This is a genomic window from Geminocystis sp. CENA526 (genome assembly GCF_050753365.1).
GTDB lineage: Bacteria > Cyanobacteriota > Cyanobacteriia > Cyanobacteriales > Cyanobacteriaceae > Geminocystis.
Genome location: NZ_JBLZFY010000019.1, coordinates 1 through 52,671 on the forward strand (window position 1 = coordinate 1; position 52,671 = coordinate 52,671).

General features: G+C 33.2%; 74 protein-coding genes, 1 tRNA gene and 1 pseudogene. 36 read left to right on the top strand and 40 right to left on the bottom strand.

Annotated elements, in window-relative coordinates; all coding sequences use genetic code 11:
- Window positions 1-160 precede the first annotated feature (160 nt).
- Both ACN4EE_RS07595 and ACN4EE_RS07600 read left to right on the top strand, forming a co-directional pair.
- Window positions 161-451, top strand: a complete 291-nt coding sequence (locus tag ACN4EE_RS07595) for a nucleotidyltransferase family protein (protein WP_431705815.1) — start codon at window positions 161-163, stop codon at window positions 449-451.
- A complete protein-coding gene (locus ACN4EE_RS07600; protein ID WP_431705816.1) occupies window positions 448-783 on the top strand; it encodes a HepT-like ribonuclease domain-containing protein in 336 nt (111 codons plus the stop codon). Before ACN4EE_RS07595 ends, ACN4EE_RS07600 begins: the two co-directional genes overlap by 4 nt.
- 40 nt (window positions 784-823) lie before the next feature.
- Here the strand turns inward: ACN4EE_RS07600 and ACN4EE_RS07605 are convergent, their stop codons facing one another.
- From ACN4EE_RS07605 to ACN4EE_RS07635, 7 genes are all read right to left on the bottom strand, one after another.
- Complete coding sequence (locus ACN4EE_RS07605; protein WP_431705817.1) at window positions 824-1,090, bottom strand: (2Fe-2S) ferredoxin domain-containing protein; 267 nt, start codon at window positions 1,088-1,090, stop codon at window positions 824-826.
- Window positions 1,091-1,225: 135 nt separating this feature from the next.
- A complete protein-coding gene (locus tag ACN4EE_RS07610) occupies window positions 1,226-2,656 on the bottom strand; it encodes a Ni/Fe hydrogenase subunit alpha (RefSeq protein ID WP_431705818.1) in 1,431 nt (476 codons plus the stop codon).
- 115 nt (window positions 2,657-2,771) lie between these two features.
- Window positions 2,772-3,716: a glycosyltransferase family 2 protein gene (locus ACN4EE_RS07615; protein WP_431705819.1), complete on the bottom strand. Its 945-nt coding sequence runs from the start codon at window positions 3,714-3,716 to the stop codon at window positions 2,772-2,774.
- 30 nt (window positions 3,717-3,746) lie between these two features.
- A complete protein-coding gene (gene lspA, locus ACN4EE_RS07620; protein WP_431705820.1) occupies window positions 3,747-4,202 on the bottom strand; it encodes a signal peptidase II in 456 nt (151 codons plus the stop codon).
- A 109-nt stretch (window positions 4,203-4,311) separates the two neighbouring features.
- Window positions 4,312-6,402, bottom strand: a complete 2,091-nt coding sequence (locus ACN4EE_RS07625) for an ATP-binding protein (protein WP_431705821.1) — start codon at window positions 6,400-6,402, stop codon at window positions 4,312-4,314.
- Between the two features lie 167 nt (window positions 6,403-6,569).
- Window positions 6,570-6,875 carry an NADH-quinone oxidoreductase subunit NuoK gene (gene nuoK, locus ACN4EE_RS07630; protein ID WP_431705885.1) on the bottom strand — a complete coding sequence of 102 codons (306 nt, stop codon included), beginning with the start codon at window positions 6,873-6,875 and terminating at the stop codon, window positions 6,570-6,572.
- 106 nt (window positions 6,876-6,981) lie between these two features.
- Entirely contained in the window at window positions 6,982-7,587 is a 606-nt protein-coding gene (locus ACN4EE_RS07635; RefSeq protein WP_431705822.1) for an NADH-quinone oxidoreductase subunit J, read from the bottom strand.
- 284 nt (window positions 7,588-7,871) lie between these two features.
- On the opposite strand from ACN4EE_RS07635, the gene ACN4EE_RS07640 reads away from it, so the two are divergent.
- The 5 genes from ACN4EE_RS07640 to ACN4EE_RS07660 all read left to right on the top strand — a co-directional run bounded on the left by ACN4EE_RS07640 (window position 7,872) and on the right by ACN4EE_RS07660 (window position 12,539).
- Entirely contained in the window at window positions 7,872-9,224 is a 1,353-nt protein-coding gene (locus tag ACN4EE_RS07640) for a cytochrome P450 (protein ID WP_431705823.1), read from the top strand.
- A 260-nt stretch (window positions 9,225-9,484) separates the two neighbouring features.
- Window positions 9,485-9,970, top strand: coding sequence for a globin family protein (locus ACN4EE_RS07645; protein WP_431705824.1), 486 nt, complete (start codon window positions 9,485-9,487; stop codon window positions 9,968-9,970).
- Window positions 9,971-10,069: 99 nt separating this feature from the next.
- Window positions 10,070-10,555 carry an allophycocyanin subunit beta gene (gene apcB / locus ACN4EE_RS07650; protein ID WP_431705825.1) on the top strand — a complete coding sequence of 162 codons (486 nt, stop codon included), beginning with the start codon at window positions 10,070-10,072 and terminating at the stop codon, window positions 10,553-10,555.
- A gap of 227 nt (window positions 10,556-10,782) precedes the next feature.
- Entirely contained in the window at window positions 10,783-10,986 is a 204-nt protein-coding gene (locus ACN4EE_RS07655) for a phycobilisome linker polypeptide (RefSeq protein ID WP_431705826.1), read from the top strand.
- A 242-nt stretch (window positions 10,987-11,228) separates the two neighbouring features.
- The gene (locus tag ACN4EE_RS07660; RefSeq protein WP_431705886.1) at window positions 11,229-12,539 is read left to right on the top strand and encodes a Calx-beta domain-containing protein; all 1,311 of its coding nucleotides are present in this window, start codon (window positions 11,229-11,231) and stop codon (window positions 12,537-12,539) included.
- A 122-nt stretch (window positions 12,540-12,661) separates the two neighbouring features.
- On the opposite strand, the gene ACN4EE_RS07665 is transcribed toward ACN4EE_RS07660, so the two are convergent.
- Window positions 12,662-13,081: a tellurite resistance TerB family protein gene (locus ACN4EE_RS07665; RefSeq protein WP_431705827.1), complete on the bottom strand. Its 420-nt coding sequence runs from the start codon at window positions 13,079-13,081 to the stop codon at window positions 12,662-12,664.
- Between the two features lie 4 nt (window positions 13,082-13,085).
- Entirely contained in the window at window positions 13,086-14,423 is a 1,338-nt protein-coding gene (locus ACN4EE_RS07670) for a 16S rRNA (cytosine(967)-C(5))-methyltransferase (RefSeq protein ID WP_431705828.1), read from the bottom strand.
- A gap of 169 nt (window positions 14,424-14,592) precedes the next feature.
- On the opposite strand from ACN4EE_RS07670, the gene ACN4EE_RS07675 reads away from it, so the two are divergent.
- From ACN4EE_RS07675 to ACN4EE_RS07690, 4 genes are all read left to right on the top strand, one after another.
- A complete protein-coding gene (locus ACN4EE_RS07675; protein ID WP_431705829.1) occupies window positions 14,593-15,201 on the top strand; it encodes an Npun_F5749 family FMN-dependent PPOX-type flavoprotein in 609 nt (202 codons plus the stop codon).
- Window positions 15,202-15,311: 110 nt separating this feature from the next.
- Window positions 15,312-15,575, top strand: coding sequence for a hypothetical protein (locus tag ACN4EE_RS07680; protein WP_431705830.1), 264 nt, complete (start codon window positions 15,312-15,314; stop codon window positions 15,573-15,575).
- A gap of 353 nt (window positions 15,576-15,928) precedes the next feature.
- Window positions 15,929-16,174: a photosystem I iron-sulfur center protein PsaC gene (psaC, locus tag ACN4EE_RS07685; RefSeq protein ID WP_012307203.1), complete on the top strand. Its 246-nt coding sequence runs from the start codon at window positions 15,929-15,931 to the stop codon at window positions 16,172-16,174.
- A 96-nt stretch (window positions 16,175-16,270) separates the two neighbouring features.
- The gene (locus ACN4EE_RS07690; protein ID WP_431705831.1) at window positions 16,271-16,480 is read left to right on the top strand and encodes a DUF6887 family protein; all 210 of its coding nucleotides are present in this window, start codon (window positions 16,271-16,273) and stop codon (window positions 16,478-16,480) included.
- A 131-nt stretch (window positions 16,481-16,611) separates the two neighbouring features.
- Here ACN4EE_RS07690 and ACN4EE_RS07695 read toward each other — a convergent pair whose 3' ends face one another.
- Entirely contained in the window at window positions 16,612-17,190 is a 579-nt protein-coding gene (locus tag ACN4EE_RS07695) for a TerD family protein (RefSeq protein WP_431705832.1), read from the bottom strand.
- 12 nt (window positions 17,191-17,202) lie between these two features.
- Between ACN4EE_RS07695 and lpxD the strand changes: the two genes are divergently transcribed.
- The 6 genes from lpxD to ACN4EE_RS07725 all read left to right on the top strand — a co-directional run bounded on the left by lpxD (window position 17,203) and on the right by ACN4EE_RS07725 (window position 21,521).
- A complete protein-coding gene (gene lpxD / locus ACN4EE_RS07700) occupies window positions 17,203-18,240 on the top strand; it encodes a UDP-3-O-(3-hydroxymyristoyl)glucosamine N-acyltransferase (protein WP_431705833.1) in 1,038 nt (345 codons plus the stop codon).
- 60 nt (window positions 18,241-18,300) lie between these two features.
- Window positions 18,301-18,570, top strand: coding sequence for a hypothetical protein (locus ACN4EE_RS07705; protein ID WP_431705834.1), 270 nt, complete (start codon window positions 18,301-18,303; stop codon window positions 18,568-18,570).
- On the top strand, window positions 18,564-18,971 hold the full coding sequence (locus ACN4EE_RS07710) for a PIN domain-containing protein (RefSeq protein WP_431705835.1): 408 nt from the start codon (window positions 18,564-18,566) through the stop codon (window positions 18,969-18,971). Before ACN4EE_RS07705 ends, ACN4EE_RS07710 begins: the two co-directional genes overlap by 7 nt.
- A 26-nt stretch (window positions 18,972-18,997) precedes the next feature.
- Window positions 18,998-19,141, top strand: coding sequence for a hypothetical protein (locus tag ACN4EE_RS07715; RefSeq protein WP_431705836.1), 144 nt, complete (start codon window positions 18,998-19,000; stop codon window positions 19,139-19,141).
- Window positions 19,142-19,160: 19 nt separating this feature from the next.
- On the top strand, window positions 19,161-20,510 hold the full coding sequence (locus tag ACN4EE_RS07720; RefSeq protein ID WP_431705837.1) for a TldD/PmbA family protein: 1,350 nt from the start codon (window positions 19,161-19,163) through the stop codon (window positions 20,508-20,510).
- Window positions 20,511-20,615: 105 nt separating this feature from the next.
- On the top strand, window positions 20,616-21,521 hold the full coding sequence (locus tag ACN4EE_RS07725; protein WP_431705838.1) for a PulJ/GspJ family protein: 906 nt from the start codon (window positions 20,616-20,618) through the stop codon (window positions 21,519-21,521).
- A gap of 369 nt (window positions 21,522-21,890) precedes the next feature.
- Here the strand turns inward: ACN4EE_RS07725 and ACN4EE_RS07730 are convergent, their stop codons facing one another.
- Entirely contained in the window at window positions 21,891-22,223 is a 333-nt protein-coding gene (locus ACN4EE_RS07730) for a DUF5615 family PIN-like protein (protein ID WP_431705839.1), read from the bottom strand.
- Window positions 22,223-22,444, bottom strand: a complete 222-nt coding sequence (locus ACN4EE_RS07735; RefSeq protein WP_431705840.1) for a DUF433 domain-containing protein — start codon at window positions 22,442-22,444, stop codon at window positions 22,223-22,225. The genes ACN4EE_RS07730 and ACN4EE_RS07735 overlap by 1 nt, the downstream gene beginning before the upstream one ends.
- 274 nt (window positions 22,445-22,718) lie before the next feature.
- Here ACN4EE_RS07735 and ACN4EE_RS07740 point away from each other — a divergent pair, with 274 nt between their 5' ends.
- The 6 genes from ACN4EE_RS07740 to ACN4EE_RS07765 all read left to right on the top strand — a co-directional run bounded on the left by ACN4EE_RS07740 (window position 22,719) and on the right by ACN4EE_RS07765 (window position 25,828).
- Window positions 22,719-22,952: a DUF433 domain-containing protein gene (locus tag ACN4EE_RS07740; RefSeq protein ID WP_431705841.1), complete on the top strand. Its 234-nt coding sequence runs from the start codon at window positions 22,719-22,721 to the stop codon at window positions 22,950-22,952.
- Complete coding sequence (locus ACN4EE_RS07745; RefSeq protein ID WP_431705842.1) at window positions 22,949-23,284, top strand: DUF5615 family PIN-like protein; 336 nt, start codon at window positions 22,949-22,951, stop codon at window positions 23,282-23,284. Before ACN4EE_RS07740 ends, ACN4EE_RS07745 begins: the two co-directional genes overlap by 4 nt.
- A gap of 550 nt (window positions 23,285-23,834) precedes the next feature.
- Window positions 23,835-24,089, top strand: coding sequence for a hypothetical protein (locus tag ACN4EE_RS07750; protein WP_431705843.1), 255 nt, complete (start codon window positions 23,835-23,837; stop codon window positions 24,087-24,089).
- Window positions 24,067-24,981, top strand: coding sequence for a 7,8-didemethyl-8-hydroxy-5-deazariboflavin synthase subunit CofG (cofG, locus tag ACN4EE_RS07755; protein WP_431705844.1), 915 nt, complete (start codon window positions 24,067-24,069; stop codon window positions 24,979-24,981). Before ACN4EE_RS07750 ends, cofG begins: the two co-directional genes overlap by 23 nt.
- Window positions 24,982-25,019: 38 nt before the next feature.
- Window positions 25,020-25,104, top strand: a tRNA-Ser gene (locus ACN4EE_RS07760).
- Between the two features lie 325 nt (window positions 25,105-25,429).
- The gene (locus ACN4EE_RS07765) at window positions 25,430-25,828 is read left to right on the top strand and encodes a hypothetical protein (protein WP_431705845.1); all 399 of its coding nucleotides are present in this window, start codon (window positions 25,430-25,432) and stop codon (window positions 25,826-25,828) included.
- 87 nt (window positions 25,829-25,915) lie between these two features.
- Here ACN4EE_RS07765 and ACN4EE_RS07770 read toward each other — a convergent pair whose 3' ends face one another.
- The 4 genes from ACN4EE_RS07770 to ACN4EE_RS07785 all read right to left on the bottom strand — a co-directional run bounded on the left by ACN4EE_RS07770 (window position 25,916) and on the right by ACN4EE_RS07785 (window position 27,844).
- Window positions 25,916-26,119 carry a hypothetical protein gene (locus tag ACN4EE_RS07770; RefSeq protein ID WP_431705846.1) on the bottom strand — a complete coding sequence of 68 codons (204 nt, stop codon included), beginning with the start codon at window positions 26,117-26,119 and terminating at the stop codon, window positions 25,916-25,918.
- A gap of 4 nt (window positions 26,120-26,123) precedes the next feature.
- Window positions 26,124-26,396: a BrnT family toxin gene (locus ACN4EE_RS07775; protein WP_431705847.1), complete on the bottom strand. Its 273-nt coding sequence runs from the start codon at window positions 26,394-26,396 to the stop codon at window positions 26,124-26,126.
- A gap of 137 nt (window positions 26,397-26,533) precedes the next feature.
- Window positions 26,534-27,517 (bottom strand): MvdC/MvdD family ATP grasp protein, encoded by a 984-nt coding sequence (locus ACN4EE_RS07780; protein WP_431705848.1) that lies wholly within the window; start codon window positions 27,515-27,517, stop codon window positions 26,534-26,536.
- Between the two features lie 99 nt (window positions 27,518-27,616).
- A complete protein-coding gene (locus ACN4EE_RS07785) occupies window positions 27,617-27,844 on the bottom strand; it encodes a hypothetical protein (protein ID WP_431705849.1) in 228 nt (75 codons plus the stop codon).
- 194 nt (window positions 27,845-28,038) lie between these two features.
- On the opposite strand from ACN4EE_RS07785, the gene ACN4EE_RS07790 reads away from it, so the two are divergent.
- A complete protein-coding gene (locus ACN4EE_RS07790) occupies window positions 28,039-29,394 on the top strand; it encodes an NB-ARC domain-containing protein (RefSeq protein WP_431705850.1) in 1,356 nt (451 codons plus the stop codon).
- Here the strand turns inward: ACN4EE_RS07790 and ACN4EE_RS07795 are convergent.
- The 8 genes from ACN4EE_RS07795 to acnB all read right to left on the bottom strand — a co-directional run bounded on the left by ACN4EE_RS07795 (window position 29,391) and on the right by acnB (window position 35,149).
- Window positions 29,391-29,840 carry a type II toxin-antitoxin system VapC family toxin gene (locus tag ACN4EE_RS07795; protein ID WP_431705851.1) on the bottom strand — a complete coding sequence of 150 codons (450 nt, stop codon included), beginning with the start codon at window positions 29,838-29,840 and terminating at the stop codon, window positions 29,391-29,393. The two genes, ACN4EE_RS07790 and ACN4EE_RS07795, sit on opposite strands and share 4 nt — an antisense overlap.
- Complete coding sequence (locus ACN4EE_RS07800; RefSeq protein ID WP_431705852.1) at window positions 29,840-30,124, bottom strand: hypothetical protein; 285 nt, start codon at window positions 30,122-30,124, stop codon at window positions 29,840-29,842. Before ACN4EE_RS07800 ends, ACN4EE_RS07795 begins: the two co-directional genes overlap by 1 nt.
- A gap of 75 nt (window positions 30,125-30,199) precedes the next feature.
- On the bottom strand, window positions 30,200-30,535 hold the full coding sequence (locus ACN4EE_RS07805) for an element excision factor XisI family protein (RefSeq protein WP_431705853.1): 336 nt from the start codon (window positions 30,533-30,535) through the stop codon (window positions 30,200-30,202).
- Window positions 30,520-30,939 carry a XisH family protein gene (locus ACN4EE_RS07810; protein ID WP_431705854.1) on the bottom strand — a complete coding sequence of 140 codons (420 nt, stop codon included), beginning with the start codon at window positions 30,937-30,939 and terminating at the stop codon, window positions 30,520-30,522. The genes ACN4EE_RS07805 and ACN4EE_RS07810 overlap by 16 nt, the downstream gene beginning before the upstream one ends.
- A gap of 91 nt (window positions 30,940-31,030) precedes the next feature.
- The gene (locus ACN4EE_RS07815) at window positions 31,031-31,513 is read right to left on the bottom strand and encodes a hypothetical protein (protein WP_431705855.1); all 483 of its coding nucleotides are present in this window, start codon (window positions 31,511-31,513) and stop codon (window positions 31,031-31,033) included.
- Between the two features lie 5 nt (window positions 31,514-31,518).
- On the bottom strand, window positions 31,519-31,671 hold the full coding sequence (locus tag ACN4EE_RS07820) for a hypothetical protein (protein ID WP_431705856.1): 153 nt from the start codon (window positions 31,669-31,671) through the stop codon (window positions 31,519-31,521).
- A gap of 58 nt (window positions 31,672-31,729) precedes the next feature.
- Entirely contained in the window at window positions 31,730-32,062 is a 333-nt protein-coding gene (locus ACN4EE_RS07825) for a hypothetical protein (RefSeq protein ID WP_431705857.1), read from the bottom strand.
- A gap of 474 nt (window positions 32,063-32,536) precedes the next feature.
- Window positions 32,537-35,149: a bifunctional aconitate hydratase 2/2-methylisocitrate dehydratase gene (gene acnB / locus ACN4EE_RS07830; RefSeq protein ID WP_431705858.1), complete on the bottom strand. Its 2,613-nt coding sequence runs from the start codon at window positions 35,147-35,149 to the stop codon at window positions 32,537-32,539.
- 156 nt (window positions 35,150-35,305) lie between these two features.
- On the opposite strand from acnB, the gene ACN4EE_RS07835 reads away from it, so the two are divergent.
- From ACN4EE_RS07835 to ACN4EE_RS07845, 3 genes are all read left to right on the top strand, one after another.
- Window positions 35,306-36,361: a phosphoribosyltransferase-like protein gene (locus ACN4EE_RS07835; RefSeq protein WP_431705859.1), complete on the top strand. Its 1,056-nt coding sequence runs from the start codon at window positions 35,306-35,308 to the stop codon at window positions 36,359-36,361.
- Window positions 36,362-36,383: 22 nt separating this feature from the next.
- Window positions 36,384-37,373, top strand: coding sequence for an NADAR family protein (locus ACN4EE_RS07840; RefSeq protein WP_431705860.1), 990 nt, complete (start codon window positions 36,384-36,386; stop codon window positions 37,371-37,373).
- A gap of 82 nt (window positions 37,374-37,455) precedes the next feature.
- Complete coding sequence (locus ACN4EE_RS07845) at window positions 37,456-37,836, top strand: hypothetical protein (RefSeq protein ID WP_431705861.1); 381 nt, start codon at window positions 37,456-37,458, stop codon at window positions 37,834-37,836.
- A gap of 190 nt (window positions 37,837-38,026) precedes the next feature.
- On the opposite strand, the gene ACN4EE_RS07850 is transcribed toward ACN4EE_RS07845, so the two are convergent.
- The gene (locus ACN4EE_RS07850; RefSeq protein ID WP_431705862.1) at window positions 38,027-38,125 is read right to left on the bottom strand and encodes a type II toxin-antitoxin system HicA family toxin; all 99 of its coding nucleotides are present in this window, start codon (window positions 38,123-38,125) and stop codon (window positions 38,027-38,029) included.
- Window positions 38,122-38,319 (bottom strand): type II toxin-antitoxin system HicB family antitoxin, encoded by a 198-nt coding sequence (locus ACN4EE_RS07855; protein ID WP_431705863.1) that lies wholly within the window; start codon window positions 38,317-38,319, stop codon window positions 38,122-38,124. Before ACN4EE_RS07855 ends, ACN4EE_RS07850 begins: the two co-directional genes overlap by 4 nt.
- A gap of 188 nt (window positions 38,320-38,507) precedes the next feature.
- Here ACN4EE_RS07855 and ACN4EE_RS07860 point away from each other — a divergent pair, with 188 nt between their 5' ends.
- The 3 genes from ACN4EE_RS07860 to ACN4EE_RS07870 are packed head-to-tail and all read left to right on the top strand — an operon-like array spanning window position 38,508 to window position 39,197.
- Entirely contained in the window at window positions 38,508-38,741 is a 234-nt protein-coding gene (locus ACN4EE_RS07860; protein ID WP_431705864.1) for a type II toxin-antitoxin system HicA family toxin, read from the top strand.
- Entirely contained in the window at window positions 38,738-38,956 is a 219-nt protein-coding gene (locus ACN4EE_RS07865; protein ID WP_431705865.1) for a type II toxin-antitoxin system HicB family antitoxin, read from the top strand. The genes ACN4EE_RS07860 and ACN4EE_RS07865 overlap by 4 nt, the downstream gene beginning before the upstream one ends.
- A 43-nt stretch (window positions 38,957-38,999) precedes the next feature.
- Complete coding sequence (locus ACN4EE_RS07870; RefSeq protein WP_431705866.1) at window positions 39,000-39,197, top strand: hypothetical protein; 198 nt, start codon at window positions 39,000-39,002, stop codon at window positions 39,195-39,197.
- 92 nt (window positions 39,198-39,289) lie between these two features.
- Here the strand turns inward: ACN4EE_RS07870 and ACN4EE_RS07875 are convergent, their stop codons facing one another.
- Both ACN4EE_RS07875 and ACN4EE_RS07880 read right to left on the bottom strand, forming a co-directional pair.
- Window positions 39,290-39,502 carry a DUF6887 family protein gene (locus tag ACN4EE_RS07875; RefSeq protein WP_431705867.1) on the bottom strand — a complete coding sequence of 71 codons (213 nt, stop codon included), beginning with the start codon at window positions 39,500-39,502 and terminating at the stop codon, window positions 39,290-39,292.
- A complete protein-coding gene (locus ACN4EE_RS07880) occupies window positions 39,502-39,678 on the bottom strand; it encodes a DUF6888 family protein (protein WP_431705887.1) in 177 nt (58 codons plus the stop codon). The genes ACN4EE_RS07875 and ACN4EE_RS07880 overlap by 1 nt, the downstream gene beginning before the upstream one ends.
- On the opposite strand from ACN4EE_RS07880, the gene ACN4EE_RS07885 reads away from it, so the two are divergent.
- The gene (locus ACN4EE_RS07885; RefSeq protein WP_431705868.1) at window positions 39,661-39,807 is read left to right on the top strand and encodes a hypothetical protein; all 147 of its coding nucleotides are present in this window, start codon (window positions 39,661-39,663) and stop codon (window positions 39,805-39,807) included. The genes ACN4EE_RS07880 and ACN4EE_RS07885 overlap by 18 nt on opposite strands.
- Before the next feature lie 41 nt (window positions 39,808-39,848).
- Here the strand turns inward: ACN4EE_RS07885 and ACN4EE_RS07890 are convergent, their stop codons facing one another.
- Genes ACN4EE_RS07890 through ACN4EE_RS07900 form a run of 3 tightly spaced genes read right to left on the bottom strand, consistent with a single transcriptional unit; the run spans window position 39,849 to window position 42,259 of the window.
- Window positions 39,849-41,033, bottom strand: coding sequence for a YcjF family protein (locus ACN4EE_RS07890; RefSeq protein ID WP_431705869.1), 1,185 nt, complete (start codon window positions 41,031-41,033; stop codon window positions 39,849-39,851).
- Between the two features lie 16 nt (window positions 41,034-41,049).
- A complete protein-coding gene (locus tag ACN4EE_RS07895; protein ID WP_431705870.1) occupies window positions 41,050-41,703 on the bottom strand; it encodes an SDR family oxidoreductase in 654 nt (217 codons plus the stop codon).
- Between the two features lie 31 nt (window positions 41,704-41,734).
- Complete coding sequence (locus ACN4EE_RS07900; protein WP_431705871.1) at window positions 41,735-42,259, bottom strand: DNA-binding protein; 525 nt, start codon at window positions 42,257-42,259, stop codon at window positions 41,735-41,737.
- Between the two features lie 30 nt (window positions 42,260-42,289).
- Between ACN4EE_RS07900 and ACN4EE_RS07905 the strand changes: the two genes are divergently transcribed.
- Window positions 42,290-42,424, top strand: coding sequence for a hypothetical protein (locus ACN4EE_RS07905; protein ID WP_431705872.1), 135 nt, complete (start codon window positions 42,290-42,292; stop codon window positions 42,422-42,424).
- A gap of 197 nt (window positions 42,425-42,621) precedes the next feature.
- Here ACN4EE_RS07905 and ACN4EE_RS07910 read toward each other — a convergent pair whose 3' ends face one another.
- Window positions 42,622-44,682: an AAA family ATPase gene (locus ACN4EE_RS07910; protein ID WP_431705873.1), complete on the bottom strand. Its 2,061-nt coding sequence runs from the start codon at window positions 44,680-44,682 to the stop codon at window positions 42,622-42,624.
- 144 nt (window positions 44,683-44,826) lie between these two features.
- On the bottom strand, window positions 44,827-45,006 hold the full coding sequence (locus ACN4EE_RS07915; protein ID WP_431705874.1) for a hypothetical protein: 180 nt from the start codon (window positions 45,004-45,006) through the stop codon (window positions 44,827-44,829).
- Between the two features lie 158 nt (window positions 45,007-45,164).
- Between ACN4EE_RS07915 and cdf31 the strand changes: the two genes are divergently transcribed.
- The 3 genes from cdf31 (at window position 45,165) to ACN4EE_RS07930 (ending at window position 47,665) form a co-directional block, all read left to right on the top strand.
- A complete protein-coding gene (cdf31, locus tag ACN4EE_RS07920) occupies window positions 45,165-46,094 on the top strand; it encodes a CDF family zinc efflux transporter Cdf31 (RefSeq protein WP_431705875.1) in 930 nt (309 codons plus the stop codon).
- Window positions 46,095-46,236: 142 nt separating this feature from the next.
- On the top strand, window positions 46,237-46,746 hold the full coding sequence (locus ACN4EE_RS07925; RefSeq protein WP_431705876.1) for a cupin domain-containing protein: 510 nt from the start codon (window positions 46,237-46,239) through the stop codon (window positions 46,744-46,746).
- A 142-nt stretch (window positions 46,747-46,888) separates the two neighbouring features.
- A complete protein-coding gene (locus ACN4EE_RS07930) occupies window positions 46,889-47,665 on the top strand; it encodes a DUF1868 domain-containing protein (RefSeq protein WP_431705877.1) in 777 nt (258 codons plus the stop codon).
- Window positions 47,666-47,683: 18 nt separating this feature from the next.
- Here ACN4EE_RS07930 and ACN4EE_RS07935 read toward each other — a convergent pair whose 3' ends face one another.
- Genes ACN4EE_RS07935 through ACN4EE_RS07945 form a run of 3 tightly spaced genes read right to left on the bottom strand, consistent with a single transcriptional unit; the run spans window position 47,684 to window position 48,519 of the window.
- Window positions 47,684-47,842 (bottom strand): hypothetical protein, encoded by a 159-nt coding sequence (locus ACN4EE_RS07935; protein ID WP_431705878.1) that lies wholly within the window; start codon window positions 47,840-47,842, stop codon window positions 47,684-47,686.
- Between the two features lie 15 nt (window positions 47,843-47,857).
- A complete protein-coding gene (locus tag ACN4EE_RS07940; protein WP_431705879.1) occupies window positions 47,858-48,184 on the bottom strand; it encodes an addiction module antidote protein in 327 nt (108 codons plus the stop codon).
- Window positions 48,184-48,519: a type II toxin-antitoxin system RelE/ParE family toxin gene (locus tag ACN4EE_RS07945; RefSeq protein ID WP_431705880.1), complete on the bottom strand. Its 336-nt coding sequence runs from the start codon at window positions 48,517-48,519 to the stop codon at window positions 48,184-48,186. Before ACN4EE_RS07945 ends, ACN4EE_RS07940 begins: the two co-directional genes overlap by 1 nt.
- Window positions 48,520-48,824: 305 nt before the next feature.
- Between ACN4EE_RS07945 and gshA the strand changes: the two genes are divergently transcribed.
- Window positions 48,825-49,979, top strand: coding sequence for a glutamate--cysteine ligase (gene gshA, locus ACN4EE_RS07950; RefSeq protein WP_431705881.1), 1,155 nt, complete (start codon window positions 48,825-48,827; stop codon window positions 49,977-49,979).
- A gap of 10 nt (window positions 49,980-49,989) precedes the next feature.
- Here gshA and pgeF read toward each other — a convergent pair whose 3' ends face one another.
- The 4 genes and pseudogenes from pgeF to ACN4EE_RS07970 all read right to left on the bottom strand — a co-directional run.
- Window positions 49,990-50,775, bottom strand: a complete 786-nt coding sequence (gene pgeF / locus ACN4EE_RS07955; RefSeq protein ID WP_431705882.1) for a peptidoglycan editing factor PgeF — start codon at window positions 50,773-50,775, stop codon at window positions 49,990-49,992.
- A 73-nt stretch (window positions 50,776-50,848) separates the two neighbouring features.
- Entirely contained in the window at window positions 50,849-51,538 is a 690-nt protein-coding gene (locus ACN4EE_RS07960) for a Uma2 family endonuclease (RefSeq protein WP_431705883.1), read from the bottom strand.
- A gap of 27 nt (window positions 51,539-51,565) precedes the next feature.
- The gene (locus tag ACN4EE_RS07965) at window positions 51,566-52,234 is read right to left on the bottom strand and encodes a Uma2 family endonuclease (protein WP_431705884.1); all 669 of its coding nucleotides are present in this window, start codon (window positions 52,232-52,234) and stop codon (window positions 51,566-51,568) included.
- 29 nt (window positions 52,235-52,263) lie between these two features.
- Window positions 52,264-52,671, bottom strand: a pseudogene (locus ACN4EE_RS07970) (Uma2 family endonuclease); the annotation flags it as partial.

The following is a 52,671-nucleotide window of genomic DNA, read 5'->3' on the forward strand; positions in this document are numbered from 1 at the left end:
TTTAGCATTATAAATGAGTAATTTTAAAAAGAATTAAGTAAATTTTTGTTAACTGTTGTTAGCCCTAAATTTCATCTATCAAAAAGAATATCAAATCATGTTGAGAAGCTGTTTAATTCTTATAGTTTATAATGATATTATTACAGACATTAGGAAAACTATGGATATAAAATTACTCAAAGAAAAACGGGAAGAAATAATTGCCATCGCCCTTAAACATGGCGCTTATAATGTGCGTATATTTGGTTCGATTGCAAGAGGAGAGGCGGACGAAAAAAGTGATATTGACATCTTAATTGATTATGACATCAATAAAATTACTCCTTGGTTTCCTGTGGGATTAATCCATGATTTACAGGATTTTTTGGGAGGAAAAGTTGATGTTGTCACTAGCGATGGTTTAAAAGAAAGAATCAAAGATAGAGTATTTCGGGAGGCAATTAGTTTATGAGAGATGACAGTGAAAGAATTAGAGATATTCAAGAATGTATTGAAAAAATAGAGAAATATTCTGTGAGAGGTGAAAAAGAATTTTATGAAGAAGAATTAATCCAGACATGGATTATTCATAATTTGCAAATTATCGGGGAGGCTAGTAGTGCAACATCTGAAATATTCAAAGCAAAATATCCACAAATTTTATGGGTAAAAATAGCAGATTTTAGAAATTTAATTGTCCATGAATATTTTAGAGTTGACTTAAACTTAGTTTGGAAAATTGTTAAAAATGATTTACAAATATTAAAGCAACAAATTAACGATATTTTAGAAAATATTTCTTAATGTTCGATCGTATAATTTTTAAGTTTATGAATATTTTTAATTATCTCTTACTAAGGTTAATTAAGGGTAATATTTCTCTTAAAAACTTGTCTTCTAAATTCTGAGGGCTAATGTGAATAAAGTGTTTATTTCTAAATTTCATCACAATACCACTGCTACAAGTTTCTAAACAAAATGAACCTTTTAATTCTACTTTATCGTTCAAATTATATTCATTGATTAATGATTGTATCTGGGGTAAAACTTCATAAACTCCCAGTTGATGACAAGCTGATCCCATACATAAATATAAGTTTTCTTTGACCATAATTTTACCTCTTATTCACGGTTCGTAGTTAAGGCTTTAGCCTTTTTTCTTGACAGATTTTTAAGCTCTCAAGAGTTTAATATAAATATAGATTTTAAAGCTCTAAAGAGCTTACTACGAACCAATATTTATCAATTAGTTTTTGTAGATTTCGTTGATAACTTTACCCTCATAATCCACTAATTCTATGTGTAATGGCATTTGTCCGATAGCATGAGTCGAACAACTTAAGCAGGGATCAAAACAACGAATACCCGCCTCTACACGATTTAACATTCCTTCGGGGATTTCTTCTCCATGAATGTAGTGTTTGGCTATCTGAGTGACGGTTTGATTCATGGCGAGGTTATTTTGCCCAGTGGCAATGATAAGGTTAACTTTTTTGATTAAGCCGTTTTCATCCACTTCATAATCATGAAAAAGTGTGCCTCTGGGGGCTTCACTTACTCCTACTCCTTTTAAGTAGTTAATTCCTGCCTCTGCCCTTACTCTGGTTGACAAAATGTCGGGATCGTGTATTAAGTTTTCTATGGCTTCTAAACAAGCGACAATCTCGATTAAACGAGCGTAATGATAGAAGAATGATGAGGTTGCTACACGGCTTCCTGCACGATGACGAAACTCTTGTAATTCTTTATCCGCTTGGGGTGTACCAATTCGATCGCACACATTTAAACGAGCAAGGGGACCCACTCTATAGATACCATTAGGATAGCCTAAAGGTTTATAGTAAGGGAATTTGAGATAAGACCAATTTTCTACGGCTTCCCCAAGAAAGTCTTGATAGTCGTCTTCACTTAAACCATCGGCAACGATATTGCCTTGACTGTCGATGAATCGTAAATGTCCTCCATAATGTTCCCATGAGCCATCGGGGGCGACTAAGCCCATAAACAGGGAGTCAAATTTACCAAATATGTCGATTTCTGAGCTTAATTCGCTATCTAAGAGCCTTTTTAAGAGATTTAAAGCTAAGGTGGTGGTTTCCTTCGCTTCGGGCAAATTTTCTTCAATCCACTGGCGATTATGTTCGGTTAAGGGCGATCGAACTCCCCCCGGCACTGCCCATGCGGCATGAATTTTTCTAGCTCCGAGTATTTCAATGATATTTTGACCAAAAGCGCGTAAACGAATACCTGCACGGGCTAAATCTGGATCGGCACTCATCAAGCCAAAAACGTTACGGGTAGCAGGATTGGAGTCCCAACCAAGAAGAAAATCAGGGCTACTGAGATGGAAAAAAGAAAGGGCATGGGATTGCGTAAGTTGGGCTAAATTCATCATGCGACGCAATTTTTCGCCCGTTGGGGGGATTTTTACCCCTAAGATTTTATCCCCAGTTTTAGCGGAGGCGAGAAGATGACTAACAGGGCAAATACCGCAAATACGAGCAGTAATTCCTGCCATTTCAAACATGGGGCGACCTTCGCAAAATTTCTCAAAACCCCGAAACTCTACCACATGAAAACGGGCATCGTTGACTTCTCCATTGTCATCTAAATAAATAGAGATTTTAGCGTGTCCTTCGATACGAGTAACGGGATCGATAATAACTGTTTTACTCATAATTTTTCACCTATTTTATACTTAAATATTAAATGCTTTTGAGGAATTAAATAATTAAGTTTTTATCGATAATATTAAGATTTGAAAATCATCTACCTCATAACTTATAATTTTTTTAGCAATCTTTAATTATTTCTCTAATTCGATAGATAGGACGTTGTTGCGATTCATGATAGGTGCGCATCATCAATTCTCCTAATAATCCAAAACAAAATAACTGCACTCCTGTTAAGATTAATAATACACATAATATCAGTAAAGGTCGATCGGCTATACTCTTACCTAATCCTAGTTTGAGAAAAGTAAGATAAGTACCAATTATTACCCCTATAATCAGAGAAAATAGCCCGAAAAAGCCAAAGACGTGCATCGGGCGAGTAAGAAATTTTTTGATAAAAAAAACTGTTAGTAAATCCATTATTACCCGAAAAGTCCGATCTAAACCGTATTTACTTTTACCAAAACGCCTTGCATGATGATTAACAGGAATTTCGGTGATTTTTGCTCCTTCAATATAGGCTAAAGCAGGTAAAAAACGATGCAATTCACCGTATAAGTTTAAATCAGCAATCAATTCACTACGATAGGCTTTTAACGAGCAACCATAATCGTTTAACTTTACTCCCGTTATTTTACTGATGATTCCATTGGCGATTTTTGAGGGTAATAGACGAGTTAAGGTGTTGTCTTGACGATTTTTGCGCCAACCACTCACTAAATCATAACCTTCGTCTAATTTGTTTAATAATAAGGGTATATCGGCTGGATCATTTTGTAAATCCCCGTCAAGGGTGATTATAACCTTCCCAGTGGCATTTTCAAAACCTGCCGCTATGGCTGGAGTTTGTCCATAATTACGTCTTAAAATTATGGCTTTAACATGAGGATTTGTTTTCGCTATATCTTTTAATATCTCTACGGAGTTATCGATCGAACCATCGTCAATACAAATAATTTCATAAACATAGCTGGTATCTTTTAAGCCTTCAGTAATAGCACCTATAAGAAGGGGGATATTTTCAGCTTCATTGTAGATAGGAATAACAAGGGATAAATCCATAAAAATTAGGAAGAAAAATTAAGTTATAAACTATTTTTTATAAAGTTTAATGGTATTGTAAATTAATAAAATAATGCCAATATTAATACAAATATCAGCGACATTAAAAATAGGAAAATTAATGAGACGAAAATCAAGAAAATCCACTACATAACCAAACAAAAATCGATCGATCCCATTACCGAAAGCCCCTGCTAAAATAAAACCATAAGCTAACTGCTCGATAAGAGGAAATTTCTCTACCCATGCACCTACCATTAAACCAAGACTAACCAATAAAGACAACCATCGTAACCAACTTACCCCTCCTTGAAACGCACTAAAAGCCGCTCCTGTATTTTGTACATAGGTAAAATGAAAAACCCCATTCCAGATGGGTATAGTATCGCCAATATTGTCAAAATTAATAACGATTAAATATTTAGTAAGTTGATCTAAAATTAATGCAATAATTGCTACTTTCCAAAAAGAAGGATTTTTATTCATAACTTGATATTACCTCATTTAGAGATAAAATTTAACGTGAATCGATTTAGCTTACAAGTAATAAGTTTTCTAAGATTAAACAAAAAAACAAATATAAAGATTATTTTCACTATAACTTTTGTACAAGTAATTGTTCAACGTGGGTTAACTTTTCTTTCAATAATTCCAAAGCAAAGGGTTTACTAAGATAATCATTCATTCCCGCAGATAAACACATTTCTCGATCGCTTGTCAAGGCATTAGCTGTCATAGCAATAATATAAGGTTGAGTTTTTTCGGGTAAGTTATTACGAATCCATTTAGTAGTTTCTAAACCATCCATTTCTGGCATTTGCATATCCATTAAAATAACATCATATTGTTGATTTTTAACCTTTTTAATAACCTCTTTTCCATTCTCGGCAATATCTCCTTCATAACCTAGTTTTTTAAGTATTAATAATGCTACTTTTTGGTTGATAGGATTATCTTCTGCTAACAAAATTTTTAGAGATAATATATCACTATTTATAGTGATATTGGGGTTATTATCGACATTATTATTCGTATTATTTATCGTTCGATCGAGCAATGATTTAGATTCTGATACATGAGAAGTTAAGATAGTAAAATAAAAAGTAGAACCAACATTTTCTTTACTTTCTACCCACATTTGTCCCCCCATAAGTTCCGTTAAATTTTTACTAATGATTAACCCCAAACCAGTACCGCCATATTTCCTATTATGGGAACTATCCACCTGAGAAAAAGGCTTGAATAATTTATCAATATTTTCAGAAGAAATGCCAATACCAGTATCTTTTACCCCAAATAATATTCTATATTTTTTAGGGTCATTTTCTTCATAAATATTTTTCAAATGTACATTAATATTAACTTCTCCACTATGGGTAAATTTTAAGGCATTGCCCACTAAATTAATTAAAATTTGTCTTAGTCTAATACCATCTCCCATTAACATTTTAGGTAATGTAGAATCAATAGAATAATTTAAACTAAGATTTTTTTCCACCGCTTGAAAATTTAATAAACTGATAGTATCTTTAATACATTCTTCTAATAAAAAAGGCTTATTATCTAATTGAAATTGTCCTGATTCTATTTTAGAGAAATCGAGAATATCATTAATAATCGTCAGCAAACTTTTACTGCTATGCCTGATAATTTCCACAAAGTCTTTTTGTTGAGGATTTAAAGGAGTATCTTTCAATAAATTAGTTATACCAATAACTCCATTCATAGGTGTCCGAATTTCATGACTCATCATCGCTAAAAATTGACTTTTTGCATTGTTAGCAACTTCCGCTTGTTGTTTTGCTTCCCTTAGTAATATATTTTTAAGATGAAATTCAAATAATAAATAAATTATACTTGCTAATAACCACGATAATATACAACCAATAATGAAGATAATATAGGGTAAATTAGTTTGATATAAAGCCAAGAAATAATTACTAGGAATCATGATAATTTCCCAATTAATTCCTCTATAATTTAGTTCGATCGACTGTTGCCAATCAAGATTATCTTTAGGAGGAGAATGGATAGTACTATGGATTAATTTCCCTTCCTGATAAATAAATATTTGATAACCTTTAAAAACTTGTTGACGGAACAAATAATAAAATAAATTATTAGTTTTAAATACCCCTAGAATAAAACCATCAAATTCATTATCTTTTTGCTCTAAAAATATCGGACTATAGACAATAAAACCTTTAGTATTTTGTACTAAATCAAGGGTTTTACTAATATAAGTTTGGCGAGTATTGATAGATTTTTGCAGGGCATTTTTACGATTTTCTTCAAAAGCTAAGTATAAATTTTTGGCTTTTTCATTGCCTTTTTCTGGTACTATCCAACGTACATATAAATCTCTATCCACCCATTCAATAGCCTGATAACCAGAATAATCTTTAATATAATTTTTTGCATCCAAGCGCCACTGATATTCAGGAGTACCATTTTCATTATTCCAACGTTGACTCATTCTTTCTATAGCGGAAATTCTTGTCTTTAATTCTGCTGTAATTTGATTTCTTAAAGAAACTAAGTCACTTTTGATTAAATAAGAAATTTGTTGTCTTTCCTGATTAACTAATATTTGAAAAACTCCCATTGTCATTATTGTCATCCCTACTCCTACGGAAAAGGAAATTATTTTTTGTGAAACTCTGGAAATACTGAATTTTAGTTTCATAACGAAAAGTTATAGGGTAGGGAAATAATAGGTAATGGGTAATCGGTTATATTTGTATAAAGAATTAAAAATGCTGGATTTTTCACCAAAATAGAAAGGCATCAGATTTAACCTGACACCTTTACGCTACTGAAAATTTTATATTGAAATCAGATTGTATTAGTATCTTACCATTTTAATAAATTAAAACGTTCCATATCTATGGTGTCACGGTTACGATAAATAGCTAAGATAATCGCTAAACCTACGGCGGCTTCGGCGGCGGCGATAGTAATTACAAATACTGCAAATACTTGTCCTTTAATTTCACTAGGATCTAAAAAATTAGAAAATCCCATTAAATTAAGATTAACAGCATTGAGTAACAGTTCGATCGACATTAAAACTCGTACAGCGTTACGACTGGTAATTAAGCCATAGATGCCGATACAGAATAAAGCGGCGGCTAATATTAAAAAATATTGTAATTGTATTTCCATTTTAGAATTGATTATTGTTGTGTAGAAATGTGATTATTTGGACTGACGCTGATAAGCTAGGAGAGAAAAAATTTACTTCTAAATTCTAAATTCTAAATTTTTAATCGTTGCCTGTAGAAATTAAATCTCTAGGTTTTTCCGGAAGGGTGAGAGAAGTGGTATAAATTTCTCTAGTTTGTTTGGCTTCAGGTATTAAATCCCTACGCGCTAAAATAATTGCCCCTACCATTGCCATTAACAGTAAAACAGAGGCAATTTCAAAAGGTAAGAGAAAATCGCTAAAGAAATGTTTACCAATAGTCACGATCGTATTTTCAATCACCGCAGGAGAAATACTCGATAATTGCCAAGGGGTAACTAATACCATTGTACTTAATAAAGCAAATAAACCGAGACAAACTAAAGCGGTGGAAACTTGACGAATCAGTCGCCCTTTCACTTGTTGGAAATTTTCAGTTTTATTAACCAACATAATTGCAAACAAAATAAGTACGTTCACAGCACCCACATAGACTAAGATTTGGGCGGCGGCGACAAAATCTGCATTGAGTAGGATATATAAGCCAGAGATACTCATAAAAACTCCCCCCAAGAGGAAAGCAGAGTAAACGATGTTATCGAATAAAACAACTCCTAACGCTGCACCTATCATTAATACAGATAGGATAACGAAGGCAATAAATTGAACACTTTGGGATATTTCCACGATCTGTAACCTAATTTTGATTATTCTTTATCTTAATGTACAAAGAAGACCCACGCTATTAATTTTATTAAAAAAGTCAAAAAAACCTCAGTTCGAGCTAATGTAATTATCAAGTGCTATAGTAGGCAATAAAAATAAATAAATAGCAATTATCTTATTTATGACAAGACGCATTTAACTTACAGTTTTTATTAAGTCTTAAAAATAACTGATTCTTAACTCTTCCCAAATCCGCTCTTCCCTTTTCCCTAGTATCATCAGTAAACTTAAATGCAAACTAACTTATGACTGTCATCAATCCTTTAAAAACTCCTATCATTCAACAAAAAATTCAATGGATACTCGATCCTGTCGGCTATTTGAATGATGCCTATAAACAACAACAAGATATTTTCACCGCTAATGTATCAGGTTTAGGCAATGATTCCTTAGTTTTTGTGAGTCATCCCCAAGCTATACAACAAATTTTAACCAACGATCGACAACAATTTTTTGCTAATGGTGAATTAAATAATATTTTGACTCCCGTAGTCGGTTTATCTTCATTATTGTCTTTAGACGGGGAAAAACATAAACGAGAAAGAAAATTATTGATGCCTTCTTTTCATGCTGACAGGATGCAAATTTATGCAGATTTAATTATAGAAATTACTGATAATGTTTTCAGTACTTTAAAACAAGGAGAGGTTTTTATTGCTAGAGAATTAATGCAGGAAATCTCCTTACAAGTGATTATGAAGATTGTTTTTGGCTTATCCGAAGGCGATCGATTTGATAAAATCAAAAAGTTAATTAAAGCTATTCTCGATCGATTTAATAACCCTATTAACATTAGTTTTTTATTCTATGATTGGCTAAAAACAGACTTAGGGGCATGGAGTCCTTGGGGTGGTTTTATTCGTACTAGAATGGCATTAGATGAGTTAATTTACCATGAAATAAACTTACGTCGTCAAGAAAATTACCAAGACAACACCGACATTCTCTCTACTTTACTAACGGCAGTGGATGAAGAAGGGCAAGGTATGAGTGACCAAGAATTACGAGATGAATTAATGTTAATGTTGTTTGCTGGACATGAAACAACCGCCATCGCTATGACATGGGGGTTATATTGGTTACATCGTCACCCAGAAGTCAAAACAAAATTACTCACGGAACTAAAAGAAAATTCTGATCAACAAAGTGCTAATATTTTTAAACTACCCTATTTAACGGCGGTATGTAATGAAACCTTGCGGGTTCATCCCGTAGCGATGTTGACTTTTCCTCGACAGGTGATGACTGACACGGAATTATTAGGGCAAAAAATTCCCAAAGACACAGTATTATTGGGATGTATTTATTTAACTCATCATCGAGAAGATTTATATCCTGAAGCGTATCAATTTAACCCCGAAAGATTCTTACATCGTCAATATTCTCCCTATGAATTTATGCCTTTTGGTGGTGGCGTTAGGCGTTGTTTAGGGGAAGTTTTAGCCTTGTATGAAATGAAACTTTCGATCGCGCATATTATTACCAACTATGATTTAACTTTAGTGGACAATAAACCCATTAAACCCAAAAGAAGGGGAGTAGTTTTAAGCCCCGATGGCGGTGTGAAAATGATTTTCAACAGCAAACACAACAAATAACTAAACTTGCCCATAAATTAAATGTTAAAAAGTATTAAGAAAATTAAGCAAAAGTGGACTTGATACGGCACAATGATTCTGCGAAGGAAAAATTATATATTTTCCCAAGTAAATCAGGAAAAATAACCTTTCTCGGTTATACTGATGAAAAGAAAAAACTATCGATATGATAGGACTTTCTTAAGTTCCAATCCAGTGGAATCAAAAATCTGGTTAAATTAATCAATACTATTTAATATTTTGTTTGGAGGAATCCATCAATGAGTATCGTCACGAAATCTATCGTGAATGCTGACGCAGAAGCACGTTATTTAAGCCCCGGTGAATTAGACAGAATCAAAGCATTCGTTACCTCCGGTGAAGCTCGTTTACGCATCGCTGAAACCTTAACTGGCGCTCGTGAACGCATTGTTAAAGAAGCTGGTGATCGTTTATTCCAAAAACGCCCTGATGTTGTTTCCCCTGGTGGAAATGCTTATGGTGAAGAAATGACCGCTACCTGTTTACGTGACATTGACTACTATCTACGTCTTATCACCTATGGAGTAGTAGCAGGTGACGTTACTCCCGTTGAAGAAATCGGTTTAGTTGGCGTTAAAGAAATGTACAAATCTTTAGGTACTGACACTGGTGCAGTAGCTCAAAGTATCCGTGAAGCTAAAGAAGTTGCAACTGGACTTCTATCTTCTGATGATGCTAGTGAAGCTGCTGCTTACTTCGATTATGTAATCGGAGCTTTACAATAGGTTTTAGTCAACAATCCCTAAATCCTATTTGGTGCTAAATAATTTTAGTCCTGCAAAAAAAACAACACAAAACTTTATTAAGTAGAAAGGAACATAACAATGCAAGACGCAATTACTGCTGTAATCAACTCTTCCGATGTACAAGGTAAGTACCTCGACGCTAATGCTTTAGGCAAATTAAAAGGCTACTTCCAAAGTGGTTCACTCCGTGTCCGTGCGGCTAGTGTTATCAGTGCTAACGCTGCTACCATCGTTAAAGAAGCTGTAGCTAAATCCTTATTATACTCTGACGTAACCCGCCCCGGTGGTAATATGTACACCACTCGTCGTTACGCTGCTTGTATTCGTGACTTAGACTACTATCTCCGTTATGCTACCTATGCTATGTTAGCTGGGGATGCTTCCATCTTAGATGAGCGCGTATTAAATGGTTTAAAAGAAACCTACAACTCTTTAGGTGTACCCATTAGCTCCACCATTCAAGCTATCCAAGCAATCAAAGAAGTTGCGGCTAGTTTAGTTGGTTCTGATGCTGGTAAAGAACTTGGTGTTTACTTAGACTACATCAGCTCTGGTTTAAGCTAATTTATTGACGCTTAAAACTTAACTAAGGTTAGGAATGTCTGGAGTGAGTGCTAGTTTAGTTAGACTGTTTTACGGCTTAATTGATTTGGTATTGACTCTCGACTCCTAACCGTTGTCATAAAAATTTTTAAAATAACTTTATTTTAACCAGTTCGATCGAGATAGTTTCGTGGCTCGATAGATAAAAAATTAAATACGAGATTTAATCATCAAGGAGATAAATCCCCATGAGAATGTTTCAAGTCACCGCTTGTGTGCCTAGTCAAACCAGAATTAGAACTCAAAGAGAGTTACAAAACACTTACTTTACTAAATTAGTTCCTTATGATAACTGGTTTAAAGAGCAACAAAGAATCCAGAAAATGGGTGGCTCTATTGTTAAGGTAAAATTGGTAACTGGTCGTCCTGGTACTAATGCAGGTTTATCATAATAAAATATCATATCGGATCATATCCGAGAGAAATGAGGGTAGAAATTAAAGATTCTGCTCTTATTTTTTTTGGATACTTTTTTATGTAAATATATATACACTAAATTCAATAGTAAAAAAAGGTCATTAACAATGGAAAACAAATTATTTTCACATTTCGATCGAACTGGACTACTGAATGATGTAATTTTCGATGGGGAGTCAATGGATAACTCGGTTTAACGAGTCCTCAAAATGCCGTTATCACTGTTTCTTTATCCCAAGCCACTACTCAAACCGTAAAGGTTCAATATGCTACCGCTAATGGTACTGCGATGGCAGGTTCAGACTATACTAGCACCATGGGAACTCTAACTTTCAATGCAGGTGAAACCAGTAAAACAATTAACGTACCCATCCTGAATGACAATATCAGTGAACCCGATGAAAACTTTACATTAAACCTCTTTAACCCTACTAATGGAGTTATCGGTACTGGAACTACTACTATTACGATTACGGATACTCTTGAATCTAATGTTACTACTAGCCTTCCATCGGGTGTAGAAAACTTAACGTTAAGTGGTACAGCAAATATCAATGGTACGGGAAACGAATTAAATAACGTCATCAGAGGTAACAGTGGCAATAATATCCTCAATGGTGGTATCGGTGCAGATACAATGATAGGGGGTAAAGGAAATGATACCTACTATGTGGACAATAGGAACGATCGAGTTGTCGAAAATCTCAATGAAGGAATTGATACGGTTCGATCGACTATCACCTATACTTTACCTAACCATGTAGAAAACTTAACTTTAAGTGGTACAGCAAATATCAATGGTAGGGGAAACAGATTAAATAACGTCATCAGGGGTAACAGTGGCAATAATATCCTCAATGGTGGTATCGGTGCAGATACAATGATAGGGGGTAAAGGAAATGATACCTACTATGTGGACAATAGGAACGATCGAGTTGTCGAAAATCTCAATGAAGGAATTGATACGGTTCGATCGACTATCACCTATACTTTACCTAACCATGTAGAACACTTAATCTTAAGTGGGAGTAGTAACACAAACGGGACCGGTAATAATCTTCCTAATCGCATTGTGGGTAACAGTGGCAATAATCGCCTTAATGGTGGCTATGGTAATGATACCCTTATCGGTGGTGCAGGTAATGATACCCTGACTGGAGGAGGGGGTAATGATACCCTCATCGGTGGTACAGGTAATGATACCCTGACTGGAGGAGGGGGTAATGACTTTTTCCGCTTTAATTCTCCTAATGAGGGGGTTGACAGAATTACCGATTTTAATGTCACTGAAGATACAATTTTAATTAGTCGTAGTGGCTTTGGCGGTGGTTTACCATTAGGAGTTTTATCCGCTAATCGCTTCCGTGTTGGTTCTTCAGCAAGTACTACAAATCACCGTTTCTTTTATAATTCCAACAATGGTGGTTTATTCTTTGATGTGGATGGTAATGCTACTACTTCTGCGGTACGGATTGCTACTTTAAATACTGGTTTAGCTTTTACCCATGACAAAATTACCATCATCTAAAAGTTATAGCGGATTGTCCTCATTCCTAAGCTAGGAAGTATCTATATTTACTGATTGAAAGAGGGAATAGGGAATACCCTCTCCAATACCTTTCTTCATCAAAATACTTTATTGAGCAAACCCTAATTATTGGCGATCGATTTCTGATATAATTGCCTTACTGAACTTAAAATTTGATCAAGAATAGATTTTTTAGTTTGAGTATTAGGATCTAAATTTTGTAAACGATTCAATAATTTTGCTTCTTGAGTATGCACATCACCATCGCTATAAATCAATGTACTAATAGCGCCGAATAAATTTTCATAATCTTTAATAGTAGGATTTTTACCTAAATATTCTTCTAACCATTCATAACATTGACTAGGATTAACAGGTTTAATTTCTGACAGTAAAGACTTAATTTCGGCATCATCATTAAAGTTATTTTCAGTAACAACTTTTTGCAAATATTTTCTTTCTTGGGGTTGAATAATACCATCAAGCCACGCTGTACCTACTAAAATTTTGATGAGCAATTTTGTTTTATTTTCTGGTGTCATAATGTCAGTCTCCTTTGATTAATTTAGCCATAAAAAATCCATCCATATCATCTACAGGTGGAAATATTTTTACTATCCCCTTTGATACTATCGAAAAATTCGACATTGAATCATTATTTTTGTCAGCTAGTTTCCATGAGGGATTATTTTGTAAAAATTGATTGATTATATCTTCATTTTCTTGTTTATTTAAGGTACAGGTAGAATAAACTAATACGCCCCCATTTTTAACCCATTTTGCACTATTTTCGAGGATTTGACTTTGTAATTGTGTCAATACTTCTATATCTTCTGGTTTTTTATGCCAACGAATATCAGGATTTTTATGTAATGTGCCTAACCCTGAGCAGGGTACATCTACTAATACTCTATCAACTTCATTTTCCCAATTGATTGATTCCACATTCCCTTCCATCGTTTTAATAGATGTTAACTTCAGTCTTTCGGCGTTTTGCGTTACCTTTTTTAATCTGGAGGAGTATCGATCGAACCCTATAATAGTACCAGTATCCTCCATTAACTCAGCGATATGAGTAGTTTTTCCCCCAGGGGCGGCACAGGCATCGATAATAGTTTCATGGGGTTGAGGATTGAGAAAATGGGCGACAAGTTGGGCGCTACCATCTTGAATAGTAAATAAACCCTCTTTAAAACAGTCTAATTGAGTGATATTTCCTGCGGATTTTGTTAGTCTTAAACCTTGAGGAAGATGAGGTAAAAAAGTTGTTTCTATATCATTATTTAATAATATTTCCTGTAGATTTTCCCTGGAAGTTTTTAAGGTATTAACTCTTAAATCGATACTGGGAGTTTGGTTATACCATTCTAATAATTTTTTAGTTTGTTTGAGGTTAAATTGTTCCATAAAAAGGGAAACTATCCAGTCTGGAAAACTATATTTAACTCCTAAACGGGGAATAAAATCATCGGGTAAAATTAAAGGGTCTTCTTTCTGGGATAATCTAAGGTACGATCGAAGGATGCCATTTACTACTCCTGACAGTTTAGACAAGCCATTTTCTTTCGCTAAATCAACGCTAGTATTCACCGCCGCCGACTCGGGAATTTTATCGAGATACCGTAATTGATATAAACCAATGTGGAGGATAATTCGCAAATTTAAGGGTTGTTGAGTCGCTTTTTTTGTCGCTAATTGATTGATAAGACTATCTAAAGTGCGTTTGCGTCTCACGATACCATATACTAACTCAGAGACGAGGTGACGATTAGAAGGAGAAACAGAAAAATTAGCAAAAACTCTCTCTAAGGCAATATCAGTATAAGCCTTTTGTTGATAAATATTTTGTAACGCCAGAAAAGCTAATTGACGGGAATTATTCATAAAATAAGTAAAAAATAAAAAATGGTTCTTCCACTTTGAGTATGATAAATTATTGATGAAGATAAGCAAAAGGAAAAAAGAGAAAATAATTATATTTTTTTTGGTTGGGTTTAATATATTAACCCCCTACATTCTGCATTCTCTATTCTTAATTCTTCATTTTTATATTATGTCAAAAAAAATTGCACCTTGGAAAACTTATTTACAGAAAGCACTACACAAAAATCGATCACTTCGTGGCGCTGCGCGATCGAACCTATTTAGTCGTTATTTTGCTTTAGCCACAGTCACAAAAGATGGTTTTCCAGCCAATAGAATGGTAGTATTTCGAGGGTTTTTAGAAGATAGTAATAAACTAGAAATAATTACCGATGTTCGCAGTCAAAAAATAGAAGATTTAACTCATAATTGTTATGGTGAAATTTGTTGGTACTTTGCTAAAACAAGAGAACAATTTAGAATTAGAGGAAAAATAGAAATAATCACAGGAAATCACGATAATCAGGAGTTATTAAAAGAACATCAAAAAATATGGCAAAAACTAAGTTTAGCAGGAAAAGAACAATTTTATTGGGGAAATCCTAGAGAATTATTTATAGATAATAGTGAGATTAAAAGCATAGATATTGATGAAGAAAACCCCAGAGAAAATTTTTCTTTATTACTCTTAAATCCTGATATGGTTGATCACTTAGAATTAAAAGGAAATCCTCAAAATCGTCATATTTACGAAATAGATAATGAGGAAAAATGGCATATTAAAAAAGTTAATCCTTAAATTCAACTAAACCATGATAGATAACATTAATATTCTTGCCATTAAAGTTAGTATTGTTTAAAAAGAGATGTTTTCTCTCAATTTTATTCTTAAGGAGATATTATTTTAACATGAGTACAGTCACAGAAAATGATTTAAAAGAGTTAAAAGATTTAATCAATTTTAAATTTGATCGTATTGAAAATAAACTTGAACAGGTAAATCAAGATATAAACGGATTAAAAATTGAAGTGGCGATCGTCAAAGAAAGTGTTAATGGAATTAATAAAAGACTTGATGATGTGAATAAAAGAATTGATGATACCAATACTCGTATTAGTAATTGGGACTTTTTTTTGCGGAAAAATTCAGCGTTGGACTTCTTTCTCCATTAACGTTAAAAAAGAAAAAGCCTCCACTTACGGGATAAACAGAAGAAAGACTTTTTTCTAAGTAGCAAATTTTACTCCTTCTGCCGTTACACAAAATCAAAAATTTGTTGAATTGTTACAGAGTTTGAAGTTATATATCAGAAACTGTGACAGAGATTATATACTTGACTTTTAATGACTGGAACTTAATTTAAAAGTTCTTAATCATCATCCTCGATCGAACGATCGAACCTAGAGAGACTGACAAAACAAAATTTATAGAATCATCTATAGATAATGGGATGACAGTCGATCGATCAACAAAACCTTAAATTGAGAAATCATTAATAACAATTCGGTAAAGGAGTCTTTTATCCATGTCCCATAGTGTAAAAATTTACGATACCTGTATTGGTTGTACTCAGTGTGTTCGTGCTTGTCCTCTTGATGTATTAGAAATGGTACCTTGGGATGGTTGTAAAGCAGGACAAATTGCATCTTCCCCTCGTACAGAGGACTGTGTAGGTTGCAAACGTTGTGAAACCGCTTGTCCTACCGACTTTTTAAGCATCCGTGTTTATTTAGGTGCGGAAACTACTCGCAGTATGGGTCTAGCTTATTAGAAAAAACCTATATCATAGTTAAAACTGTTGTCATTTGTCTTTATTTGGCAACAGTATTATAGAAATATATCTAAATGGACAATGGAGGTATATTCAATGACAAAACCAAATTTTCAAAGAATGAGTCAAAAAGAATTACATGATTATTTCTTAAGTCATCGAGATAATCAAGAAGCCTTTTATGCCTATATTGATAAACTGCATCAAGAAGGTAACTGGGTTGAAATGCCACCTCTTAATTCGATCGAAGATTCAAAGCTATATCCTCATTTTACCTCACGTTTTCCCAACACCTCAGAAACCTAAAAATAACAACTAAAAATTAATCAAATTGTCATTACGAGACACTATCAGCAATCTCCAAGTCTTAATGTTATAGTCAAAGTAATTAACAATCATTCACTATTCACTATTCACTATTCACTATTCACTATCCACTAATTACTATATTTGTCTAGTAAGGCTTGTAAACCACCCTCATAGCCACTACCAACGGCATTAATACGCCATTCTCCGTCTTTGTTATATAATTCAGCCATGATGACGGCGGTTTCTACGGAAAAGTCTTCTGTTAAGTCGTAGCGTAAAACCTCCTCTTTGGTTTGTACATCCACCAGACGAATATAAGCATTGGTGACTTGTCCAAAATTTTGATGTCTCTTATCCGCTTCGTAAATGGTAACAGTAACAACGATTTTCGCAATATCAGAAGGTACTTTACGCAAATCCACAATTAAGCCTTCGTCGTCTCCTTCTCCCTCACCTGTGCGATTATCTCCCAAAAGTTTGATAGACTGATCCGCATCGGGACTGATTAGGTTATTGTAAAAGATGAAGTGTTTATCGGATACTAATTTTTCGTTAGCTCCTAAAAGAAATACTGATACATCTAAATCAAAATCTGCTCCTGTGTCTGTAGAGTTGGTATCCCAACCTAAACCGATAAACCCTGCCACAAGGCTAGGGGCAACTTTTGCTAATGAAATTCTTTGTCCTTTTTGTAGTGATATTGCCATAATCTAATTTATATGAAATTTAGTGATCTTATTAGTCAATTATCCCCTCAAGTTCATAGTTTTACTGCCCATCCCGATCGAAATCCTGAACTTTATGATATTATGTCGATCGATCAGGCTAGTGTAAATACATTAAGTTATATTGAGGGAGAAAAATTTGCTAAGATGGTGAGCGTTACGAACGCTTCTGCTCTTATCTTACCACTAGATTCATCTTTACAACAGTTAGCTACAGAAAGAGGTATTGCATGGTTAGCGACTCCTTACCCTCGTCTTACCTTTGCCCAAGCTATTGGTTTATTTTATCAACCCTTTTTACCATCTGCTAAAATTCACCCTTCGGCGGTGATTGCTGAGGATGTCTCTTTAGGGCAAAATGTGTCTATCGGTGCTAATGTGGTCATTGAAAAAGGATGTTCGATCGAGGATAATGTGTGTATCTTTCCTAACGTGGTGATTTATCCTCAAGTAAAAATAGGCAAATCAACGGTTATCCATGCCAACGCTACTATTGAAGAAAGAAGCCAAATAGGAGCTAATTGCGTCATCCATAGTGGTGCGGTGATAGGAGGAGAAGGCTTTGGTTTTGTGCCTATTCCCGAAGGTTGGTATAAGATGGAGCAGTCTGGTTATGTGGTGTTAGAAGACGGGGTAGAAATTGGTTGCAATAGTACAGTCGATCGTCCTGCTGTCGGTATCACTCGCATCGGTAAAAACACCAAACTCGATAATTTAGTCCACATCGGACATAATGGCGATATAGGCGAAAACTGCGCCCTTGCGGCTCAAGTGGGGTTAGCTGGAGGAGTAAAATTAGGTAATCGGGTAATTTTGGCGGGACAAGTGGGAGTAGCTAATCAAGTACAAATAGGTGATAATTCGATCGCCTCTGCCCAAACAGGCATCCATAATGACGTAAAATCAGGGGAGACAGTATCAGGTTCTCCTGCGGTGGCAAATAAACTATATTTAAAAGTATCGGCTATTTATAAGAAATTACCTGAGTTGTATAAAACAGTCAAAGATTTGCAAAAAAAACTTAACGAATAAAAAAGTATTCATTGATAAAAATTGAGTTTTTTTAGATATGCTATTTTTGGAGGTGGACTAATGACTATAACTGAATTAAGACAGAATATTTGGCAACGTTTGGAAAAAATGGAGGAGGAAAAACTAACCGCCGTCGCTGATTTTCTCGATCGTTTAGACACTTCTTCATCTTCTCAAAATCAAGAGGGAAAAATGGGTAAATCTGAAGATGAAACACGAAAGCAATTAATCAAAAGTTTAAGAGGTATGGCTAGTCATTCTTCTTTTTCTAGTGATGAGTTTAGCCGTCAAAAGCAGGAAGATATTGATTGGGAGGAGCGTAATTGGTAAAGGTTATTTTAGATGCTTGTGCCGTTATTGCTCTTGTTAAAGATGAAACGGGGGCTCAAATCGTTGAGGAATATCTCTTAAACTCTAACCATCAATGTATGATTCATAATGTCAATCTTTGCGAGGTTTATTACGGCTTTTTGCCTAGTGAGGGGGAAAGGTTTACTAAACAAATTATAAATAGACTACAGGTATCTAATATCATATTTCGGGATGATCTCACTCTGAGTTTTTGGCAACAGGTGGCAACCTACAAGGCAACAATTAAACGCATTTCTCTCGCTGACTGCTTTGCTTTAACTCTTGCTCACCAAGAAAATGGGGTATTGCTTACTTCAGACAGAAAAGAGTTTGAGCCTGTTGTGTCTCTCAATATCTGTGATATTAGGTTTATTCGATGAAGTAGTTTTCTTTTGGACGTGGACTAATGACTATAACAGAAATGATTAAATCTTTTGACCAATTATTGGTACAAGAACAGGATAATTTATTAGAAATTCTGCGTCAACGTCACTCTCAATTAAGAGAGGGAGAAAATTTAGCTAATAACAATCAATTAACCATTATATAATGTTAAATATTTTTTAAAAATGTCTGATTCTTTACACAATATCAATTCTTGGGAAAATTCTTTTAATCTGGTTAATGAAAAACTTTATAATCACCTGAAAAATGATGAATATTTAATTGTGCAATTAAAAGCAGAAAATACTCAATTTGTTCGTTTTAATCAGGCAAAAGTTAGACAAACTGGCGTGGTAATTGATGGGGAAATTTCTCTTAAATTAATCGCAAATCAAAGAGTAACTTATGCTCAATTTCCTTTAACGGGAGATGTTGATATAGATGTGCAAAATGCTCTTGATAATCTAGCCTATGCTCGATCGAACCTCGAAACTTTACCCGAAGATCGTTATATTATTATCCCTAAAAATGAGGGTTCTTCCCATGAAATTTATCAAGGAAAATTACTCCCTTATGAAGAAGCCATAGAAGAAATTTTATCCCCCGTTCAAGGCTTAGATTTTACAGGTTATTATGCTGGAGGTTCAGTTATTAGGGCAAATTATAATTCTTTAGGACAAAAACATTGGTTTAAAACCGATTCTTTTTTTGTGGACTACTCTTTAATTAACCACAATGAAAAGGCAATTAAAGGCACTTTTTCCGCTAGGGATTGGCATAAAGAAAAATATCACCATCAAATTGACTATCATAAACAGGAATTACAACAATTAAATTTGCCTATCCATGAAGTAAAAACAGGAAGTTATCGCACCTATTTTGCTCCTTCTGCTGTTGCTGATTTATTGGGGATGTTTTCATGGGGAGCTATCAGTGAAGCGTCTTTGCGACAGGGAGGAAGTGCTTTAGCAAAACTCAGGCAAGGGGAAAACCTCTCTCCCTTATTCCATCTTAAGGAGAATTTTCACAGTGGCAATGTACCCCGTTTTAATGATTTTGGGGAGATGTCGGCGGATGAAGTACCGTTAATTGTCGAGGGTAAATTAGTTAATACTTTAATTAGTAGTCGCACTGCCCTTGAATATGACTTACAACCTAATGGGGCTAGTAGTTATGAGGCATTACGATCGCCAGAAATTGCATCGGGAAACCTGTCGGAAAAGAACATATTAAAAGCCATTGATAGGGGATTATATCTGTCTAATTTACACTATCTTAACTGGAGCGATCGAACCCAAGGCAGAATTACGGGCATGACTCGTTATGGCTGTTTTTGGGTAGAAAATGGGGAAATTGTGGCAACTATTAAAGATTTACGCTTTGATGATTCTCTATACTCCTTCTTTGGTAAAAATTTACTGGCTTTGACGGATTTTCAAGAGTTTATCCCTGAAGTGAGTACCTATGAAGCTCGATCGTTGGGGGGTTCACTTGTACCCGGGGCGTTGGTGGACAATTTTATCTTTACTTTGTAAAAACTCCATTTCCGTCATTGCAATGCTGGGATTTGTTTCTGTCATTGCGAGGCACGAAGCAATCTCATTGTCTTAAAGTCATTGCGAGGTAACGAAGCAATCTTTTTGAAACTCTTAAAAAAGGGGGAAATTTTTGCTCGATCGAGATTTTCTCAGGATATAATAGGAATAAACAAGCCCAATTTTCCTCATCAAAAGAGAAATACTGCCATGAATAAAACAACTTTCATCAAATTATTACTAAACTTAAAAAAACAAAGTAATGTGGGTATTTCTTTAACAGAATTATTAGTGGCGCTAGTGATGAGTAGCATTATTTTAACGGCGGCGGCTAGTGGTTTTGTCAATTTATTAAGGGCGAATCAGGATGTGGAATCAAAAACTGTGAGAAATGCAGGTTTAGCTAGGGCTTTGGCTTTTATGCAGGAGGATGTAAAAGCAGCTAGTGCAGTTACGTTTGAAGCTCAAAGCAGTGGTGCAAATTCCAGATGTACACCACCTACTACTGCAACTAACGGTTCAGATAATTGTTTGTTATTAGAATTTCCTGCATCTTATAATACAACATTGAGTGCTTCCTGTACAAGTACAACTATTCCTCCACAAGTTTCTTATAAATTTGAAGATATTAGTTCTTTAACGGGTCAAACTTTTCTTAAACCAGCTATCTTGACAAGAAGAATTATTTGCCGTGACGCAGGAGGTACATTAGTTACATTTAATCCTGTTGAAGAAGTTATCGCTGACGGTTTAGTTGGTATAAGTACAAATAATATTCAACCAACTATCACTTGTACGAGGGCAGATGTTGGTTTAAGTGGAACAGGAACTGCTCCAACTATTTACGGTACTAATAATGCTGGTAGAGGTGGTTTTCGTTTTTGTTTGAATGACAGTAATACTTCAGCGACTCCTCCTAATCGTTTGGTAAGAATCTTTTTATCAGGATATGTGGGGCGAAATACACCTCCATTAACTGTTCAAACGGTAACTTTTGCTCGATCTCAATAAGCTAATTCTTAAGGATATAAGAGATTGATTCGTTACCTAGCAATGACAGAATTGTTAAAATGGAGGTGGAGTTCGATCGATAAGATATGAGAGATTGCTTCGTAACCTCGCAATGACAGAATTGTTAAAATGATGGTGGAGTTCGATCGATAAGATATGAGAGATTGTTTCGTATCCTCGCAATGACAAAACTGTTAAAATGATGGTGGAGTTCGATCGATAAGATATGAGAGATTGCTTCGTAACCTCGCAATGACACAGCCGTTAAAATGGTGGTGAGGTTCGATCGATAAGATATGAGAGATTGCTTCGTATCCTCGCAATGACACAGCCGTTAAAATGGTGGTGAGGTTCGATCGACATTAGTTATTAATATAGAGTTAAAACTCCTAAATTAAAATCAAGATTAAATATAGAAATCATAGAATAATTTTCTCTCAATAATGAATCAATAGTCTTTGTTGAACAATTCCCTAAACGAATCCAAATAATTTTAGGGGGAAAACCTTTGATAATAGATAATTCGTTAAAATCAGAATCTTTGGTAACAATAATATAGTCTTGATTTTTGGCAAATGTCCAAATAAATTCATCAGACTTAGTATCTAATCCTAGTAGATACAGGTGATTAGAGTTAGGGTAAATATCTTCTAAAGATTTTACTAAACGAGGAGATAAATTATGATCAAAAAGTAATTTCATTAATTAACTACAAAAGTTTGACGTTCTCGATCGGCGGCGTAACTTAAACAAGCTAAAATATCTTCTTGAGTTAAATAGGGAAAATCTTGCAAAATTTCTTCATAGCTCATGCCAGAAGCAAGATAAGATAAAACATCATAAACGGTAATTCTCATACCCCTAATACATGGTTTTCCGCTTCTTTTTCCTGATTCTATGGTAATTATATTTTTATAGGACATTGTAGTTTTACAAATATAATAACTCTTGATTATAACAAATTCGATCGAGCAGCGCCGCTTTTAGTGATCTAGTTTAGTGGTTAAAATGGTAATGGAGTTCGAGCAATAAGATATGAGAGATTGCTTCGTGTCCTCGCAATGACAGAATTGTTAAAATGGTGATAAAGTTCGATCGATAAGATATGAGAGATTGCTTCGTGTTCTCGCAATGACAGAATTGTTAAAATGGAGGTGGAGTTCGATCGATCAAAAATGATTCGGTATAAAAGAAAATATGAACAATAAAGAAGAATTATTAAAAAGAATAACTTATAACCCCTTACAATGTGGAGGAAAACCTTGTATTCGAGGTATGAGAATTAGAGTCAGTGATATTTTAGAAATGTTAGCTTTAAATGTTGATTATTCCGAGATTTTAGCAGATTTTCCTGATTTGGAGCTTCAAGACATCCAAGCCTGTTTATTATTGGCATCACAATATACGAATATACCACGGCTAATAGCATGAAATTTTGGATTGATGCACAATTACCACCACAATTAGCACAGTGGTTAACAAATACCTTTGGTGTAGAAGCATTTTCTTTACGAGATTTAGGTTTGAGAGATGCTAATGATTTAGAAATTTTTGAAAGAGCAAAAGTTGAAGGGATAGTTATTATTACTAAAGATAGCGATTTTATTCAATTAGTTAATCGTTTTAATTCTCCGCCTCAAATCTTATGGATAACTTGTGGAAATGTTACTAATCGACATTTAAAGCTATTATTTATCAATACTTTTTCTAAGGTTTTAGAACTTTTAGAAAAGGGCGAAAAAATTGTAGAACTTGGCTCGTAATTTTATCAAATTCGATCGATTTTCGTGTTAGAGTTCGATCGATAAAATATGAGAGATTGCTTCGTATCCTCGCAATGACAGAATTGTTAAAAAGATGGTGGATTTCGATCGATCATATAAAATGTATAAAATTGAATTTACTAATGCCGCCTTAAAAAGACTCCGAAGTATGCCAAATAATTTGGCTCTTTAGAAGACTTAGCAAAAAAAACTTATATTCCAATAGATTTATTGAAAAATATTGAAAAAAATACTGATTTTGCTTCTGCTGAACATTTAATTTCCATCGCCCTCACCTTAAATGTAGATATAGACTTACTTATTCAATGATCAAAAATCTAATTTATCCTAGAAATGTTCGATCGAGCAGCGCCGCTTTTAGCGATCGAGTTTGATAGTTAAAATGGTGATAGAGTTCGAGGAATAAGATATGAGAGATTGCTTCGTAACCTCGCAATGACAAAACTGTTAAAATGGTGGTGGAGTTCGATCGATATTATTAAATTATTAAAATATAATGTTATAATCGGTATTTTATAAAGTTGTCATTATGACGAAAGGAATTATTGTTAGTATCAATCAAAATAAACAATTAGAATTTCCTCCTGATATTCAGCAACAATTAAATCCGGGTGACGAATACTTAGTCCGGAAAAATGAAGATGTGATTATGTTAAAGAAAATATCTTCTACTCTTACTTTAGATAAATTACAAGAAAAAATTATTTCTTTAGGACAAGATGAAACTTGGATGTCGGAAGAAGAAGTTAATCAAGTAAAAAATGTCAAAAATAATTACCTATAGTCCAGCTTTTACCATCGTACCTACTTATGAGTGTTTTAATAATTGTACTTATTGTAATTTTAGGACTGATCCTTATATTTACCCCTGGTTAACATTAGAGGAAGCTAGAAAAATCTTAACCAATCTTATGGGAAAAAAAGTCACAGAAATTTTAATTTTAAGTGGAGAAATTCACCCTAAATCCTTTCGCAGAAAATTATGGATACAACTTCTTTATGACTTAGGAAAATTAGCTTTAGAAATGGGTTTTTATCCTCACACTAATGCGGGAGTTTTAAGTTATAATGAAATGGCTTTACTCAAAGAAGTTAATGTATCTATGGGGTTGATGTTAGAACAGTTAACCCCTAATCTGTTAAATACAGTTCATCGTCACGCACCTACAAAAATTCCCAAATTACGATTACAACAGTTGGAATGGGCAGGTAAGCTAAAAATTCCTTTTACTACTGGGCTTCTTTTAGGTATAGGTGAGACTTTAGACGATCGAATTGAAACTTTAGGCTCGATCACCACAATACAGGCAAAATGGGGACATATTCAAGAGGTTATATTACAACCCTATGTGAAAGGTTCACAAGAAAAATTTTTAGGGGAGTCTGTGTCTTTATCAGAAATATTTGAGGTGATTTCGATCGCACGGGAGATATTACCAGAAAGTGTAACGATACAAATTCCGCCTAATTTAATCAATAATGAACAAGCATTATTAAAGTGTTTAGACTTAGGAGTAAGAGATTTAGGAGGAATAGTACCCAAAGACGAAGTAAACCCCGACTATCATCATCACAGCCTTGATAAACTAACCATGATACTCTCTCAAGGTGGTTGGGAATTAAAACCCCGTTTACCAGTATATCCTCAATATTATTCTTGGGTTAATATAGATTAATAACAGATTTTTTGTTATAATGGTTATTACTCATTGCTGGAGAGGTGGCAGAGTGGTCGATCGCGCTCGACTTGAAATCGAGTGATTAGAAATAATCCGTGGGTTCAAATCCCACCCTCTCCGTTCTGTTTGGATTGTCTTATTTAGGGTTTGCTGAATAAATCAGAAAGGTTATTAAAATCAATGGTTTAGGCACACTATATTCACAAAAAAGTGTGAATTTTTGGCAATTTTTACTCAAAAACAGGGCATTTCAAATCTGATTATTCACAATACACCTGTGTATTTGTTGAAGAGATAACGCTTCAAAATCTTGGTTTTTCATTCTTTAACCTGACACCTGATACCTGATACCTACCCTCATCAAAATACTTTTTCAGCACCTCCTATTTAATGAGAATGTCGCTAAGTTGGTGACAGCTTTTCCTGATAGATTAGGAGGTTTATAGTGACTCAATTTCAATTATTTGATAATGTTAAATTAACTGAAAATATATCTTTAACAGATGGTGGCATTGCACCTCAAGAAACCATTGGAACAATTGTTGAGGTTTTTAATAATGGCGAGGCTTATTTAGTAGAATTATTTGGAAATTGGGTAAAATATGATGCTGAGGGAAATTTTATCACAGCAAATAAAGATGAAAAAGATGCTTTTATGCAAACTTTAGCAGTAGAAACTGTTTATAAACATCAAATGATTTTAACGGTTTCAGCAAGGGAAATTATGGGGGTAAAAGAACATTTAAACGCTTTGTTAGAAACTTTACCAGATAATGTAGTTTTACAAGTCAGAGATTTTGCTGAATTTTTACAACAAAAACAACAATTAACTGTTAAAAATTAAATGATTAGAAAGAATTATAATGTGCGATCACTAAAAGTGGCACTGCGTGATCGCACCCCTAAAACTCCATAAAAAGTGCGATCGCCACTAAAATATAGCTTTATCTTTATTTTCTTTAGTAATTCTAATTAAAAATCTTAAAGCCTCATTAACAGATTCAGCATCAGGAAAAACTTCAGCAACATCTGAATCTAATTTAATAATATTGTCACTAAATGTTTTACGTTTAGCTCCCATTTTTCTAACTTTTAAACTTCTCAAATTATATTCGTCTCTAAGTTTATCTTCCATTACTTTAACCCTCTCGATAAGCCATTAATTCCTGTTTAGTAACTTGTCTAGCACTAATAAGTCTAATCTTATTGCCTCTTTCAGTATAAGAAACTAACAAAACACGACTATTTGATGATTCTCCTACAATAATATAACGATCTTCATCTTCTGAGTGGTCAGGATCATAAAAATCAACATATAACGGATCATCAAAAACAGTTTGAGCTTCTTCAAATGAAATACCATGTTTTGATAAATTTAATTTAGCTTTTTGTTTATCCCATTCAAATTCCATACATAAAGGCAAATAATAATAAATTTATCATCAATGATCGAACTCTCCCCAAAAGCTCGATCGAACTTCACCGCCAAAATGTAGGTTGGGTTAAACAAAGTGCAACCCAACAAATCTTAAAAATAAAGATAAATATTTTAGATATTATTGATTAATAAATTAGCAACCGCTTTACTAATAGGAGCATCGGTTAATTTTTCTATCCACAACCATTGTCCATTAGGATTACACTCAAAAAAGATATATTCACCATTTTTATTTACCGCTAAATCAAAGCAACCAAAATTCAAATTATAAGTTTTTAAATAAGCTAATAATTTTTCGTTAATTTCTGAAGGCAAATCACAAATTTTGTGAGATAAATTACTGATATTAAAACGCATATCTTCAGAACTTAAACTTTCTTTTTGACTCTCAATGCGACAGGCAAAAATTTGTTCTCCGACTACGGTAATTCTTAGTTCATAATCTTTTTCTATATACTCCTGAAAAACTGTTGGCATATAAGCAATATTATTTTGTAAAGTTAAAAGTTCCTCTTTATTAACTCTACGGGTAAAAAGTCCATAATTTAATTCGGCGTTTTCCTCATCAGAGCTACTATTTACACATATCGCACCTAATGATTTTATAGCTAAATCCCAATTTATACTTTCAGCAAATTCTAAGGCTTTTTCAGGTTCATTTGTAATTAAAGTTTTTGGGGTAATAAAACCAAGTTCATTCGCTATTTTTAGCTGTAAAGGTTTACGATGTGCTAAACGTGAAGTCAGGGGATTATTAATCCATAATCGCTCATGAAGAAGTGCATAAATGCCATCAATTACCTGATTAAATTCCCCTTGTATGTAGTCTAAATTTGCTTGATCTAAATTAAAATGCGAAACATCAACGGGGGCTGGTTTACGATACCATACTGCTTTAATTGACTCTAAAGGAAAAACCAAATTACTATCTTTTATCTTTAGTAAACTTTTATTTTTAGTAGGTTCAATAGTAAGACTAATGTTATCACAAAAATCTTCAGTATTAATCCTAAACCAAGAAATATTTGCTTTATTAAAATATTCACCAACTTTGTTAACGTGGGTATCTTTCTTTTCTGTAAAAATTAAAATCATATTCTTTTAATTATTAAATAATCCACTAAAAAAAGATGCCATACTGATAGCAATACAGCATCTTTAGGAAAATGTCTTTATGGTTTTAAAACCAATTATTTAGTCATCCTGCTTAGTATCTCTTATGGAATCGAGTCTACCAGCACTTTCATCAAATGAAGAAGTTGACGAGCCACTACCTGCAATGGTATATTGCAACGCAGGATTGTATTCAATAAAATCACCACGCTGATCGGTATTTTCAAGCTGGATTTTGTAAGGGAAAGCTGCCATAAGAGGCACTACTCTGTTAGAGGCGTTTTTGTCGATAGTTTTAGTAACAATCATGTGAATTAATCTATTTTTGGTTACAATTACAGCTTAATCGAAAAACTTCTCTATAAATATCTTAAAAAATCTTGTTTTATCTTATCTTTTATTACAAAATGTTAATGATTTTATCCTAAAATAATACTGTTATCTTAAAATAATACTAAAAAATTGAGAGATGATTAAGCAAATAGTTATTATAGTGACGTTTTATGGATATTAAAAAAATTTTACATTTTGCAGATGACTTGGTTTTTGATCACACTGGAAAACATTTAGATAAGACTCAGCAGTTAATAATAGAAGGAGTTTGGCAAAATAATAGTTATCAAGAAATTGCTGATAAATGTTATTTAAGTGAAAGTAGAGTTAGAAATATTGGCTCACAATTATTAAAAATTTTATCCGAGTCTTTAGGAGAAGATATTAATAAAAATAATTTTTGTTGGACTCTTGAAAGAGTTGTAAATAATCATAATCATTTAGTTAGTCTTGGAAATAATAATAATATAAATTATTGTCCTAATCATAGTAAAGAATCTTCAGATAAACTAGAAGACAATATTATCAATCAATCAACTTACCACGATTTAACCTTAGCTTCTCAAATCATTAAATTTTATAACCGAGAAACTGAATTAACAACCCTTTCTAATTGGATATTTAATCAAAATATCCGTTTAATTTCAATATTAGGATTATCAGGCATTGGTAAAAGTTATTTAGTGAAAAGATTTATTGATTTAAACTTAGATCAATTTGAAGTAATTATCTGGAAAAGTTTAAAATATCCTCAGTCTTTAGACTCACTAATTAATGATTTTCTGAAACTTTGTCAACAAGAATCTAAAGAAAATATACAAGCTAAATTAAAACAATTATTCAATATATTTACTCATAAAAAATGTTTAATTATCCTTGACGATGTGCAGAATCTATTTATTCGGGGTAAATTTGCGGGGCAATATCAAAGTGAATATCAAGATTATCAAAACTTTTTTAAAATGATTACAGAAACGAACCATCAAAGCAATATCATTTTAATTAGTCAAGAAAAATGTACAGAAATGGAATGTTTAGATGAGGAATTATATTCAATTAATTGCTTAAAATTATCAGGTTTATTTGAGATAGAATTACTAAAAAATTGGGGCTTAAAAGATGAAGATAGTTGGTTAGATTTAATTAATTTATACGAGGGTAATTTATTTTATTTAAAAAGTGTTGCTTTATTAATTAATAATAACTATGATGGTGAAGTAGGGGATTTTTTAGTAGAGAATACTTTATTAATTACGAATCAAATGCAGTGTCATTTTAGAGAAATATTTAATCATTTATCACCGCCAGAACAAGAAATAGTTTTACAATTAAGCAAAGTTGAGCAACCCATTACAAGGGAAAATTTAAGACAAAGTTTAAACTTATCTTCTGTGGACTTTAATAATGGTTTACAGTCACTACAAAATAGGTATTTAATTAAAAAAATTAAGGAGGATAAAATTAGCTTTAAATTATCTCCTATTTTTCAAGAATATGTTAGAAATTTTCATACAAATAGCTGTTAAATTTCTTGCCATTCTCTAGCATCAACAAATAAAGATAAATGCTTTTTATTACTTGTCGCTACAATTACTTCATGTCCATAATTTGCTACTAAAATTGCTTGAGACGCTAAAATTACATCTCCATCTAAGGCTTTATTATCTGCCGTTGGTTTACCTTGTTTCCTTGCAGAAGCCCATAATTCTGCCGCTTTTAACATCACTTCTGTAGTAATAGGAAGATAGATAATTTCTGACTTTAATTGATCTAATTTTCTAATACCAGAAACTTTATTTGCTCTTAATAATTCCCGTCTAATTTCATAATCTATAATTTCCGGTAAAATCATTTGATAACCTTTAGTAGCACAACTTAAAAACCATTGTTGACATTGCAGGGCTAAAGGATTAGCTTTAGGATTAGTAATTAATCCCACTGGTGCAGAATCTAATAAAATAACTTTACTCATTAAATTGAAACATTCTCCAGAGATTCAATAATTTTTAAAGTTTCTTTTTGTTCATTTTCATCATCTAATTCAGCCCAAGACTCAAATAATTGTGTAATATTTTCTTGATTTTGATCAATCTTATTAATTTGATTAATAGCATTATCCCAAGTATTAATAGATGTTTGTTTTGTCAGCATACTTTGACGAAATAAACGCACAAAATTTAATAATTCTGGGATATATTCTTCAGGAGTTGCTTGAATTTCTGTTAACAAATCTAGTCTTTGTTTAGTTGCTGTCATTTGAAAGTTATTCATCATTATTTAGCTTTATTTTTCAAATTGTGGTTAAGGTGAGCATTTAGCCCACCCTACATATTATACTGGCATACCTAAAATGTCCTCGATTTTCGGCATTTGCTCAACCTCTGTGATAATATCTTTATAATCAATTCCCTCTTGAATGAGAATGTTTGTTAATCCTTCCTCAAAATTATCATCCTCTATTATTATTTTATCGTCTATTAAACGAGCATGAAATAAAATTTGATTTCGCCAAGATTCTTTTTGCCAACCTGTCATAATAATTAAAAAATGTCCCGTATCTCGATCGCACACAGAACTAATTTTTAAATTTTGTAATCGTGGTTGAATAGCCGATTGTTTTCTTAAAACTTGAGTTAAAATATCAGCATATTTTATTGATTTATCCATTGTAAAATATCCTCTTTTTGTGAATCAAAAATAATTAAATTGATTTTATTTCGTTGGATAGCTAATTGAAAAATAGGTTTTTGGAAATGTTTTAAATATAAAGATTGACTAATTGCTAAAAATAATTTTCTATCTGGTTCTTGTTCTTCTAAAGCCCATTGATAAAATTGCATTTGTCCGATAGTTTTTTCTAATTCACTAATCACTGAAGAAGAATCAAAATCTTTAACTTCAACGGCAATTTTCTGATTATTTTTTTCTGCTGTAAAGAATTTTTCAGCCCCTAAATCAGCTTTTAGTAAAGTATTTTCCAGAACTAAAATTAAAGGATCATCCGTAATCTTCCACCCATCTTTTTCTAAAGCATGACGCAAGGATAAATGTAAACTGTCTCTTTTTGACATTACCTTATTGTAAAGTATCTTTGAATTGAGTCTAGGAAAGATTCCATTATTTTAGTGACAGTTGCAATATTTTCTGATGACATATATTCAATTAAATATTGATGATGAATAAGTAACCTTTTTTCTTATTAGTAATTTTCATCATGTAATTCCTTATTTCAATAATTTCACGCAATGTCGAGAAGTTATCAATTTGTTTAATATCTAAAAAATTGTCTGATGATATATTTTGCCCTATATTTTTAATAACATCTACCAGACTTTCTTTGAAGTTATTTAAAGATTTAGAATCTTCATTTTGTAATTTTCCAACATCAGCAATATATGCTTCTCCTGATAAACTTTTAAGATATGTATATTTATTTTGTTTGAAGTCAGTATTTTTATTCATTGAGTTTTCTTCCACAATCCCTACTTTTTCAAATACTGAAGAATGTATGAAGTTTTCAATTAAATTAATAATTCTTATTGTCGTAATAGGAATGGGATTATCATCAAAACTTTTAGAGTCATAAACAATACAATTATTATCATCTTTATTTAGGGTAATTGCATAATTAAGATTATAAGTCATATTTTTTAAGGAGTAGATTCTCTAGCTACTATTGTTATACGAATAGGATATTCACTAATAGCATCATAGGCTGTTTTTGCTGCAGTACGACATCTAATGATAATTTCGGTAGCATCTGGATTAGTGCGAGTTTGAGCCCCAATAATTTGATCTAACATTGGTCTTGTTAGATGTCTATTTTTGTATTCTATTGCAATTTTACGTTTCGCCATGAGCTTAATAATCTCCTTTGACAATGATATTTCTTATCCGAGTTGCAACATTACTTGCCCCTTTCTCAGTTGGTGCAACAATATGAATAATACAATCAATGCCACCATCAGAACCAAATCTATTTTCAATAATTTCTGGCGTTAATAGAGAACCGTAGGCATCAGTAAATTCAACAGTTTCAAATCCTTTTAAGCGTTTCATTAATCGTTTTAACTCCTCATGCTCAAACTTGTAGCCCATTTTACTAGGGGTTATTTTTTCTTTTTCATGAAACTCGACAACATTTGAAGAATCATTAAAAAAATCTCTTACCCAACCGACAATCATTTGAATCATTTGTATTTACCTCAATAATTAATCTAAAATTGTAATCGACATAAATTTATTTATTTTATTGTTCAGAAATTTTATCTTGAGATATTAAGTCGATGATTTGGTTAGCCACAATGTAATTTCATCAAACGTTTCAGTAAGTCTATATTCCCCATATAACCATAAGTTAGACCAAACCTTTGACAGAATAATGCAACTACACACTATATAAATCATCATACCAATAAATACAACTATCGAACCCAATATTGGTATGATACATAAAATACTAGCTACCAGAAAAAAAACAATGGAAAAAATCGTCCAAGGGAATGCTAAAAAAGTAAACATAGTTAAGGTTACAAAGAAATTAAGTAAAAAATTCATAGCACTTTAAAATTGTATATAGCTATTGTAATTTAGAATTTAGACAACACAGTTTAGATTGTTACTTTATTATATAATCTTAGGTGAGCATTTAGCCCACCCAAAAGTTAATTATTTAGCACTGACTGGCATACCTAAAATGTCCTCGATTTTCGGCATTTGATCTAAGGGAATTACTCGCCCTTCATCTTCAAATCCGTCAATCTCATTAAAGTTTAAGTAACGGTATAATTCGCCCTTGAAAGGATCGATTTTCTCGGTAACAATGGCTAAATACTCCTCAACCGTAGGAATTTTACCCAATAAAGCACATACTGCCGCTAACTCAGCACTACCAAGATAAACCCTTGCACCTTTACCCATACGGTTGTTAAAGTTACGAGTAGAAGTCGAGAAAACTGTAGCATTATCTTCAACCCTTGCTTGATTACCCATACATAGAGAACATCCCGGCATTTCCGTTCTTGCACCTGCCGCCGCAAATACGCCGTAAACTCCTTCATTGCGCAACTGTTGCTCATCCATACGGGTAGGAGGACAAATCCATAATACAGACTTAATGCGTCCAGCACCCTCAAGGATTTTCGCCGCCGCACGGTAATGTCCAATATTTGTCATACAAGAACCGATGAACACCTCATCGATTTTATCCCCTGCACATTCGCTCATCAGTTTAACATTATCTGGATCATTAGGAGCAGCGACGATCGGCTCTTTGATTTCATTGAGGTTAACGATAATCGTATCCACATATTCAGCATTTTCATCCGCAGACATGAGAGAGGGATTCGCTAACCATTCCTCCATCTTGGCAATACGACGTAATAAAGTACGAGCATCTTGATAACCCCGTGCGATCATATTCTTCATTAAACTGACGTTTGATCGAAGGTACTCAGCAACAGTTTCCTCGCTTAGTTTAATTGTACTACCAGAACAAGAGCGTTCAGCCGTAGCGTCCGTTAACTCGAAAGCCTGTTCAACTTTCAAATCGGGTAAGCCTTCCATTTCCATGATACGCCCGTTAAAAACGTTGATTTTATCACCCTTGCCATAGGTTAACTTACCTTCCTGCATAGCCACCCAAGGAATAGCGTTAACGATGTCTCGTAAAGTCACCCCCGGTTGCAATTCACCAGTAAATTTCACTAACACCGACTCAGGCATATCTAAAGGCATTGCCCCTAAAGCCGCAGCAAATGCCACTAAACCCGAACCTGCGGGGAAAGAGATACCGAGAGGGAAACGGGTGTGAGAATCGCCTCCTGTGCCTACTGTATCGGGTAATAACATACGGTTTAACCAAGAGTGAATGATACCATCCCCTGGGCGTAAGGCAACTCCCCCTCTGGTTGAAAAGAAATCAGGTAATTCTTTATGGGTTTTGATGTCAACGGGTTTGGGATAGGCGGCGGTATGACAGAAGGTTTGTAAAGTCAAGTCAGCATTGAATCCTAAACAAGCCAATTCTTTTAACTCATCACGAGTCATAGGTCCAGTGGTATCCTGAGAACCTACAGTAGTCATCATTGGTTCGCAAGAAGTACCGGGGCGGATTCCTTCCACTCCACAGGCTTTTCCTACCATTTTTTGAGCCAAAGTAAACCCTTTACCAGTATCCGCCGGTGCGATCGGTCTTACAAATAGCTTACTAGGTTCTAATCCTAACGCTTGACGGGTTTTATCAGTTAAGGCACGTCCAATTAAGAGAGGAATGCGTCCCCCAGCTCTCACTTCGTCTAAAATGGTGTCAGGCTTGAGGGTAAAGGTGGTAATGGTGTCGCCGTTTTCGTTGGTGATTTTGCCCTCGTAGGGGTAAATAGTGATGACATCCCCAGTGTTTAAGTTGTTGACATCGCACTCGATGGGTAACGCTCCCGAATCTTCGGCAGTGTTGAAGAAGATAGGGGCAATTTTACCACCTAAGACATAGCCACCAGATTTTTTATTGGGGACAAAAGGAATTTCATTACCAATATGCCATAATACGGAGTTGATTGCAGACTTACGGGAAGAACCTGTCCCCACTACGTCACCGACATAGGCAACGGGATGTCCTTTTTCTTTTAATTTAGCAATGGTTTCTAACCCCTCTGGCATTCTTGACTCTAACATTGCCAAGGCGTGTAAAGGAATATCAGGGCGAGTGGTGGCGTGGGGTGCAGGAGATAAGTCATCGGTGTTGGTTTCTCCCTCGACTTTAAACACAGTGACAGTAATGGATTCAGGCACTTTGGGTTTACTGATAAACCATGCACCATTTGCCCATGCGTCAATGACTTGTTTAGCGTAAGGGTTAACATCAGCTAATTCTAATACCTCGTTAAAAGCATCGAATACTAAGAGGGTTTTACTGAGGGCGTTAGCGGCTTCGACGGCAACGTTACTATCTTTTGATTTTAATAAACTGATGAGGGATTGCACGTTATAACCTCCCATCATTGTACCTAATAAGCTCACTGCTCCTTGTTTGCAGATGATGGGAGAGGTTAATTCATCTTTTGCGACTGCGGTTAAAAACCCTGCTTTGACGTAGGATGCTTCATCCACTCCGGGAGGGATGCGATCGCGCAGTAACATCATTAATTCTTCTTTTAATTCCTCTGGGGGATTCTGCAACATTTCGCACAGATGGGATGTTTGTTCGGCATTAAGGGGTAAGGGGGGAATGCCCAATTTGGCTCTTTCTTGAACGTGTTGATGGTATGTTTCTAACCAAGTCATAGTATTTATGCTTATATTTTTTACAATAATTTACTATTTTAAGCATATCAAGGTCATGAACAGGGGTTTTGTATTCAATGTATCGAGTAGGTTAAGAAGCGATCTCTTGAATATAATGGAATTAATTAACATTTAATATAAGACAGACACTCAAAAATGAATCGTCAAAATTTATTAGCATCAATAGCTAATACGATCAAAGATTATCGTCAGGGAGAAATTTCGCCTATTACCCCTGATCATGTAGATAAATGGGTTTCTCAGTTTGAGAAAGAAGATCAATTAATAATTCTTTACGAAATAAATAATTTATTGTCAAAGTATTATTTTTCCAAATCAAAAACGGTATCTTTTTTGAAGGCAATATTTAAGCGTCAAGATATATTTGGAGAAAATCCCTCTTCAACAATTCCATGTACTAATTTTTTAAATATTCAAAGGAAAGGAAGTAGTCAGAAAGATTTAATTAAATTAGCCAGTAATGTTGCATATAACGAATATGGAACAATCATAAATGAGAATATTTCTTCTCCTATAGGCTTTATATATTTAGATGATTGTATTTTTTCTGGTAATACTGTAGTTCATGATTTAGAATCATTACTTTCACAAAATAAATTATCTAATTGCCAAATATATTTTGTATTTCTTGCCTGTCATTCTTCTGGGATTAAATACATGTTTAAAAGATTACAAACAGTAGCCAAAAAGAAAAATATTGATTTACCTCATTACTTTTATTCTGTTGAGTTTGAGAATAATGATCTTAATTCCGATAAATATGATTGTTTATGGTCAAAAGAAGTTACTAATGATAATTATGTTTTTAATTTTGTCAATTTAGTTTCAAATAATGCGCAACAAAAGGGATGGAATCCTAGATTATTTCGTCCTGATCATGTTCCTTCACAAGAAACACTTTTTTCTTCGCCCCAAAATAGAGATATTGTGGAAAAAGCATTTTTGAAAAAGGGGGCTTACATCTGTTCATTGCCAAAAAATAGACAAAAATCCATGCGTCCAATGGGTTATGAATATTTAGAATCTCTCGGATTTGGTTCTATCTTTATTACCTATCGTAATATAGCTAATAATTGTCCATTGGTTTTGTGGTGGGGTGATCCAAGTTATTCTTCTAGTCATCCATTTAGTCAATGGTATCCTTTATTTCCTCGAAAAGTGAATGAACAGTCTAGTATAATAATGTTTTAGTTAATTTTAGATTAATCAAATTATGCCGTCAAATTCTCAAATTAGAAAATATAAAAGAAGCGAATGTATAACTTTTCGTAAAACCAAAGAAGCATTTGGTGGATTATCTAATATGGCGGCGGGTTATCCTCTTAATGTAAATGGAATATACATAAGGACTTCAGAAGCTCTTTATCAAGCCTGTCGTTTTCCTCATTTACCAGAAGTTCAAAAATTAATTATCGCCCAAAATAGTCCGATGACGGCAAAAATGAAAAGTAAACCTTATCGTGATCAATCTCGCTCTGATTGGGATAATGTGAGAGTTAAAATTATGGATTGGTGTTTGCGTGTTAAATTGGTACAAAATTGGGATAGTTTTTCGTCTTTATTATTAGCTACTGGAGATAAACCAATTGTGGAAGATTCTCATAAAGATGACTTTTGGGGAGCATTATCTGTTGACTATGAAACTTTATCTGGTGTTAATGCACTGGGAAGATTATTGATGCAACTTAGAGAAGATATAAAATATAATCCTGAAAAATTAGAAAAAATAAATCCCTTAAATATCAAAAATTTTTATTTATGTAATCAATTAATACAAAGTATTTTTAAAGATGATCAATCTCAACGGAATAATGAATTAATTATGCCTTCAATTTTTGATTATAAATATGAGGAAATAAGAGGTAGTAATTTAAATGTAGATAAAACAATCATTGATAGAGAAACAGTATCTTTACCTTCAGAAAATAAACAAAATTTAATTAACAATATTTTTGATGATTATGTTATACCTCAGTTAAATAGTATTTTGATTAAACCGACAATTTTAAAAGATATTTTAAAGCATTTTCCTACTATAACTCAAGGGCAAATGAAAGAATGGTTAAGTCTTGCTCAAGACAAAGGATTTGTTAATGTTAATAAACAAAAAAATAAAACTTTATATGTCTTGAGATCAACAGAAAAACAAATAAATAATGAGCAATTAGAATCGGAGATTAAACAACTTTTTTTGTTAAAATAAAATTTTAGATTATAGAGTATTCTTTAAATTGTAAAATCGAGGAATAATAATTTTTAGAATCAGAAGCAGAGGAGGTAGAATAATGTCTCTTGATATTACTTTTTATGGCAAAAATGGGGAAGTTGAACCTTCAACGATCGAACTTAGTCAAGACTTTTATGAAAAATTAATTGAATCAGGATTTGGTGAAATAGGAACTTCCCATAAAAACAAGATTAGCATTGATGGAGAAGAAGCTGAAATTGATCTTGTTGATTTAGAAAAGGGCAAGATTACGAATAGAGACAGATTTATTGATTTTTTCAAAGAGGAAATTATTGAGGAAAGTAAAAATATGTTGCAATCATTAGGAGACTCTCCTTCAAAAGAAGAATATCAAACTTATTATTATCCTTTAAAAAAATTTCAAGAAATACTCTCATATTTAGAGAATAATAAATATCAGTATTTACAAAGAGTTTAACAGTAAAAATTAAGAGTTTCGATCGCATCTTTTTGGTTTAGGAGGTGCGATCGGTTTTTGCTTATAGTAGGGCAAGAAATTGATCAACATTTAATCGAGCTTGTTTAATAATGCGTGATAAAGTTGAACGTTTAACGGGAATGTTAGCTGGTACAGTTATTCTCAACACTTCATCATCAAAAGTTTTTTCTCAACGAATATGACTACCTTTTTGACGAATTACAATCCAACCATCTCTTTTCAAAGCCTTAATAACTTTGGAATAGGGAAGACTAGGAACTTTACTCATATCACTAATTCTCTGACAACTAAACCATCTTCATGGGGAATTGGATCACATTCAAGATAAAGTTCGATCGCTTCTTGAATATTTGTTAAAGCATCTTCTATATCATCCCCCTCACTAATACAGCCGGGTAGAGACGGAACATAAACAGTGTAACCACCTTCATCGCTAGGTTCTAAAATCACATTAAGTCTCATATTGATTTCTCATATTTTATTGAGTTAAAAGGGTTACTTTTTATCATACTAAATTTTAAGTAGAATCAAAAATGTGGTCTTTTTTTTATCTTGGTTAAAGTGCGATCGCATTTTTTTGGTTTAGGAGGTGCGATCGAACCTAATTTATTATACTAATATAATATAGAAATCAAAAAATATTTTGAAGAATGGGGAAAAAAGAAAAACTACTTGATAAACTTAAAAATAGCCTCAACAACATAACTTTTAACGATATTAGTAAACTGTTAGAGTTAGAGGGATTTATTCTCGATCGAATTACAGGAAGTCATCATATTTTTGAGAAAGGTGATATTGTTTTTGTGATCCCTGTTCATCGTAACCGAGTAAAATCAGTATATGTTAAAAGAGTAATAGAATTAATTGAAGGACAGTCAAAATGAATTATCCAATGGTTATTTATCCTTGTGAAGAAGGCGGATTTGTGGCAGAAATACCTTGTTTAAAAGGATGTCTTGCCCAAGGAGAAACATTACAAGAAACATTAGAAGAATTGATAATTGTTAGAGATTTCTGGTTAGAAACTGCACGGAAAAAAGGCAATAAATTACCCGATGAAAAATTAGCAATTTCTCAAGTTAAAACATTAAGTTTATAACTTTAACATCGAGCCTATAATAACATATCAAGAAAAAGTAATCATGGTAAATATTACGATAGTTCATAAAAATCAAAATAATAAAAAAACTTATTCCATTAAAGAATTAGTAAAACTTTCTATTGAAGAAAGAGCTAAGATTTTAAGCCCTATAATTAATCAAATTGCCGAAGATGTAAATAATGATCCTGAATTTAATCTTTTCTCTCATTTAGACGGAGTTAGATTCACTTATGATTAGTGTTGATTATTTCTAAATTGACAACGATTCGATCGCGCAGCGCCACTTCGTGATCGCATCTTTTTGGTTTATGAGGTTCGATCGATTTTATGTTATTGACTCTTAGGAAGAACTTTTAATTTTTTCTGAATTGCACTTTCTATCTTAGTATCAAAATCGGTATCCCCAACCGTAGCAATTATCTTTCTGGGTTGACTATTTTTTCTTTCTAAATAGGCTTGTAAGGCTAATTGATTATCCCGATTTGCTAAAAAATATTCTCTTAATTCTTGATCTGACATAGTAGAATAATTGATGTTATCCATTAAATCACTTCTCCTATTGGTGTAATTTCAATTTCAATATTTTCTTCATCCCCTGCCAAAATAAACAAATTTTTTGTTCTTTCATCAATGCAAATAAGATGAATTGGTTGAAAAGCTCGATAAGTTAAATAGTAACATATTCGATAAAGACCTTCTAATTGATTATTGTTAAAGATTTATGGTTAGAAACTGCACGGAAAAAAGGGAATAAATTACCCGATGAAAAATTGGCAATTTCTAAATTTAAAAGATTATATCGAATTTTTGGAGTTTGGGAGGTTCGAGCGAGTCGTGCCTCTTTGTGAGCGAACTTTAATAGTTTATAATTTTAAAAGAATCTTCATTCTTAATTTTCCTTCATCTGTTTTTTAGCGTTTTCAAAAGCATTTTTCATCACTTCTTTTATCTTGTCAGGATTGGGTTTTTTACCGCCGATAATATCCCCAAAATAGGCACAAGCGCCCTCCCCTAATGCCCATGTATAAGCACCAGCCCAACTCGCCGCTACCACTGCACCAAACCCCGGTACAAATTTAATTAACTCCCTCCCTATGGCTTGGGCTAAAAAACCCCCTGCGATGGCACTGATAATCCCTCCTGCTTGAGATGGGGTAATAGTTTGCCCATAAAGTTGCCCTAACATCCCTACCATTGTAACTTCTAAGGCAGTTAAAACGGGCATGGTGGCAAAAGGCAATGGCACTGCGGCAAGGGTAGCCGCCATGATACTGAAGGCTAAAATATAGCGTCTAGCTACGTCTCTGTATAAATTTCCTAACTCAGAATTGACGGTTTCATCTAATAGTTGATGAATGGTTTTTGCTTCAGCAGAAGGCAATAATTCCGCTAAAGAATCTCTCAAATTTTCTAATCCATAAAATACGGGATTAAATCCATCTTCTTCTAAGGTAAAATCAATGAGTAAAGCTCGATCGAACAATCCTTGAAAGGTGTTTTTTATTTCCGTAAATGCCCTTTCTATATCGGGAAAATTAGGAGGGTATTCGGGATGTTGTGTGAGGGTTAAATCGGGATAAAGTTCATGGAGAGATGTGACTACTAATAAACATGGTATTTGCGGATATTTTTTTCTTAAATTTTCGGCAATAATTTTTAAAGTATCTGTAGCAAAATCATTAATTTTGATTGTTAAAATCAAGATTCTTGCTCTTTTTGTTTCGATGTCTAATTCAGTAGTCAATTCTTGAATTATTTGCTCTGTATTTTTATTAACATCTCCTAATCCTACCGTATCGGTAAAAATCAGTAATGGTAATTCTTCGGAGGGATAGGCATAACGTTTAGTAAACTCGGTATGGGGGCGAAAACCTTGCCCCACAATATCAGCTCCAACTCCCGTTAATCCTCGCACGATCGAGCTTTTTCCAGCTTGGGGTTTGCCTATTAATAAGGCTTCAGTGGTGGGTAAATTCGATCGAACGGATTCTAATAATTCAGCGATTTGGGCTTCATCAACCTTAAACAAATCAAGGGTTTTTTTAGCTGTATTTTTAATAGATGATAAGTTCATAATTTTAACACCCTAGCTATACTGCTAATAACTCATCCCAATTTTTAGTCTCAGCATTTTCTTGAGCAACTATTTCTAAAATACGCTTATTGGTAGAAGGATAAAATATTGATTCTACACAAACCTCTGCTACTTTAATACGAGGAATTGAGCCTTCAAATAAGGTATCTTCACCACTAACTATTAGCGGGTATTGATTATCCTCATTTTTTAATCCAGCAGGACGTACGATCGTATAATTTAAACCACTATTGATTAAATAATTTTCCGCTTGTTTTTTCCAGAATAAAACTAAGCCAAATAAGTTGAGAGGATGAAAAAATCTTGACACACACAAAGAAGTCACAAAGATAAATTTATCGATATTATGTTTCTTCGCTAAATTGATGAGATTTTTACTACCTTCATAATCTACCCTATAAAAAGCCGTTGGGTCTAAACTAGGAGTCGCACCAGTGGCACAAATTACGATATTACAGTCAGCTATAGCAGAAGAAAAGGAATCAGGATTAAGCACATCACCCACAATTAACTCCACTTGATTCGGTAAAATCTCTTTAGCCTTATTTTCATCCCTCACTAAAGCGCAAACAGAGATGTCTCGTTTCACCAACTCAGATACTATTCTTCTGCCAGTTTGCCCTGTTGCTCCTGCTACAAATACTTTCATTTTGCAATCTCTCCGATAATTTTATGATTAATTAAATAGTAACTAATTCTTGCGCTTGTTTAATTATTTGTGGACTTTTATTTTTTTTATTTAATTCTAAGTTAATAATTCTTGCTAATTTAGCTATTTCTTCAACACTAGAATCTATTGTTAAATCAGTATGTTTCTTAAACCAATTTAATACATCTTCTAAGTACCATAAACTTTGAGATACGCTATAAAAAGCATTAGGAAAACTCTCTTTTAAAGTATATTTTTCTATTTTTTTTTGACTGCATTCAAAAATTTCTGCTAAGTCTTTAATACCTACTAAATCAGGAGAAATATAAACTAAATCAGATTCAGGAATAACAAATTTTACCTGTTTAATAGCACTTGATACAGCTTCATAAGCTGACTCAGATTCTCTAATAAAATCTATGGCTATTGAACCTTTTTTTCCTACTGCAAATAGTCCATCACTACATCCTACTTCATATAAAGCATCACTATAAATATCTGGATCAATTTTAGGATTATGAAAATCAAAAATTAAAGCAAAATTAAATTCTTTCATATATTTTTTTCGTTATAAATACAATCATTTATGGCTTTTTTTAGTTGTTTAGCATGGTTAGTGGGATTTTTGGGAGTGCAATGTATATTTAAAATACAATTACGTCCACTACAGCAATTAGGATCATTTTTAGGGCAATACAAAGAACCCCAAATATGTGCATGACCTTTAGGCTCTTTTACTTGCCAACCTTGTTTTAATGCCTCCTCTATTACTTTCCTTATTTCTTTATTTCTTTATTAGGGTGTTTTTTCATTTTATCTTTGTTATTGATAAATAGCTATTATTTATTGATATATAAACTAAAATCTATTCTAAAATAACATTTTATTACTTTAATTAAATACCTCATTCAATAACTCTTAATTAACTTCAATAATTTCAGTATATTCAAATTGATTATCACTTTTTTTAACTAGGGGATATTGTTGGTTATTAATGTTAATAAAATCCTCTTGACAGTCTTGTTTGGGCGATCGATATACTAGAATATATTGTTTATTAATATAAGGATTCATTTCCGATTCTACTTCATTTCGCCATTGAGTTTTGGTGACTAAAACTACTAATTGATTGGCTAATTGTGGGATACATTTAGCTACTTGACGGCGATAAATTTCATCTAAACTGCCGAAGGGAGAATCCATAATTATGGGAAATTTACTAGAGTCTAAACCGACTAAACTACTCTGTTTTGACCATTCCCTCACCATGTCAATAATAGCACCAATAAAAGATAAACTCAAGATTTGATTTTCTCCCGTAGAAGGCGCAACAGACAAAGCAATTCCTGATGTATTTTCGATTAAATTTAATTCATAATTTTCGTTTAAACGAGGTTGATAAGGAGTGAAAGAAATTGAATTAAAAATCTCTTGTACTTTCTTTTCTAAGGCTAATCTGAATTGATTTTCTAAACGTTTTTGTACCTCATTAATACATTTTATGGCTTCTTCACTGGCATCAATTCTTCTGATAATTAAAGCCTGTTTTTCTTGTTTAACTTCTTGTTTTTTGATTTGTTTTTCTAGGTTAATTAATTCTTCTTCGATGGTTTCTAATTGTAAGTTAATTTCCCCTTGATTTAAGGTTAATTGTCGAATATGTTGATCTATATTATCTAATTGTTTTTGTGTTTCTTGAATATTTCGATCGGGATATTGCCTTAATTGTTGATTGATTTTTTCTAATTCATCTTCAATGTTGCCTAATTGATAGCGCCAATTATTAATATTTTCTTGATGTTTATTTATTTCTATCCAAAAGTTTTTTTCCTGAGATTCAATACTATTAACTTGAGTTTCTAAACGAATAGATGCTTCTTCTATTTCACTATTTCCAGCTATATTCATCCATTTTTCTACTTCTTGATAAGCCTCATTATCGGCATATAATTCTGTACCGCAAATACACTTATTTTGTTTTAATAATTGAGCAACAAATTGCTTTTTTATACCACTGGGCAATTCCCCTTTTTCCCTTAAATTTTCGATAATAACTTTAAATTGTTCGATCGAACTTCCCAAAAATGTTAAATAACTTCTAGTAGAAATTTCTTTTTTGATAATTTGCTGAGTATTGACTAGATTTTTTCTAACTTCTTTCTCCTCTTGTAATAATTTTTGTTTTAATAGCTGTAAATTTTCAATGCCAGACATAGCCATCATTTGATTAGAAAGATTTTGTTTTTCTGACTCTAATTGACTTAATCTTGAGGCTAATAAATGTTCATCTTCTTTTAACTTTATCCGTAAATTTTCCTGTTCTTTTTGTTGCTTAACCAGTGTTTTAATAGTTATATCTCCTAAGCTATGTAACTCATCTTTTAAACTTTTTTGGGCATTTTTTAGATGAGAAACTGCCCTTTCTAAAACTTTTACCCCAATTAATTCTTTCGTATCTTCCGCAATTTTATGCCTTTCTTCTACTCGAAAAAGATGATCAATATGTTCTCCATCAAAAAAGAAATATTGATGTAAACTACGAGGTAAAATTCTTTCAATTATATCCATCGGTGACTCAAGAGGATGTTGCCATTTTCCATCATCTCCAGCTACCATCATGTATAATTGAGGTTGATTAATAACTATTTTATTATCCTTATTTCTATGGGCAAAACACTTTCTTTTTAACTGATAAGTTTTATAATCATGCTCAAATATTATCTCGACAAAACATTCGATCGAACTGCCAAATTCTACCTCATAAATAGCCTTTTTATTAACTAATAATTCAGGAGAAGCAAAAGCGGAAGTAAATCTTTCATAAAATACCCAAGTAAAAGCATTTAATATAGTAGTTTTTCCTGCACCATTATTACCATGAATAATAGTCGTGTTTTTTTCTCCATTAGCAAAATAAATTATCGGAGTTTTACCATAAAATTGTCTAAAATTTAAAAACTGTACACTAATAATTTTCATCTCAAAATAGCTGATCAATAATTTTAACGGCTCATCATAATTACAATTATATCACTTATGCTTAACTATGAAACAATTAATTTTGACTCAGTTATTCATTCTTAATTCTTAATTCTTAATTCTTAATTCTTAATTCTTAATTCTTTACTGTATATTTTTTTTAATTATATTCAACACATCATCATTAATATAACGAGTATTTTTTTGGGATAATCGATCTTTTTCTAATTGTAGCACTTCCTCCACGATCGAGCGAATTTTTGGTTTAGCTTGAGCTATAGGTTCAGTAATTTTATCTAAGTTATAATAATTATGATTAATCATGATATTTATTCTCAATAATTAAATTAGTTTTATTATAAATTATTTTCTTTAAAATGTAATTTTAATCTCAACTTAATTTACAAAAATTAATATTATAAAAAATGAAAAAGATTTAGAATAAAAATTAAGAATTAATTTGTTATACCTAATGATTTATAATGGTTGAAAATAAGCAAAAAAAAGTTCGTAAGGTATTAATTATTACCTTAATTTTGAATATCGTTGTGTTGATTTTAAAAGCCGTAGTTGGTACAATGACTGGTTCATTAAGTTTACAGGCTGATGCTTTGCATAGTGTTACTGATAGTGCCAATAATATTTTAGGTTTAGTAACCAATCAACTTTCATCCCCAATTCCCGATCGAGATCACCCTTACGGACATCAAAAATTTGAAGCTATTGGAGCTTTGGGTATATCTGCATTTTTAGGTATTGCGTGTTTTGAAATTTTAAGCAGTGCCGTTAGTAGAATAATTTTTGGTGGTGAACCTGTTAACATTGGAGGTGCTGAATTATGGGTTTTAATTATTATTTTAGGTATTAATATTTTTGTGGCTTTTTATGAGCGAAAAGTAGGTCAAAAATTAGGTAGTAATATTTTAATTGCGGATGCCTCTCACACCATGAGTGATGTATGGATAACAATTAGTGTATTGTTTGGTTTGATAGGAGTTTGGCAATCGGAAGCATGGAATTTGCCTTGGTTACAATCCCTCGATTATTTATTAGCTTTTCCTGTTGCTATTTTAGTGATAAAAAGTGCTTGGGAGGTATTAAAAAATAACTTACCTTGGTTAGTTGATCAAATGGCAATCGCCCCTGAATTAATCCATGAAATAGTCATGGGAGTAGATGGAGTAATTAACTGTCATAATATTGCATCTAGGGGATTATTAGGAAGACAAGTTTTTATTGAAATGCACGTTATTGTTAATAGTGAAAATGTTAAAATTGCCCATGATATAACTGAACAAATTGAGGCAAAACTTGAAGAAAAATTTGCTCCAGTGCGTGTCTTAATTCATATTGAGCCTTTAGAATATCAATCCTCACAAATTACCTATGATAATAATCAAAAATATATTTAGAAGGGCATAATTTTTAAAATCTCTTTTTCCACTTTCCACAATTAATGAAAAACTCTATTAAATGTCTTCTATTAATATAAAATTTCGATCGAACGGAGAGGATAATGGTATATTAGATAAAAATTAGTTGTAATGATTAACAATGGACGGAAAATATTGGATTGAAAAACTAAACCTGCAAAAACATCCTGAAGGGGGATACTATCGAGAAACCTATCGCAGTGAAGATATTATTAATCAAGATAAATTATTGACAAGATATGATGATTGTCGAAATGTTAGTACAGCGATTTATTATCTTTTATTAGATAAAGAATTTTCTAGTTTTCATAAACTAAAAAGTGACGAAATTTTCCATTTTTATAGCGGTACAACTTTAATAGTTAATGTCATCGATACTGAAGGAAAATATCACGAATTTAAACTAGGAAATAACCCCGAAGAAAACGAAGTTTTACAGTTAGTTATTCCCCATGATTGTTGGTTTGCTGCTCATGTTAGTCAACCCAACTCCTATAGTTTAATTGGTTGTACTGTATCTCCGGGATTTGATTTTGCTGATTTTACCCTAGCCGATCGAACACAATTAGTTACATTATATCCTCATTTAACAGAAATTATTACGAAGTTTACCCGTGATAGCCATAAATAGCCATAAGTAAATTTTAAAGATTGATTGACAGGAAAAAGCAGATAAATTTATAATATTGATCAACTATAAACTAGAATTATAAATCTTGTCAAAATAAACCCCCATAATCTTCGCTATATAAATATAAAAAAGGACAACAAAAATGGATGGAAATTATCAAAATTATATAAATAGAGTTGTACAAATGACTGTACCCTCCAACTATAAACAACAGTTAAAAAATATTCAGTCGTCGCCTAAATTTGTAGAAGGAAAACCCGTAGATTTCCCCGGATATAGTGTTATTACTCCACCCTATACAGAAGATAATTATAATAAAGAATTTTATCATAATTTAGAAGATGTATTATCTCCCTTAGTAGAAAAATTAGGCTCTGATTTTTTCTTGGGTTTACCGAAAGAAAGTTTCCATTTAACCTTAGCGGATTTAATCTGGGAGAAAAGTTATACTAATGCGGTGAAAGAAAATCCTGATTTTGACAATATTTTAATTTCAGAAATAGGTAAAATTTTTTCAGAATATAACAATGCTATTACTAAAACAGAATCTTTAGAATTATGCTTAGAAGTTATTGGTTTATCAATCTTTCCGAGGGCGATTGCCTTATGTCTTGCCCCGACTGAAAATAGTTATGAGCCGATAATTCAACTACGTCAATTAATTTATCAAAATGAGCAAATTATCAAACTAGGTATTGAACAACAATACGATTTTGTCGCTCATATTACTTTAGGATACTTTAATAAAATTGATGAAAATATTGACTTAAATAAAGTCGAATCTGTGATTAAAGAAGTCAATGATTTATGGATAGAAAAATCTGATCATCTTTTTGAATTAAAACAGTTTGAATTAAGAAAATTTACTAATATGATTAATTTTATTCGTCAACCCGAATGGGCAACCATAACCCTTTAGAAATTTAAAATGTAGAATTTAGAGTATAGGCTGAATACATTGAGCATCGCCTCCATCATAAAATAATAAGTAGGTGTTGCTGAAAAAGTATTGTGATAAATGAGGGGAGGTAATGGGTAATAAGTAATTCTTAATTCTTAATTCTGCATTCCTAATTGCTTTAACAATTTTACCCACACTTATTTTTCTCCTCTAGCTTATTATATCCGGTGCATTTTCTTCACTCTTTAAAGTTACAGACATACGCATACCCAGAGCTGATAAAACTTTGGAAATAGTTTTGAACTGTGGTTTGCCCGTCTTAGAAAGAGATCGATATAAGCTAGTGCTATTTAATTCGGCTGTTTGAGCAATAGCAGTTACACCTCCTTGGGCTTTAGCTACATCTTGAAGAGCCGCTTGAAATAGTTCAATATCTCCATCAGCAAGACATTCTTCTAGGTAGATAGCCGCAGTTTCACGATCTTGTAAACATTGCAGTTGAGACAATTCAAATGGACTACTAGGTGAGTGTGTCATTATTCTTTCCTCCTTTGATAATCAGTAAAATATTCAATCGCCTTGATAATTGTTTCATTCTGTTTCTTTTTTGTTGACCCAGCAAGTAAAAGAATTATTTTATTATTGATAATGCTGTAAAATATTCGATAGCCTGAACCGTAATGTTCACGCATCTCAAAGATATTTTTTGCACCTTTAATGATTTTATAATCACCAAAATTGCCAAAAGAGGCTCTCCTCAATCTCGCCGCAATTTTTGCTTGTGCTTTATTATCTTTGAGTCTTTCTAACCAATCTTGAAAAGGAATTTCTCCTTTGTCAGTGGTGTATATTTCTAGTTCATATTTGCTCACCTCTTTATATTCGCCTATAGGCGAATATATGTCAAGTCCTATGAATTAATTTTTTCATAGTAATTTTCAATCTAGTTTTTTATCCTAATCATACCAAATTAAAAAAGAATTGCTACGATATTAGACTTCTCCAAAAATTATGGTTTTTGAACAGTATTTCGGGCTTCTAGCCCGATTTATGGAGATGCCTATTGTTTAATTTTTTGGATAATATTTAATTGCTTATTGACTATAAAATGACGTGCTGAATGTGGGATACAAATTAGCTTATAATTAAAGTGTTTAATCGCAATAGGAGATAAAGGGTGCTGTTATCAAAAGGTTTTGAAGTCGAAGTTTATACAGGCACAAATAAAGGTGAGGTAGTCGGGCTTTCTAGTCAAATTGTTAAGGATTTACATGGTTTTGTGCGAGAGCCTGATAGTAGAAATGTCGAATATACTACTGCTCCTTTGTGTAATTACGATCGACTCCTATGTGCATTATTGCGCCCTCGTAGAGACTTAAGACAGTATCTTCAAACCTTGGGAGACTATACGATTATACCGGGGAGTACTTTATCTTTAGGAAATAGTAGCAAATTTTTCAGATCTGATCCTGATAATCACTATCATGATTATATTGAACAAACTTACCATACAAAAATCGTTACGGCGAGTATTCATATCAATATCGGTATAGAAGACACAGAAAAACTAATTCAAGCCTATCGTTTAATCAGGGTAGAAGCCCCTTTATTGTTGGCTTTAAGCGCCTCCTCTCCCTTCCTCGATAATCAAGTGACGGGAAATCACTCTACCCGTTGGCGTTTATTTCCTCATACTCCTCAAGATGTACCCCTATTCCATAGCCATAATCATTATATAGAATGGACAAAACAACAGTTGGTTTTGGGTACAATGCAAAATGTCCGTCATTTGTGGTGTTCTGTGCGACCCAATGGAGATAATCGTCCTTACAGTTTGAATCGACTAGAGTTACGAATTTGTGATCTAGTTTTAAACCCCATTCATTTGTTAGCTATAACGGCGATTTTAGAGGCAAGAATAGCCCAAATTTTAAATGATGATACCCTTGATCCTTTACAACAAAGTACCATCGATCGAGGCGATTTAGAACAAGAATTACTGAGAATTACGAAATATAATGAACAAGCGGTGAGTGAAAAAAGTTTAACGGCTTTATTGTATCGTTGGCAGGATGGTAGTCAAATCATTGCTAAAGACTGGCTAGAGGAGTTGATTAGCGAATTATATCCCATTGCTAAAGCCAGAGGATTTGCTTGTTTTCTCACTCCAGCTTACAAAATTTTAGAAGAGGGTAATCAGGCTCAAAAATGGTTACAACAATATGAACAAGGTTTATCTATTGAAGAAATTATCCAAAGTTCGATCGAATCTGTCAAACAAGAGGAAAAAGATTTAGAAGACAAATTATGTGAACAAATATTGATAGCTTAAAGTATTGAACTTAAGAAGAAACAATACCAGACCATTGTACATTTTTTTCTTTGGTACGGCGATAGGAAAAGAAATATTCAGGAGTTTGATAAGTACAATAAGGTGCGATCGAAATGTTGTCAATGGGAATATTTTGCCCTTGAATTTGTAAGTTAATTACTTGAGTAACGTTTAATTTTACCTTATCTTTTTCTGTGTCTGGAAGAATAGGCTTATTAGTAAACTGATAGGCTTTTTCTAAGATTAAATCATCTTCTAAATCTCCTGTGATAATCGTTTTTAAAACTTTTATCGCCACCAATTTATCGACTTGATATACTTTACCATCAATAGCAGGACCTAGAGCAAATAAGAGATTTTCTTCTTTACTACCTTGAGATTTTAATAATTGAATCGCTTTTGGTACAATATTACTAGCTGTACCTCTCCATCCCGAATGAATAGCGGTGACTTTTCCCGTACCTCGATCGGCTATTAGTACTGGTGTACAATCCGCACTAGCCGCCCACACCGATTGTAAGGGTTTTTCCGTAATAATGCCATCTCCTTGCACTAAATCCGTTTCTTGCTTTAACACATCTACCTTATCCGTATAATGGACAATATCGCTATGAATTTGTTTAAGACGATAGGTAGAAGCCTTGGGGTTGAGATGGTTGACTAAAATTTCGGGAGGTTTGCCTTGAAAATGACTGGAAAAAAAGCCGTGTTGCCAATCTTTTAACAGTTGACAAGTAAGATAGTTACCGTTGTCTGTTTCTTGCCATTGCCACGCAGAAGAAGTAGGGTTACTCATAATTAATTTTCTTTACCTGAATCTCGTAATAGTTGACGTAATCGATCGATTTCTAATTTTCTTCATCTCATCGTTAATTATAGTCATCAGGAATATTAATTCCCGCTTGTAGTAATAATTGACGTAATCGATCGTTTTCTAATTGTGTTCTATTAACTTGTAATTGAGCTTGATCTGCTCGTAGTTTTTCCTGTTGAGCTTTTTGTGTTAATTCTATAGTAGTAAGAAAGGGTTGTCCATCGGGATAATATACTTTTAAGGTGTCGTCTGTTAACACAAAACGAATGCCTAATCTTGGACTTATCCAGTCTGTAATATCTTCAATAAAGGTTAAAATGCCATTTTCTCTTTCTAATCCTGTCAAAACATTTCGATCGGGATCATAGATGTAATATTCCTCTACTCCGTATTTGTCGTAAAACTGCTGTTTTTTCACCATTTCTTTATAGGTGTTGCCGGGGGAGAGAATCTCAAATACCACTTGAGGGGTAATATTATTCTCTTTCCACTGTTGATATGAACCTCGATCGCCTTTTGGACGATCGAAAACTACAAATACATCGGGTGCCACTCTAATATCTGGACTTCCTTCTACTGGATACCAAAGTAAATCTCCTGCTACAAATACATTCGGATTATCTGCGAATAAACATTCTAAGTTTTCCTTGAATAAGACTATCCAACGGAATTGTCTGGTATTGTCTGCCATGGGTTTACCATCACTATCTGGATATACTATATTTCGATCGAGTGATAATGTCATAAGATTTCCCTCATCTCATCGTTATTGTTAATTATAGTCATCAGGAATATCAATTCCAGCCTGTTGTAATAATTGCCGTAATCGATCGTTTTCTAATTGTGTTCGATCGGCTCGTAACTTTTCTTGGGTAGCTTTTTCATTAAATTCTATAGTAGTAAGAAAGGGTTGCCCATTGGGATAATATACTTTTAAGGTATCTTCTGTTAGCACAAAACGAATACCTAATCTGGGACTTGTCCAGTCTGTGATATTATCAATTAACTCTAAATTACCTTCGATGCGTTGAAATCCTGTTAATTCGTTATCATCAGGATCATAAATGTAATATTCTTCCACTCCATACTTATCGTAAAACTGCTGTTTTTTCACCATTTCTTTATAGGTATTGCCGGGGGAGAGAATTTCAAACACCACTTGAGGGGTAATATTATTCTCTTTCCATTGTTGATATGAACCTCGATCGCCTTTTGGACGATCGAACACTACAAACACATCAGGGGCAACTCGTATTTCTGGACTTCCTTCTACTGGATACCATAGCAAATCCCCTGCTACAAATACATTGGGATTATCTGCGAATAAACATTCTAAGTTTTCCTTGAATAATACTATCCAACGGAATTGTTTGGTGTTGTCTGCCATGGGTTTACCATCACTATCTGGATATACTATATTTCGATCGAGTGATATTTTCATAAGTCAAGATTTCGCTCATTAGTTTTATGTTAATTATAGTCATTAGGAATATTAATCCCTGCCTGTTGTAATAATTGCCGTAATCTTTCATTTTCTAATTGTGTTCGATCGGCTCGTAGTTTTTCCTGTTGTGCTTGTAATTGAGCTTGATTAGCCCGTTGTTTTTCTTCATCAGCTCGTAGTTTTTCCTGTTGAGCTTGTAATTGAGCTTTTTGTGCTTCTAAATCAGCTTTATTTGCTTTTTCCGTCAATTCTATGGTAGTTAAAAAAGGTTGCCCGTCAGGATAATAGACTTTAAGAGTCTCATCTGTTAACACAAAACGAATGCCTAATCTTGGACTTATCCAGTCTGTAATATCTTCAATAAAGGTTAAAATGCCATTTTCTCTTTCTAATCCTGTCAAAACATTTCGATCGGGATCATAGATGTAATATTC

Bases quoted from the DNA above. Each gene is read 5' to 3' on its own strand.
- ACN4EE_RS07595 (WP_431705815.1), top strand. From the start codon at position 161: ATGGATATAAAATTACTCAAAGAAAAACGGGAAGAAATAATTGCCATC.
- ACN4EE_RS07600 (WP_431705816.1), top strand. From the start codon at position 448: ATGAGAGATGACAGTGAAAGAATTAGAGATATTCAAGAATGTATTGAA.
- ACN4EE_RS07605 (WP_431705817.1), bottom strand. From the start codon at position 1,090: ATGGTCAAAGAAAACTTATATTTATGTATGGGATCAGCTTGTCATCAA.
- ACN4EE_RS07610 (WP_431705818.1), bottom strand. From the start codon at position 2,656: ATGAGTAAAACAGTTATTATCGATCCCGTTACTCGTATCGAAGGACAC.
- ACN4EE_RS07615 (WP_431705819.1), bottom strand. From the start codon at position 3,716: ATGGATTTATCCCTTGTTATTCCTATCTACAATGAAGCTGAAAATATC.
- lspA (WP_431705820.1), bottom strand. From the start codon at position 4,202: ATGAATAAAAATCCTTCTTTTTGGAAAGTAGCAATTATTGCATTAATT.
- ACN4EE_RS07625 (WP_431705821.1), bottom strand. From the start codon at position 6,402: ATGAAACTAAAATTCAGTATTTCCAGAGTTTCACAAAAAATAATTTCC.
- ACN4EE_RS07640 (WP_431705823.1), top strand. From the start codon at position 7,872: ATGACTGTCATCAATCCTTTAAAAACTCCTATCATTCAACAAAAAATT.
- ACN4EE_RS07645 (WP_431705824.1), top strand. From the start codon at position 9,485: ATGAGTATCGTCACGAAATCTATCGTGAATGCTGACGCAGAAGCACGT.
- apcB (WP_431705825.1), top strand. From the start codon at position 10,070: ATGCAAGACGCAATTACTGCTGTAATCAACTCTTCCGATGTACAAGGT.
- ACN4EE_RS07655 (WP_431705826.1), top strand. From the start codon at position 10,783: ATGAGAATGTTTCAAGTCACCGCTTGTGTGCCTAGTCAAACCAGAATT.
- ACN4EE_RS07665 (WP_431705827.1), bottom strand. From the start codon at position 13,081: ATGACACCAGAAAATAAAACAAAATTGCTCATCAAAATTTTAGTAGGT.
- ACN4EE_RS07670 (WP_431705828.1), bottom strand. From the start codon at position 14,423: ATGAATAATTCCCGTCAATTAGCTTTTCTGGCGTTACAAAATATTTAT.
- ACN4EE_RS07675 (WP_431705829.1), top strand. From the start codon at position 14,593: ATGTCAAAAAAAATTGCACCTTGGAAAACTTATTTACAGAAAGCACTA.
- ACN4EE_RS07680 (WP_431705830.1), top strand. From the start codon at position 15,312: ATGAGTACAGTCACAGAAAATGATTTAAAAGAGTTAAAAGATTTAATC.
- psaC (WP_012307203.1), top strand. From the start codon at position 15,929: ATGTCCCATAGTGTAAAAATTTACGATACCTGTATTGGTTGTACTCAG.
- ACN4EE_RS07690 (WP_431705831.1), top strand. From the start codon at position 16,271: ATGACAAAACCAAATTTTCAAAGAATGAGTCAAAAAGAATTACATGAT.
- ACN4EE_RS07695 (WP_431705832.1), bottom strand. From the start codon at position 17,190: ATGGCAATATCACTACAAAAAGGACAAAGAATTTCATTAGCAAAAGTT.
- lpxD (WP_431705833.1), top strand. From the start codon at position 17,203: ATGAAATTTAGTGATCTTATTAGTCAATTATCCCCTCAAGTTCATAGT.
- ACN4EE_RS07705 (WP_431705834.1), top strand. From the start codon at position 18,301: ATGACTATAACTGAATTAAGACAGAATATTTGGCAACGTTTGGAAAAA.
- ACN4EE_RS07715 (WP_431705836.1), top strand. From the start codon at position 18,998: ATGACTATAACAGAAATGATTAAATCTTTTGACCAATTATTGGTACAA.
- ACN4EE_RS07720 (WP_431705837.1), top strand. From the start codon at position 19,161: ATGTCTGATTCTTTACACAATATCAATTCTTGGGAAAATTCTTTTAAT.
- ACN4EE_RS07730 (WP_431705839.1), bottom strand. From the start codon at position 22,223: ATGAAATTACTTTTTGATCATAATTTATCTCCTCGTTTAGTAAAATCT.
- ACN4EE_RS07735 (WP_431705840.1), bottom strand. From the start codon at position 22,444: ATGTCCTATAAAAATATAATTACCATAGAATCAGGAAAAAGAAGCGGA.
- ACN4EE_RS07740 (WP_431705841.1), top strand. From the start codon at position 22,719: ATGAACAATAAAGAAGAATTATTAAAAAGAATAACTTATAACCCCTTA.
- ACN4EE_RS07745 (WP_431705842.1), top strand. From the start codon at position 22,949: ATGAAATTTTGGATTGATGCACAATTACCACCACAATTAGCACAGTGG.
- ACN4EE_RS07750 (WP_431705843.1), top strand. From the start codon at position 23,835: ATGACGAAAGGAATTATTGTTAGTATCAATCAAAATAAACAATTAGAA.
- cofG (WP_431705844.1), top strand. From the start codon at position 24,067: ATGTCAAAAATAATTACCTATAGTCCAGCTTTTACCATCGTACCTACT.
- ACN4EE_RS07770 (WP_431705846.1), bottom strand. From the start codon at position 26,119: ATGGAAGATAAACTTAGAGACGAATATAATTTGAGAAGTTTAAAAGTT.
- ACN4EE_RS07775 (WP_431705847.1), bottom strand. From the start codon at position 26,396: ATGGAATTTGAATGGGATAAACAAAAAGCTAAATTAAATTTATCAAAA.
- ACN4EE_RS07780 (WP_431705848.1), bottom strand. From the start codon at position 27,517: ATGATTTTAATTTTTACAGAAAAGAAAGATACCCACGTTAACAAAGTT.
- ACN4EE_RS07785 (WP_431705849.1), bottom strand. From the start codon at position 27,844: ATGATTGTTACTAAAACTATCGACAAAAACGCCTCTAACAGAGTAGTG.
- ACN4EE_RS07790 (WP_431705850.1), top strand. From the start codon at position 28,039: ATGGATATTAAAAAAATTTTACATTTTGCAGATGACTTGGTTTTTGAT.
- ACN4EE_RS07795 (WP_431705851.1), bottom strand. From the start codon at position 29,840: ATGAGTAAAGTTATTTTATTAGATTCTGCACCAGTGGGATTAATTACT.
- ACN4EE_RS07800 (WP_431705852.1), bottom strand. From the start codon at position 30,124: ATGACAGCAACTAAACAAAGACTAGATTTGTTAACAGAAATTCAAGCA.
- ACN4EE_RS07805 (WP_431705853.1), bottom strand. From the start codon at position 30,535: ATGGATAAATCAATAAAATATGCTGATATTTTAACTCAAGTTTTAAGA.
- ACN4EE_RS07810 (WP_431705854.1), bottom strand. From the start codon at position 30,939: ATGTCAAAAAGAGACAGTTTACATTTATCCTTGCGTCATGCTTTAGAA.
- ACN4EE_RS07815 (WP_431705855.1), bottom strand. From the start codon at position 31,513: ATGACTTATAATCTTAATTATGCAATTACCCTAAATAAAGATGATAAT.
- ACN4EE_RS07820 (WP_431705856.1), bottom strand. From the start codon at position 31,671: ATGTTAGATCAAATTATTGGGGCTCAAACTCGCACTAATCCAGATGCT.
- ACN4EE_RS07825 (WP_431705857.1), bottom strand. From the start codon at position 32,062: ATGATTCAAATGATTGTCGGTTGGGTAAGAGATTTTTTTAATGATTCT.
- acnB (WP_431705858.1), bottom strand. From the start codon at position 35,149: ATGACTTGGTTAGAAACATACCATCAACACGTTCAAGAAAGAGCCAAA.
- ACN4EE_RS07835 (WP_431705859.1), top strand. From the start codon at position 35,306: ATGAATCGTCAAAATTTATTAGCATCAATAGCTAATACGATCAAAGAT.
- ACN4EE_RS07840 (WP_431705860.1), top strand. From the start codon at position 36,384: ATGCCGTCAAATTCTCAAATTAGAAAATATAAAAGAAGCGAATGTATA.
- ACN4EE_RS07845 (WP_431705861.1), top strand. From the start codon at position 37,456: ATGTCTCTTGATATTACTTTTTATGGCAAAAATGGGGAAGTTGAACCT.
- ACN4EE_RS07850 (WP_431705862.1), bottom strand. From the start codon at position 38,125: ATGAGTAAAGTTCCTAGTCTTCCCTATTCCAAAGTTATTAAGGCTTTG.
- ACN4EE_RS07855 (WP_431705863.1), bottom strand. From the start codon at position 38,319: ATGAGACTTAATGTGATTTTAGAACCTAGCGATGAAGGTGGTTACACT.
- ACN4EE_RS07860 (WP_431705864.1), top strand. From the start codon at position 38,508: ATGGGGAAAAAAGAAAAACTACTTGATAAACTTAAAAATAGCCTCAAC.
- ACN4EE_RS07865 (WP_431705865.1), top strand. From the start codon at position 38,738: ATGAATTATCCAATGGTTATTTATCCTTGTGAAGAAGGCGGATTTGTG.
- ACN4EE_RS07870 (WP_431705866.1), top strand. From the start codon at position 39,000: ATGGTAAATATTACGATAGTTCATAAAAATCAAAATAATAAAAAAACT.
- ACN4EE_RS07875 (WP_431705867.1), bottom strand. From the start codon at position 39,502: ATGGATAACATCAATTATTCTACTATGTCAGATCAAGAATTAAGAGAA.
- ACN4EE_RS07890 (WP_431705869.1), bottom strand. From the start codon at position 41,033: ATGAACTTATCATCTATTAAAAATACAGCTAAAAAAACCCTTGATTTG.
- ACN4EE_RS07895 (WP_431705870.1), bottom strand. From the start codon at position 41,703: ATGAAAGTATTTGTAGCAGGAGCAACAGGGCAAACTGGCAGAAGAATA.
- ACN4EE_RS07900 (WP_431705871.1), bottom strand. From the start codon at position 42,259: ATGAAAGAATTTAATTTTGCTTTAATTTTTGATTTTCATAATCCTAAA.
- ACN4EE_RS07905 (WP_431705872.1), top strand. From the start codon at position 42,290: ATGGCTTTTTTTAGTTGTTTAGCATGGTTAGTGGGATTTTTGGGAGTG.
- ACN4EE_RS07910 (WP_431705873.1), bottom strand. From the start codon at position 44,682: ATGAAAATTATTAGTGTACAGTTTTTAAATTTTAGACAATTTTATGGT.
- ACN4EE_RS07915 (WP_431705874.1), bottom strand. From the start codon at position 45,006: ATGATTAATCATAATTATTATAACTTAGATAAAATTACTGAACCTATA.
- cdf31 (WP_431705875.1), top strand. From the start codon at position 45,165: ATGGTTGAAAATAAGCAAAAAAAAGTTCGTAAGGTATTAATTATTACC.
- ACN4EE_RS07925 (WP_431705876.1), top strand. From the start codon at position 46,237: ATGGACGGAAAATATTGGATTGAAAAACTAAACCTGCAAAAACATCCT.
- ACN4EE_RS07930 (WP_431705877.1), top strand. From the start codon at position 46,889: ATGGATGGAAATTATCAAAATTATATAAATAGAGTTGTACAAATGACT.
- ACN4EE_RS07940 (WP_431705879.1), bottom strand. From the start codon at position 48,184: ATGACACACTCACCTAGTAGTCCATTTGAATTGTCTCAACTGCAATGT.
- pgeF (WP_431705882.1), bottom strand. From the start codon at position 50,775: ATGAGTAACCCTACTTCTTCTGCGTGGCAATGGCAAGAAACAGACAAC.
- ACN4EE_RS07960 (WP_431705883.1), bottom strand. From the start codon at position 51,538: ATGACATTATCACTCGATCGAAATATAGTATATCCAGATAGTGATGGT.
- ACN4EE_RS07965 (WP_431705884.1), bottom strand. From the start codon at position 52,234: ATGAAAATATCACTCGATCGAAATATAGTATATCCAGATAGTGATGGT.